At 69.2% G+C, this 42,879-nt stretch carries 45 protein-coding genes, 1 tRNA gene and 1 riboswitch (1 of these 47 only partly in view); of the genes, 18 read left to right on the top strand and 28 right to left on the bottom strand.

Going from position 1 to position 42,879, the window contains the following annotated elements; all coding sequences use genetic code 11:
* On the top strand, positions 1 to 758 hold the 3' portion of the coding sequence (gene metH, locus GGQ96_RS09760; protein ID WP_184114064.1) for a methionine synthase. Its footprint begins 1,840 nt before the window's first position; 758 of the gene's 2,598 nt are visible here — the last part of the coding sequence; the start codon falls outside the window, past its left edge; it ends in the stop codon at positions 756 to 758.
* A gap of 284 nt (positions 759 to 1,042) precedes the next feature.
* Here metH and GGQ96_RS09765 read toward each other — a convergent pair whose 3' ends face one another.
* Both GGQ96_RS09765 and GGQ96_RS09770 read right to left on the bottom strand, forming a co-directional pair.
* Entirely contained in the window at positions 1,043 to 2,554 is a 1,512-nt protein-coding gene (locus GGQ96_RS09765) for an anthranilate synthase component I family protein (RefSeq protein WP_184114066.1), read from the bottom strand.
* Between the two features lie 9 nt (positions 2,555 to 2,563).
* Entirely contained in the window at positions 2,564 to 4,516 is a 1,953-nt protein-coding gene (locus GGQ96_RS09770; RefSeq protein WP_184114068.1) for a peptidylprolyl isomerase, read from the bottom strand.
* A gap of 123 nt (positions 4,517 to 4,639) precedes the next feature.
* Here GGQ96_RS09770 and tpiA point away from each other — a divergent pair, with 123 nt between their 5' ends.
* Entirely contained in the window at positions 4,640 to 5,386 is a 747-nt protein-coding gene (tpiA, locus tag GGQ96_RS09775) for a triose-phosphate isomerase (RefSeq protein ID WP_184114070.1), read from the top strand.
* Positions 5,387 to 5,472: 86 nt separating this feature from the next.
* Positions 5,473 to 6,003, top strand: a complete 531-nt coding sequence (locus GGQ96_RS09780) for a hypothetical protein (protein WP_184114072.1) — start codon at positions 5,473 to 5,475, stop codon at positions 6,001 to 6,003.
* 18 nt (positions 6,004 to 6,021) lie between these two features.
* Here the strand turns inward: GGQ96_RS09780 and lptG are convergent, their stop codons facing one another.
* From lptG to GGQ96_RS09825, 9 genes are all read right to left on the bottom strand, one after another.
* Positions 6,022 to 7,122, bottom strand: a complete 1,101-nt coding sequence (lptG, locus tag GGQ96_RS09785; protein ID WP_184114074.1) for an LPS export ABC transporter permease LptG — start codon at positions 7,120 to 7,122, stop codon at positions 6,022 to 6,024.
* A complete protein-coding gene (gene lptF, locus GGQ96_RS09790) occupies positions 7,119 to 8,330 on the bottom strand; it encodes an LPS export ABC transporter permease LptF (RefSeq protein WP_184114076.1) in 1,212 nt (403 codons plus the stop codon). Before lptF ends, lptG begins: the two co-directional genes overlap by 4 nt.
* Before the next feature lie 364 nt (positions 8,331 to 8,694).
* Positions 8,695 to 10,563 carry an ATP-binding protein gene (locus GGQ96_RS09795; RefSeq protein WP_184114078.1) on the bottom strand — a complete coding sequence of 623 codons (1,869 nt, stop codon included), beginning with the start codon at positions 10,561 to 10,563 and terminating at the stop codon, positions 8,695 to 8,697.
* A 112-nt stretch (positions 10,564 to 10,675) separates the two neighbouring features.
* Positions 10,676 to 11,932, bottom strand: coding sequence for a serine palmitoyltransferase (gene spt / locus GGQ96_RS09800; RefSeq protein ID WP_343058988.1), 1,257 nt, complete (start codon positions 11,930 to 11,932; stop codon positions 10,676 to 10,678).
* Positions 11,929 to 12,177: an acyl carrier protein gene (locus GGQ96_RS09805; protein ID WP_184114080.1), complete on the bottom strand. Its 249-nt coding sequence runs from the start codon at positions 12,175 to 12,177 to the stop codon at positions 11,929 to 11,931. Before GGQ96_RS09805 ends, spt begins: the two co-directional genes overlap by 4 nt.
* A 38-nt stretch (positions 12,178 to 12,215) precedes the next feature.
* On the bottom strand, positions 12,216 to 13,121 hold the full coding sequence (locus GGQ96_RS09810) for an NAD-dependent epimerase/dehydratase family protein (protein WP_184114082.1): 906 nt from the start codon (positions 13,119 to 13,121) through the stop codon (positions 12,216 to 12,218).
* Between the two features lie 259 nt (positions 13,122 to 13,380).
* Positions 13,381 to 14,487, bottom strand: a complete 1,107-nt coding sequence (gene proB, locus GGQ96_RS09815; protein ID WP_184114084.1) for a glutamate 5-kinase — start codon at positions 14,485 to 14,487, stop codon at positions 13,381 to 13,383.
* Between the two features lie 113 nt (positions 14,488 to 14,600).
* Complete coding sequence (gene obgE / locus GGQ96_RS09820) at positions 14,601 to 15,647, bottom strand: GTPase ObgE (protein WP_184114086.1); 1,047 nt, start codon at positions 15,645 to 15,647, stop codon at positions 14,601 to 14,603.
* 41 nt (positions 15,648 to 15,688) lie between these two features.
* Positions 15,689 to 16,279 (bottom strand): TetR family transcriptional regulator, encoded by a 591-nt coding sequence (locus GGQ96_RS09825; RefSeq protein WP_184114088.1) that lies wholly within the window; start codon positions 16,277 to 16,279, stop codon positions 15,689 to 15,691.
* A gap of 80 nt (positions 16,280 to 16,359) precedes the next feature.
* On the opposite strand from GGQ96_RS09825, the gene GGQ96_RS09830 reads away from it, so the two are divergent.
* On the top strand, positions 16,360 to 17,235 hold the full coding sequence (locus tag GGQ96_RS09830; RefSeq protein ID WP_184114090.1) for a metal-dependent hydrolase: 876 nt from the start codon (positions 16,360 to 16,362) through the stop codon (positions 17,233 to 17,235).
* Between the two features lie 9 nt (positions 17,236 to 17,244).
* Here GGQ96_RS09830 and GGQ96_RS09835 read toward each other — a convergent pair whose 3' ends face one another.
* From GGQ96_RS09835 to hspQ, 5 genes are all read right to left on the bottom strand, one after another.
* Positions 17,245 to 18,546 (bottom strand): chloride channel protein, encoded by a 1,302-nt coding sequence (locus GGQ96_RS09835; protein WP_184114092.1) that lies wholly within the window; start codon positions 18,544 to 18,546, stop codon positions 17,245 to 17,247.
* 74 nt (positions 18,547 to 18,620) lie between these two features.
* The gene (locus tag GGQ96_RS09840) at positions 18,621 to 19,166 is read right to left on the bottom strand and encodes a GNAT family N-acetyltransferase (RefSeq protein WP_184114094.1); all 546 of its coding nucleotides are present in this window, start codon (positions 19,164 to 19,166) and stop codon (positions 18,621 to 18,623) included.
* A 179-nt stretch (positions 19,167 to 19,345) separates the two neighbouring features.
* The gene (gene rpmA / locus GGQ96_RS09845) at positions 19,346 to 19,615 is read right to left on the bottom strand and encodes a 50S ribosomal protein L27 (protein ID WP_125995713.1); all 270 of its coding nucleotides are present in this window, start codon (positions 19,613 to 19,615) and stop codon (positions 19,346 to 19,348) included.
* 25 nt (positions 19,616 to 19,640) lie between these two features.
* Positions 19,641 to 19,937, bottom strand: a complete 297-nt coding sequence (gene rplU, locus GGQ96_RS09850; RefSeq protein WP_125995714.1) for a 50S ribosomal protein L21 — start codon at positions 19,935 to 19,937, stop codon at positions 19,641 to 19,643.
* A gap of 135 nt (positions 19,938 to 20,072) precedes the next feature.
* Positions 20,073 to 20,450, bottom strand: a complete 378-nt coding sequence (gene hspQ / locus GGQ96_RS09855; protein WP_184114096.1) for a heat shock protein HspQ — start codon at positions 20,448 to 20,450, stop codon at positions 20,073 to 20,075.
* 125 nt (positions 20,451 to 20,575) lie between these two features.
* On the opposite strand from hspQ, the gene GGQ96_RS09860 reads away from it, so the two are divergent.
* Positions 20,576 to 20,665: transfer RNA gene (locus GGQ96_RS09860), tRNA-Ser, on the top strand.
* A gap of 134 nt (positions 20,666 to 20,799) precedes the next feature.
* Here the strand turns inward: GGQ96_RS09860 and GGQ96_RS09865 are convergent.
* Entirely contained in the window at positions 20,800 to 21,879 is a 1,080-nt protein-coding gene (locus GGQ96_RS09865) for a threonine aldolase family protein (protein ID WP_343058989.1), read from the bottom strand.
* A gap of 55 nt (positions 21,880 to 21,934) precedes the next feature.
* Positions 21,935 to 22,043, bottom strand: a riboswitch (SAM-I-IV-variant riboswitch).
* 173 nt (positions 22,044 to 22,216) lie between these two features.
* On the opposite strand from GGQ96_RS09865, the gene GGQ96_RS09870 reads away from it, so the two are divergent.
* The gene (locus tag GGQ96_RS09870) at positions 22,217 to 24,646 is read left to right on the top strand and encodes a DUF3772 domain-containing protein (RefSeq protein ID WP_343058990.1); all 2,430 of its coding nucleotides are present in this window, start codon (positions 22,217 to 22,219) and stop codon (positions 24,644 to 24,646) included.
* On the opposite strand, the gene GGQ96_RS09875 is transcribed toward GGQ96_RS09870, so the two are convergent.
* Positions 24,636 to 25,673: an oxidoreductase gene (locus GGQ96_RS09875; protein ID WP_184114099.1), complete on the bottom strand. Its 1,038-nt coding sequence runs from the start codon at positions 25,671 to 25,673 to the stop codon at positions 24,636 to 24,638. The genes GGQ96_RS09870 and GGQ96_RS09875 overlap by 11 nt on opposite strands.
* A gap of 162 nt (positions 25,674 to 25,835) precedes the next feature.
* On the opposite strand from GGQ96_RS09875, the gene GGQ96_RS09880 reads away from it, so the two are divergent.
* Positions 25,836 to 26,696, top strand: a complete 861-nt coding sequence (locus tag GGQ96_RS09880) for a type 1 glutamine amidotransferase (RefSeq protein WP_184114101.1) — start codon at positions 25,836 to 25,838, stop codon at positions 26,694 to 26,696.
* 298 nt (positions 26,697 to 26,994) lie between these two features.
* A complete protein-coding gene (locus GGQ96_RS09885) occupies positions 26,995 to 27,759 on the top strand; it encodes a FadR/GntR family transcriptional regulator (protein ID WP_184114103.1) in 765 nt (254 codons plus the stop codon).
* A gap of 34 nt (positions 27,760 to 27,793) precedes the next feature.
* Here the strand turns inward: GGQ96_RS09885 and GGQ96_RS09890 are convergent, their stop codons facing one another.
* Positions 27,794 to 28,927, bottom strand: coding sequence for an aldose epimerase family protein (locus GGQ96_RS09890; RefSeq protein WP_184114105.1), 1,134 nt, complete (start codon positions 28,925 to 28,927; stop codon positions 27,794 to 27,796).
* A 170-nt stretch (positions 28,928 to 29,097) separates the two neighbouring features.
* Positions 29,098 to 29,682 carry a PEP-CTERM sorting domain-containing protein gene (locus GGQ96_RS09895; RefSeq protein ID WP_184114107.1) on the bottom strand — a complete coding sequence of 195 codons (585 nt, stop codon included), beginning with the start codon at positions 29,680 to 29,682 and terminating at the stop codon, positions 29,098 to 29,100.
* 391 nt (positions 29,683 to 30,073) lie between these two features.
* Between GGQ96_RS09895 and uvsE the strand changes: the two genes are divergently transcribed.
* From uvsE to GGQ96_RS09910, 3 genes are all read left to right on the top strand, one after another.
* The gene (gene uvsE, locus GGQ96_RS09900; protein ID WP_184114109.1) at positions 30,074 to 31,222 is read left to right on the top strand and encodes a UV DNA damage repair endonuclease UvsE; all 1,149 of its coding nucleotides are present in this window, start codon (positions 30,074 to 30,076) and stop codon (positions 31,220 to 31,222) included.
* Positions 31,223 to 31,269: 47 nt separating this feature from the next.
* Positions 31,270 to 31,881, top strand: coding sequence for a TetR/AcrR family transcriptional regulator (locus tag GGQ96_RS09905; protein ID WP_184114111.1), 612 nt, complete (start codon positions 31,270 to 31,272; stop codon positions 31,879 to 31,881).
* Between the two features lie 317 nt (positions 31,882 to 32,198).
* A complete protein-coding gene (locus GGQ96_RS09910) occupies positions 32,199 to 32,603 on the top strand; it encodes a hypothetical protein (protein ID WP_184114113.1) in 405 nt (134 codons plus the stop codon).
* 79 nt (positions 32,604 to 32,682) lie between these two features.
* Here GGQ96_RS09910 and GGQ96_RS21660 read toward each other — a convergent pair whose 3' ends face one another.
* The 3 genes from GGQ96_RS21660 to GGQ96_RS09920 form a co-directional block, all read right to left on the bottom strand.
* Positions 32,683 to 32,808 carry a hypothetical protein gene (locus GGQ96_RS21660; RefSeq protein WP_281392635.1) on the bottom strand — a complete coding sequence of 42 codons (126 nt, stop codon included), beginning with the start codon at positions 32,806 to 32,808 and terminating at the stop codon, positions 32,683 to 32,685.
* Positions 32,809 to 32,866: 58 nt separating this feature from the next.
* Positions 32,867 to 33,940: a PA0069 family radical SAM protein gene (locus GGQ96_RS09915; protein ID WP_184114114.1), complete on the bottom strand. Its 1,074-nt coding sequence runs from the start codon at positions 33,938 to 33,940 to the stop codon at positions 32,867 to 32,869.
* A 79-nt stretch (positions 33,941 to 34,019) separates the two neighbouring features.
* Positions 34,020 to 34,670: an Npun_F0296 family exosortase-dependent surface protein gene (locus GGQ96_RS09920; RefSeq protein ID WP_184114116.1), complete on the bottom strand. Its 651-nt coding sequence runs from the start codon at positions 34,668 to 34,670 to the stop codon at positions 34,020 to 34,022.
* A 317-nt stretch (positions 34,671 to 34,987) separates the two neighbouring features.
* Between GGQ96_RS09920 and GGQ96_RS09925 the strand changes: the two genes are divergently transcribed.
* Entirely contained in the window at positions 34,988 to 35,155 is a 168-nt protein-coding gene (locus GGQ96_RS09925; RefSeq protein WP_184114118.1) for a hypothetical protein, read from the top strand.
* Positions 35,156 to 35,192: 37 nt separating this feature from the next.
* Here GGQ96_RS09925 and GGQ96_RS09930 read toward each other — a convergent pair whose 3' ends face one another.
* Complete coding sequence (locus GGQ96_RS09930; RefSeq protein ID WP_184114120.1) at positions 35,193 to 36,482, bottom strand: MFS transporter; 1,290 nt, start codon at positions 36,480 to 36,482, stop codon at positions 35,193 to 35,195.
* 145 nt (positions 36,483 to 36,627) lie between these two features.
* On the opposite strand from GGQ96_RS09930, the gene pgsA reads away from it, so the two are divergent.
* Genes pgsA through GGQ96_RS09945 form a run of 3 tightly spaced genes read left to right on the top strand, consistent with a single transcriptional unit; the run spans position 36,628 to position 37,867 of the window.
* On the top strand, positions 36,628 to 37,179 hold the full coding sequence (gene pgsA, locus GGQ96_RS09935; protein WP_184114122.1) for a CDP-diacylglycerol--glycerol-3-phosphate 3-phosphatidyltransferase: 552 nt from the start codon (positions 36,628 to 36,630) through the stop codon (positions 37,177 to 37,179).
* The gene (gene moaD, locus GGQ96_RS09940) at positions 37,179 to 37,430 is read left to right on the top strand and encodes a molybdopterin converting factor subunit 1 (protein WP_184114124.1); all 252 of its coding nucleotides are present in this window, start codon (positions 37,179 to 37,181) and stop codon (positions 37,428 to 37,430) included. The genes pgsA and moaD overlap by 1 nt, the downstream gene beginning before the upstream one ends.
* Positions 37,427 to 37,867, top strand: coding sequence for a molybdenum cofactor biosynthesis protein MoaE (locus GGQ96_RS09945; RefSeq protein WP_184114126.1), 441 nt, complete (start codon positions 37,427 to 37,429; stop codon positions 37,865 to 37,867). Before moaD ends, GGQ96_RS09945 begins: the two co-directional genes overlap by 4 nt.
* Before the next feature lie 46 nt (positions 37,868 to 37,913).
* On the opposite strand, the gene GGQ96_RS09950 is transcribed toward GGQ96_RS09945, so the two are convergent.
* The 4 genes from GGQ96_RS09950 to GGQ96_RS09965 form a co-directional block, all read right to left on the bottom strand.
* Positions 37,914 to 38,558 (bottom strand): fasciclin domain-containing protein, encoded by a 645-nt coding sequence (locus GGQ96_RS09950; RefSeq protein ID WP_184114128.1) that lies wholly within the window; start codon positions 38,556 to 38,558, stop codon positions 37,914 to 37,916.
* 100 nt (positions 38,559 to 38,658) lie between these two features.
* Positions 38,659 to 39,228, bottom strand: a complete 570-nt coding sequence (locus GGQ96_RS09955; protein ID WP_184114130.1) for a fasciclin domain-containing protein — start codon at positions 39,226 to 39,228, stop codon at positions 38,659 to 38,661.
* On the bottom strand, positions 39,228 to 40,130 hold the full coding sequence (locus tag GGQ96_RS09960) for a hydrogen peroxide-inducible genes activator (protein ID WP_184114132.1): 903 nt from the start codon (positions 40,128 to 40,130) through the stop codon (positions 39,228 to 39,230). Before GGQ96_RS09960 ends, GGQ96_RS09955 begins: the two co-directional genes overlap by 1 nt.
* 14 nt (positions 40,131 to 40,144) lie before the next feature.
* Positions 40,145 to 40,912, bottom strand: a complete 768-nt coding sequence (locus tag GGQ96_RS09965; protein ID WP_184114134.1) for a sulfite exporter TauE/SafE family protein — start codon at positions 40,910 to 40,912, stop codon at positions 40,145 to 40,147.
* A gap of 172 nt (positions 40,913 to 41,084) precedes the next feature.
* Between GGQ96_RS09965 and epsC the strand changes: the two genes are divergently transcribed.
* The 3 genes from epsC to GGQ96_RS09980 all read left to right on the top strand — a co-directional run bounded on the left by epsC (position 41,085) and on the right by GGQ96_RS09980 (position 42,787).
* Positions 41,085 to 41,771, top strand: coding sequence for a serine O-acetyltransferase EpsC (epsC, locus tag GGQ96_RS09970; protein WP_184114136.1), 687 nt, complete (start codon positions 41,085 to 41,087; stop codon positions 41,769 to 41,771).
* Positions 41,771 to 42,109, top strand: a complete 339-nt coding sequence (locus tag GGQ96_RS09975; RefSeq protein ID WP_184114138.1) for a DUF2794 domain-containing protein — start codon at positions 41,771 to 41,773, stop codon at positions 42,107 to 42,109. The genes epsC and GGQ96_RS09975 overlap by 1 nt, the downstream gene beginning before the upstream one ends.
* 123 nt (positions 42,110 to 42,232) lie before the next feature.
* Positions 42,233 to 42,787 carry a TetR/AcrR family transcriptional regulator gene (locus GGQ96_RS09980; RefSeq protein ID WP_281392636.1) on the top strand — a complete coding sequence of 185 codons (555 nt, stop codon included), beginning with the start codon at positions 42,233 to 42,235 and terminating at the stop codon, positions 42,785 to 42,787.
* Positions 42,788 to 42,879: the final 92 nt, after the last annotated feature.

A 42,879-nucleotide genomic window follows, 5' to 3' on the forward strand; every position in this document is an offset into this window, starting at 1 on the left:
TCGACGACGAGGTGGTGGGTGAGAGCGCGCGCGGCCTGTACCAGGATGCGCTGGCGATGCTCGACCGGATCGTGCGCGAGAAGTGGCTGACCGTGCGCGGGATGGCGGCGCTGTGGCCGTGCCGGCGCGAGGGCGACGACGTCGTGCTGACGCTGGAGGGCGGCGACGTGCGCCTGCCCTTCCTGCGCCAGCAGATCGCCAAGCGCGAGGGGCGAGCGAATATGAGCCTGGCCGACTTCATCGATCCGGCGGGCGACTGGCTGGGCGGCTTCGCGGTCGGCATCCACGGCATCGACGACCATCTCGCGCGGTTCAAGGCGAACCACGACGACTATAACGACATTCTGCTGAAGGCTCTGGCGGACCGGCTGGCGGAGGCGTTCGCCGAGCGGCTGCACGCGCATGTCCGCACCACGCTCTGGGGCTATGCGCCTGACGAACAGCTCACCAACGAGGCGCTGATCCGCGAGCAATATCGCGGCATCCGCCCCGCGCCCGGCTACCCCGCCTGTCCCGAGCACAGTTTGAAGCGGACCCTGTTCGATCTGCTCGGTGCCGAGGACCGGATCGGCATCACGCTGACCGACAGCTTCGCGATGCTGCCGACCGCGGCGGTGTCGGGCTTCTATTTCGGCCATGCCCAGGCCGAATATTTCGGCGTGGCGCGGATCGGCGAGGATCAGGTCGCGGACTATGCCGCGCGGCGGGGCGTGGACGTCGCGCAGGCGACGCGCTGGTTGCGGCCGAACCTGGACTAAGGGAGGCGAGTTTCACGCCAGGGCACGCGATCGACTGACCCGCACAACCTACCACCCCGGCGTAGGCCGGGGTCCAGTAGCGGAACATTCCTGCAAGCGTGCGATCGTTCCACAACTGGGCTCCGGCCTACGCCGGGGTGGTATGGTGGGTTTTGCGAAGGTCCAGCGAAGGACCGGGGCCAGTGACGGAACGATCTTTGTAGTGCGCCAGCGTTCCCCAACTGCATCCCGGCTTACGCCGGGATGGTAGGAAGGGCGCATGTAAATCCTGGGCGAAGTGACCTTTACTGCCCGAACCCGGCCGTGCCCGCCCGGCTTACCGCGTCGCGTGCGGCGCTCAGGATCGCGCCGGCCTTCGCCTCGCATTCACGCTGTTCATAGGCGGCGGTGGAGTCGGCGACGATCCCGGCCCCGGCCTGGGCATGGATCCGGCCGTCCTTCACCACCGCCGTACGCAGCACGATGCATGAGTCGAGCGAGCCGTCCGGCGAGAAATAGCCGACGCCACCGGCATAGGCGCCGCGCCGTTCCGGCTCCAGTTCGGCGATGATCTGGCAGGCGCGCACCTTGGGCGCGCCGCTAACGGTGCCGGCGGGGAAACCGGCGAACATCGCGTCGAGCGCATCGCGACCGGGTGCCAGCCGCGCCGTCACGTTCGAGACGATATGCATGACATGGCTGTAAAATTCGACCGTATAGCTGTCCGTCACCTGGACGCTGCCGGGCGCGGCGGCGCGGCCGGCATCGTTGCGGCCGAGATCGAGCAGCATCAGATGCTCGGCTCGCTCCTTGGGATCGGCGAGCAGCGCGGCGCGGTTCTCCTCATCCTCGCGCGCCGTGCGGCCGCGCGGGCGGGTGCCGGCAATCGGCCGGATCGTCACCTCGCCGTCGCGCACGCGGACCAGAATTTCCGGGCTCGATCCGATCAGCGCGAAGCCGGGCAGGTCGAGGTGATAGAGGAAGGGCGAAGGGTTGATCCGCCGCAGCGAACGGTAGAGCTCGAACGGCGGCAGCGGAAAGGGCGCGGTGAAGCGCTGCGCCAGCACCACCTGGAAGATGTCGCCGGCGGTGATGTAGTCCTTCGCCCGCTCCACCATCGCCGCATAGGCTTGCGGGGCGAGTGCGGGGGTATAGTCGGGCTCCGCGGCCTCGACCCGCACGGGCGCGGGCAGGGATGCCGTCGCCAGCCGCGCGGCCACCGCCCCGATCCGTTCCGCCGCCGCCGCCACGATTGTCGCCGGCTCGCGCGCGGCGTCGGGCCAGGCCGGCGCGACCAGGAACAGCGCGTCCGCCAGCCGGTCGAACACCAGCAGCACGGTGGGCCGCACGAAGATCATGTCGGGCAGGCCAAGCGGATCGGCGTCAGGCTGCGGCAGCTTCTCGACCAGCCCGACTGTCTCGTAGCCGAAATAGCCGACCAGACAGGCCAGCGCGCGCGGCAGCTCGGCGGGCACCTCGGCGCGGCATTGGCCAACCAGGTCGCGCAGCGCCGCCAGGCTCGGGGCGGCGCAGGGCATCCAGGCGTCGCGATCGGTCGCCCAGTGGCGGTTGATCTCGGCCCGTTCGCCGTGCGCGCGGAAGACGAGGTCGGGGGCGAGCCCGATCAGGCTGTGCCGTCCGCGGATGGCGCCGCCCTCGACCGATTCGAGCAGGAAGTCGCCGCGCCCCGGCTCGATCAGTTTGAGCGCGGCGGCGACCGGCGTCTCCGTATCGGCGACCTGCCGGGTCCAGAGCAGGGCGGGGCGGCCCTGGGAGAGCAGCTCGCGGGCTTCGGCGATCCGGTCGGCGTCGATCATCGTCCGGCCTTACTGGCCGCCGGCGGGCGTGTCGCCGGCCAGGTCGGCGCGGACGCGGGCGATGGCGCGCGAATCGACCTTGGTGCCGATCGCGGCGCGGGCGGCGCGGGCGAACTGCTCGGCATATTCGCCGCCCATCGAGCGGCTGAGGCCGCCGCGCGCCGCCGCGATCGCGGCGGCATTGCCGGTGGCGTTGCCGCGCTCGATCCGGTCGGTCTTGACGATCAGCCAGCCCGCATCGCCCGGCGCCTCGAGCAGCCGCGCCTGGCCCTGGGGCACCGAGAAGAGCAGCGCCAGCGCCGGATTCCGGCCCTGCGCCTGGAGCACGTCGCCGCGCGACGCGCTGACCGGCTGCGGCGCGGGCAGCGACACGCCCGATGCGCGCAGCGCCTGCGCCAGCGGCATCCCGGCCTTCACCTTGGCGAGCACCGCATTGGCGATGGTGCGGGCGGACTGGCGGCGGCGATCGGCGATCAGGTCGGCGACGACCTGATTGCGGACATCGGCCAGCGGGCGGGGCGCGGCTGGCTGGGTCTGGCCCACCGCGACCACGGCGAAGCTGCCATCGGTGCCGGTCTGGACCAGCTGCGGCGAGTCGCCATCTTCGGCCGCGAAGCCGGCGGCGATCAGCGGTGCCAGCGCGGGATCGGGCTTGGCGGCCGGGTTGAGCGGATCGACCCCGCCCTGCGCCAGCGCCGGGCTGGTCTGCGGCGTCAGCTTAGCGTCGGCGATCACCTCATCGAAGGTCGCGCCGCCCGACAGGGCATCGTCCAGCTTGTCGTGCAGCGCCGCCAGCGCGGCTTGCGTCTTCTGCTTGGCAAGATCGGCGGCGAGTTGCGCCCGCACCTGGTCGAGCGAGCGGCCGGCGATCTGCTCGATCGAGTCGACGCGCGCGACGACGAAACCGATCGCGCCCTTGACCGGCCCGATCACCGCGCCCTTGCCCGCGGCGAAAGCGGCATCGGCGAGGGCCGGCGAGGCTTGCGCCGCGAGGCCGGCCTTGTCGAGCGCGGGCAGCGTCGCGGCTTCCAGACCGATGGCCCGGGCCGCATCGGCGATCGAGGTGCCGCCGCGAACCTTGGCGGCCAGCGCGTCGGCGCTCGCCTGGTCCGCGAGCGTCACCTGGGTGACGACGCGCTTCTCGGTCGCTTGATACTGCGCGCGGTTCTTCTGATAGGCCTGCGCGATCTCCGCTTCGGTCGGCGTGCTCTGCGCGGCGAGCCGGGCGGGCGTCACCACCGCATAGCGGACGCTGCGTCGCTCGGGCAGGCGATAGCGGGCCAGGTTGCGACCATAAAAGCTCTGGATCTCCTGCGCGGTCGGCGCGGGACCCTGGGGCAGCGCGGAGACCGGCACGATGCCGACCTCGCCCGCGCGCTTCTCCAGCAGCAGCGAGGCATAGGGCAGGGCGAGCTGCTGGCCGACCGTGGTCGCGCCGATCGTCGGCGCGGTGAGCTGGCGGACCAGCACGTCACGGGCGATATCCTGGCGGATCTGCGCGTCGGTCAGCCGGCGCTCGGCCAGGATGCGGCGATAGAGCGTCTCGTCGAACTTGCCGTTCGGCCCCTGGAGCGCAGGGATGCTGGCGATCTGGCCATCGACCAGCCGCTTGCTGACGACCATGCCGTTCTCGCGCCCGAACTCCGCCAGGCCGACGGTGGTGATGAGCTGCTGCACTGCCGCGTCCAGCCCGCCGGCCGCCAGATATTGCTTGGCATCGAGGCCGGGCTGCTGCTGGCGGGCCTGCTCGATCTCCTGCTGCGCGCGCTGGCGCAGCTCGTCGACGGTGATCTTCGCCTTGCCGATCGTCGCGACATCGTTGCCGGACAGCGCGCCCAGCCCGACATTGCGGATGTTCGACACGTCGCCCGCCGCGAAGGCGAGCGCAATGATGCCGAGCGTGATGAAGGTGACGATGAGGCCGACCTTCGAATTGATCAGGCGGCGGAAGAAGCCGAGCATAGACACCCCAGAAACACTAGCGGGTCGCTTTACCGGTTTACCGGCACGCTTCAAGCTTGTGCGCAACAGCGGGGGCGCTATCGCGTCTTCACCTGGGGCAAGCCTTGGCGGGAGATTGGGACGATGCGGCGCAAGCTGGTGGCGGGCAATTGGAAGATGAACGGCTCGCTGGTTGATTTGGCGGAACTGGACGGGATCGCCGCCGCTGCGCGCGCCGCACCGCAGGTCGATGTCGCGGTCGCCGTGCCCTTCACGCTGATCCATCCGGCGGCGCTACGCGTGCCCGAGCTGGCGATCGGCGCGGAGGATGTGCACGAGGCCGATTCGGGCGCGCATACCGGCTGCGTCTCGGCGGCGATGGTGCGCGAGGCGGGCGCCCGCTTCACCCTGTCGGGCCATTCGGAGCGCCGCGCCGACCAGCATGAGACCAGCCACGACGCCTGGGCCAAGGCGGCCGCGGCGCATCGCCACGGGCTGAACGTCATCCTGTGCTGCGGCGAGACCGAGGCGGAGCGCGATGCCGGCCGCGCCGAGCGGGTCGTGCAGGCGCAGATCGAGAAGTCGGTGCCCGACAACGCCGATGGCGGCTGGTTCACGCTCGCCTACGAACCGCGCTGGGCGATCGGCACGGGCCGGACGCCGACGCTGGACGAGATCGCCGCGATCCATGCCATCGCCCGCGCCAAGCTGCGGATGATGGTCGGCGACGCCGCCGGCGGCATCCGCATCCTCTATGGCGGCTCGGTGGTGGGCGGCAATGCGGCGGCGATCCTGGCCTGCGAGGATGTCGACGGCGCGCTGGTCGGCGGCGCCAGCCTGACCGCCGCCAAATTCGTGCCGATCATCGAGGCCGCCGCCGGCCTGCGCTGACGCCGAAAATTTGCGCGCCGGCCAAGGTTCCGGATCGGCAGGATTTCCCTTACGTTGACGGGCGTCAACAACCGGGAGACTGTTGCGTGAGGAATTTGCGAGGGGCGTCGCTTGCGGCGGCGCTGGCCATGGTGACGGCGGCCTGTTCGGCCGGCGTGCAGGGCAGCGACAATGCCAGCATGGCCAATGCGCTGGAAGCACAGGGCGGCGTCGATACGAACGGCGCGGCGCCCGGCGGCGTGTCGCTGCGCACGCCCGCGCCCGACGATATCCGCGAGGCGCGGGCGGGCTATCCCTTGCAGGGCGTCCGCATCCCGACGCCATCGGACACCAAGACGGCCTATTATCTCCTCCGCCACCGCGCCGCCGCCAATGGCGAGGTGGTGGCGATCATCCGCCACGAACTGGGCAGGACGATCAGCTATGCGCGGGTCGGGGCCGACTGCCAGCGCGGGTTGTTCCATGTGCTGGGCACCGGCGACACGCGCGGCCATGCCGAGGCCAACAACGCCAAGGACGGCCCGCTGCGCGCCACCACCGGCAAACCGCTGCGCGCCGAGATGCTGCGCTTCATCTGCGAGAAGGAGGGCACGCCGGTCCCGGCAGCGGCAAGCTGAGCGGGCCGCCGGGCCCCGTCATTCCTCCGTGCGGACCAGCACGGCCTCGCCGATCAGCAGGAACAGGAGAAACGGGGCCCAGGCGGCGAGGAAGGGCGGGTAGGCACCCAGATTGCCCATCGCCAGCGCGAAATTGTCGGCGACGAAATAGGCGAAGCCCAGCGCCATGCCGATCACCGCGCGGACGAACAGTTTGCCCGACCGCGCGATGCCGAAGGCGGCGACCGCGCCCAGCAGCGGCATCAGCACCGACGACAGCGGGCCGGACAGCTTGTGCCACAATGCGCCCTCCAGCGCCTTGGTCGGACGGCCGGCGTCGTTCAGGTCCTCGATCGCGGTGCGGAGCGCGCCGAATGTCAGGCCGTCCGGGTCGATGGTCGACAGCGTCAACTGGTCCGACCGCACGTCATGGCCGACGCGCATCGAGGCGATCCGCGTCACCTTGCCGCTGGCCACGTCGAACCGGGTGACCGGCCAGATGCGCCACCCGCCGGCCGGATCGTGCCGGCCATGCTGCGCGCGAAGGATCGCGCGCAGGCTGCCACCCGCGCGGTCGTAGAGGGTGATGTCCCCCAGCACCGCCGCGTTCATCTTGCCGCGGATCTGCCCGACCTGGACCAGGTCGTCGCCGTCGCGGACCCAGACGTTGGACCGGTCGCCGCGATCGATCGGCATCGGCCCGTAATTGACCCGCTGCCACTGGCTCAGCGTCGCGGTGGCGCGCGCCACCACCCGTTCGTTGAACGCGAAGGAGACGCCGGCCACGCCCAGGCTGGCGACCATCAGCGGGGCCAGCACCTGGTGCGCCGACAGGCCCGACGCCTTGAGCGCGATGATCTCGCTGTTCTGGTTCATCGTGATGAACGTCAGAATCGTGCCGAGCAGCACCGAGAAGGGCAGGAAGCGGGCGATGATCTGGGGCGTGCGCAGCGACACATAGGTCCAGACCTGTGCCTGGCCATTGCCCGGCACCGCCAGGATGTCGCCCGATTCGCTCAGCAGGTCGAGCGCCTGGAGCACCAGCACCAGCGCGAAGAGGATCGCGAAGGTCCGCACCAGGAACAGCCGCGCCATGTAGATGGCGACGGTGCGCGACGGAAAGAGGCCGCGCAGGATCATGCGCGGGCCGCCCCGCCCCGGGCGTCGCGGCGGCGGCCGGGCAGGCGGCGCGCGATCGCCTTGGCGGTCTTGGCGAAGACGCGCTCCAGCGCGGCGATCGGCTGTCCGCCGGGAACGTAAGCGGTCACGTAGAACATCCAGAGCACCAGGCCGGCGAAGATCGCGAAGGGCACCCACAGCGCGAGGATCGGATCGATCACGCCGCGCTCGCCCACGCTCATCGCGTATTCGTTGACCTTGTGGTAGGTGACGATCATCACGATCGACAGGAAGACGCCCAGCGCCGACGAAGAACGCTTCGGTGGTACGCCCAGCGCCACCGCCAGGAACGGCAGCAGGAACATCGACGCGACCTCCGCCATGCGGAAATGGAATTCGGCGCGGCTGGAATCGCGCTGCTGCTCGCTGGCATGGTCGCTATGGCCCAGCCTGGCGAGTTCGGGCAGCGTGAATTCCAGGTTGCGGCCGCCGCGCTGGCGGAAATTCTCGAACTTGGGCAGGTTGATGGGCAGGTCGTGCGCCGAAAAGGTCAGCACCCGCGGCGCGGTGAAGTCCGGCCGATTGTGGACCAGCGTGCCGTTGGTCAGGCGGAAGATGATGACGTTGGGATCGTCAGTCGCCAGGAAGCGGCCGCTCTGGGCGGTCACCGCGATCCAGTCGCCCTTTTGCGTCTGGGTATGGACGAAGATGCCGCGGAGGTCGCGGCCCTTGTCGCGGCTCTCCTCGATCCGGAGCGTCATGCGTGAGCCGAGATTGGTGAATTCGCCGACCTTGATCGACGCGCCGAGCGCGCCGGTGCGCAGCTCGAAGCGGAGCTGTTCGTAATAATAGCGGGCCTTGGGCTGGACGAAACCGACGATCGCGATGTTGAGCGCCGCCAAGACGATCGCGTAATAGAAGGGCACGCGCAGCAGCCGCAGATAGCTCATGCCGACGCCGCGCATCACGTCCAGCTCGCTCGACGTCGCCAGCCGGCGGAAGGCGAGCAGGATGCCGAGCATCAGCCCGATCGGAATGCCGAGACCCAGATATTCGGGCAGCAGGTTGGCGAGCATCCGCCACACCACGCTGATCGGCCCGCCCTGGGTCGCGACGAAGTCGAACAGGCGCAGCATCCGATCGAGCACCAGCAGCATCGCCGAGATCACCAAGGTGGCGAGCAGCGGCAACGCGATGAGGCGCGCCATGTAGCGGTCGATCGACTTCATGCGGAGGGGAACAGCCGGGCCAAGATGGTCCGCGATATAAGCGGCTATTCGCCCGGCGTCAGGTGGAAAAATCGTCGGGGGTGCGGGGCGGGCCCGGCCGGGGCGGGCGATCCCGTCATCGTGGCGAGAAGAAGGACGGGTTCACGCGGAGGCGCGGCGGCGCGAAGATGGGTGCGGTCCCGACGCGCCATCGCCGTTCCGCGGCGCTCCGGCGGGGGCCGGAACCCGGTCTCGGTCATCACCAACGATGCGTAAACGTCCCGCGGAAGGAGCATGGCCTTGCCGGGATGGTGGCGCCCGGCCTGGCCCAAGACGCGGAACGCACATCGGCGCCTCCGATTGAGCCGGCGTCGCCGCGCCGCCTTCACTCCGCCGCGATGCAGTCCGGTGCCAGGTCGGGGCGGGGCGCGCGGTCGCCCAGCGTTTCGGCGATCGCACGTTCCAGCGCGGCGAGCGTGAAGGGCTTGCGCAGCAGGCGATGCTCGCCGAACTCGGCCGCCTGCGCCTCGCCGGCGTAGCCGGTGACGAACAGCACCGGCAGGTCTGGGAAACGGTCGCGCAGGCCCGCCACCATTTCCGGCCCGGTGCAGCGTGGCATCAGCACGTCGGAGATGAGCAATGCGATATCGCGTCGCTCCTCCAGCAGCGCAGGCGCCGCCATCGGATCGCCGCAGCCGATCGGATGATGGCCCATCTCCTCCAGCGTCGCGATCGTCGCGGCGAGGACGCGCGGATCGTCCTCCACCACCAGCACGGTCTGCCCCGTCGGCCCGGCGGCCTGGGAGCCGGGTGTCTCAGCCAGCGGCGCGGCCGGCGCGACCGCGTGGTGGCGCGGCATGTAGAGCGTCACCGTGGTGCCCTGGCCCGGCGCGGTGTCGATGCGGATCTCGCCGCCATGCTGGCGGGTGAAGGCGAAGATCTGGCTAAGTCCCAGCCCCGTGCCCTTGCCGGCCTCCTTGGTGGTGAAGAAGGGCTCGAAGACGCGCTCCGCCACCTCGGGCGTCATGCCGCAGCCATCGTCCCGCACCGCCAGCGTCACATAGTCGCCCGCCGGGCACTGGCCGATCGCGCCGTCGTCCAGGGTGACCGCGCCGGTCAGGATCGCGATCGTGCCGCGCCCGGCCATCGCGTCGCGCGCGTTGACCGCCAGGTTGAGGACGACATTCTCCAGCTGCACCCGATCGGCGAGAACATGCCAGTCGCGGTCGCCCGGATGGGTGGTCAGCGTGATGCCGTCGCCCAGGGTGCGATCGAGCAGGTCGGTCATGCCGGCGATCAGCGCGCCCGGCCCGATCGCTTCGGGCTTCAGCGCCTCCTCGCGGCTGAAGGCGAGCAGGCGGCGGGTCAGCGCCGCCGCACGGTCCGCGCCCTCGCCGGCGCTATCCAGATGACGGCGCACCGCCACCGGATCGTCGGTGCGCTTGGCCAGTTCGATGCCGCCCAGCACCACTGCCAGCATGTTGTTGAAGTCGTGGGCGATCCCGCCGGTGAGTTGGCCGACGGCCTCCATCTTCTGGACCTGGCGCAGCGTCGCTTCCTGGATGCGCAGCTCGGCGGTGGCGATCTCCACCGCCTCGGTCAGTTCGGCGGCGCGCTGGCGCTCGCTTTCCGCCTCGGCACGGGCCAGCAGTCCCTCGGTCAGGGTGTGGAGCGTGAACCAGCCGAGCGCGATGATGCCGCCGACCAGCATCACGCCGAACACCGCCAGCACCCCCGCAACCCGGCTCGACCGCTCGACGGACACGGTCGCGACCGCCGCCCGTTCGTCGAGCAGCTGCCGCTCGCGTTTGATGATCCGGTCCAGCTCGGTGTTGATGCGGATGAGCGCGGGCGCCTTGCGTGACTGGTAGTAGAGCGCGAACGCTTGGCGGTTGCGGCCGAAATTGGTCGAGGCGGCGGTCAGCGACAATTCGCGACCGCGCACGTCATAGGCGGCGCGCAGCCGCTCGATCATCGGGTCGGTCTGGGTGTCGGTGATCCGGTCGAGCCGGTCGATCTGCGACCCCGCCAGCGTCCATTCGTCGAAATAGAGCTGGCCGAGCTGCTTGTCGCCGGAGATGACGAACCGGCCCAGCGAGGCCTCCGACCGGGCGATGGTCCCCGCCAGCGACCGGGCGAGGATCATCACGTCATAGCTGTGCGACTGCATCTGCAATGCATGGTCGCGTTCGCGATTGACGCCGCGCAGCGTGATGATCAGGGCGACCAGCACCCCCACGGCCAGCAGTCCCATCGCTGCCAGCGCGATCCAGCGCCATAAGGCGGCGCCCCCCGGCGCCCTGGTGTCGCTACCCCGCTCCACGACAATATTGCTACCGCATTCCGTTCCGACAGGAAAGGGTAGGTCAGCCGATCACACCCACGGCCTGCCCGGCCTGACGGAACATGGTCAGCACCCGCTCGATCTGCTCGGGAGTATGTTCGGCGCAGATCGAGCAGCGCAGCAGGAAGGTGCCGGCCGGCGTCGCGGGCGGGCGCGCCATGTTGACGTAGAGGCCGCCCTCCAGCAGCGCCTGCCACATCGTCGCGGCCTGCACCTGGTCGTCGAGCAGCACCGCGACGATCGCGCTGTCGCAGGTCGCCGTGCCCAGGCGGAAGCCCATTCCGGTCAACCCGGCGTGCAAGGCGCGCGCGTTGCGCCACAGCCGGTCGCGCTTGTCGTGCGCGGTCATCAGCTTGCGGATCGACGCAGCGGCCGTCGCGACCACCGAGGGCGGCAGGCTGGCGGTGAAAATATAGGGCCGGCAGGCGAGGCGCACCGCCTCGAACTTCGGATGGTTGGAGACGACGAAGCCGCCGACCGTCCCGACCGACTTGGAGAAGGTGCCGACGACGAAGTCGACGTCCAGTCCCTGCGCCTCGTACACGCCGCGCCCGTTGGGACCGAAAAATCCCATCGAGTGGGCCTCGTCGACCAGCACCATCGCCCCGTGCTTGCGCGCGACCGCGACCATTTCCTTCAAGGGCGCGATGTCGCCGAGCATCGAATAGACGCCCTCCAGCACCACCAGCTTGCCCGGCTCCTTGGGCAGGCGGCCGAGTCGCTTGTCGAGGTCCTCGACGCTGTTATGGCGGAAGCGGACGATCTCGGCATTGCCCTGCGCGCAGCCGTCATAGATGGACGCGTGGCTGTCGGCGTCGAGGATGACATATTCACCCTTGGCCGCCAGCGTCGAGATGATGCCCAGATTCGCCATGTAGCCGGTCGAGAAGACGATCGCGCCGGTCATGCCGTAGAAATCACGCAGCGCCTGCTCCACCTCCATATGGTCATGGAAGGTGCCGTTGAGCATCCGGCTGCCGTTGGTGCCGGAACCGAATCGGTCGAGCGCCTGCTTGCCGGCGGCGATCACGTCCGGGTCGAACGTCATGCCCATATAGTTATAGGTGCCGAGCAGGATCGTGTCGCGTCCCTTGATGACGGCCTCGGTCGGCGAGCGCACTTCCTCCATCACGATCGCAAAGGGATCGGTGATGCCGCTGTCGAGCAGCGCACGCCGCTCGGCGATGAGCCCGTCGAACTTCGACATCAGATCGCGTTCGGGCGCGACCGGCGCGGGATCGAGCGACAGCGTCTCGGTCTGGAGGCCGGTCTCGGTCACTGCGCGTCCTTCAGCTTGGCGACGGCGTCGACCAGCTGGCCGACCGTCTCGATCTCCGCCTGCATGTTCATCGTGATGATGATGTCGAACTCGTCCTCGATGGCGGCGACGAAATCCATCACGGTCAGGCTGTCCCATTCCAGGTCGGACTGGAAGCTGGTCGTTTCGGTCAGCGCCACGCCCTTCTTGTTGAACGGCTCGATCTGGGCGGCGACGGTGTCGAAAATGGTCTGGCGATCGGTCATGTCGGTGTCCTTGGCCGGCAAATGCGGCGTCGATGCGGCTATAGCAGGGCGTTGGCGCGATACCATCGCACCGTGTCGGCCAGACCCTGCGCTGTCGAAATGGCGGGCGTCCACAAGGCGGGCGGCGGCCGGCGGGCGGGATCGATCGTCCAGTCCGGATGGCAGAGATAGGCGACTCGGTCGTGCGTCAGCCGGGCCTCGGCGCCCCGGAACCGGCGGTCGAGCGTGGCGGCGAGCGACAGAAGGCCGCGCGGCAGGTGCAGCGGCAGGACATGCCGGCCGACCGCCCCGCCGATCGCGCGGGCGTAATCGGCAGAGGTCAGGCCGCCGGTGCCGTCGTCCGCCTCGTAGAGCACGTGCGGCGTCCGGTCCCCCGCCAGCGCGAGCAGGAGGCGGGCGAGGTCGTCCACCGCGATCAGCGACAGTCGTCCCGGCGGCGGCAGCAGCGCCAGCCCCTTGCGCGCCAGCTTGAACAGGTCGAGCTGGTCGAGATCGCCGGGGCCGTAGATGGCGGGCGGACGGACGATCGCCCAGTTCGTGGGCGATGCCTCGACGAGATGCTCGGCCTCCGCCTTGGACCAGCCATAGACCGACAGGTTCGGCTCGCGCGCGGCGAGCGAGGAGACGTGGACGAAGCGCCGTCCCGCGCCCGCCGCCGCCAGCATGGCGCGCGTTCCCGCGATATTGCCGGCGACGAAGCCCGCACGGTCGGGTGCGTTGACGACGCCGGCGACGTGGATCACCGCATCGGCGTCCGCGCACAGGGCCGAGAGTGCGTGCGGGTCGGCAAGGTCGCCCGCGATCCAGTCCAGCCCGTTCTGCGCCGGCTGCGGTCGCCGGGCGAGCGCGCGGACGCGGTGTCCCGCTGCCAACGCTTGCCGGACCAGCACGCCGCCGACAAAGCCGGTGCCGCCGGTGATCGCCAGGGTGAGGGGGGTGGTCATGGGCGTGTCCCCGTGACCCCATCGTCTACCACCCCGGCAAAGGCGGGACTTTTGCGAAAGTCACGGCATCGCTCGAAACTTCGGACCACCCCGGCGGAGGCCGGGGCCCAGTTACGGAGCGTTTCGAAAGAGGCGCAAACGTCCCCCAACTGGATCCCCGCCTTTGCCGGGATGGCGGTCGGGGATTTTCGCAAAGGTCCCGCGTTAGCGGGGGTGGAGCGGACGAGTGACGAGGAGGCGGTGGCGATCATCACCATCCTCACACCAACGCCAGATGGTCGCGATGGACCAAAGCCGAGCGCGGCGCATAGCCCAGGATCGCCGCCTGTTCGTCGCTGCGCCGGCCAAGCAGGCGCAGTGCATCGGCCGAGTCATATTCCGCCAGGCCGCGCGCCAGCGGGCGACCGTCCGGTCCGGTAATCTGCACCAGGTCGCCGCGCGCGAACTGGCCCTCGATCGCCGTCACCCCGGCCGCCAGCAGGCTGGCGCCGCCGCCCAGCGCGCGCGCCGCGCCGGCATCGACACGGACGGTGCCCCGCGCGGTCAGCCCGCCGGCGAGCCACGCCTTGCGCGCGCCCGCGCTTTTCTCCGCGACGAACAGCGTGTGGCGCGCCTCGGTGGCGAGCGGCCGGTCGGTACGGCCGCTGGCGATGGCGAGGTGGCATCCCGCCGCGGCCGCGATCCGCGCCGCCGCGATCTTCGAGACCATGCCGCCCGACCCCATGCCCGACGCGGAGCCGGTATCGGCCATGCGCTCGATCTCGGCATCGATCCGTTCGACCCGCGGGATATGCACCGCGCCGGGCAGGGCGGGGTTGCGATCGTACAAGCCGTCGATGTCCGACAGCAGCAGCACCCCTTGGGCCCCGGCCGCCTGCGCGACCCGCGCCGCCAGCCGGTCATTGTCGCCGAAGCGGATCTCGGCGGTGGCGACGCTGTCATTCTCATTGAGCACCGGCACCACGCCCAGGCCCAGCAGCCGCACCAGGGTCGCCGAAGCATTCAGATAGCGGCGGCGATCCTCCAGATCGTCCAGCGTCACCAGCATCTGCGCGGCGGTCAGACCCTCGGCCGCCAGCATCTCCGCCCAGAGCCCGGCGAGTGCGATCTGGCCGACCGCGGCAGCGGCCTGCGCATCCTCCAGACAGGCGCGGCCCCCCTTGGGCAGCGCCAGCCGTCGCGCGCCCAGCGCGATCGCGCCCGAGGAAACGACCGCGACCTGCTGCCCGGCATGGATCCGCTCGGCGATATCGGCGACCAGTTGCGCCAGCCAGGGCCGGCGCACGCTGCCATCGGGGCCGATCAAGAGGGCGGAGCCCACCTTGACGATCAGGCGCGGGCAGACGGACGGATCGAACAGCGACATGGCCGCGCCCTTAGCGCGACGGCGCCGCCCCGCCAATGATTCCAGATCAAGCGGAACGGGTCGCGTGTTACGCATATTCCCGGTTGCCCCTGTCAGGGCAGGGGGTCAGGCCGTCAAAGCGGCGACCACTCCACTGCATCCTCCTCGCCCTCGTCGTCGACCGCGGTCCCGGTACCGGGACCGATCGCGTCCAGCAACTGGTCGAGCACCCAGTCGAGCCCGGTGCCTGCCGCGCCGGACATGGGGATGACCTGCGCGCCGCTCGCCTCTTCCAGCTCGGCGGACAGGGCGGCGATCAGTTCGTCGTCCAGCGTGTCGATCTTGTTGAGCGCGATCACCACCGGTTTCTCGTCCAGCCCCGCGCCATAGGCTTCCAGCTCGCCGCGCACGATCCGGTAGCTTTCGGCCACATCGGCATCGTTCGCGTCGATCAGGTGGAGAAGCACGCGGCACCGCTCGATATGGCCCAGGAACCGGTCGCCGATGCCGGCTCCGTCCGCCGCGCCCTCGATCAGGCCGGGGATGTCAGCGACCACGAATTCGCGCTGGCGATGCCGCACAACGCCCAGTTGCGGCCGGGTGGTGGTGAAGGCATAGGCGCCGACCTTGGCCTGCGCATTGGTGACCGCGTTGATGAAGGTCGACTTGCCGGCATTGGGTAGGCCGACCAGCCCGGCATCCGCCAGCAGCTTCAGGCGCAGCCACACCCAGGCCTCCTCGGAGGGCCAGCCGGTGCCGTGCTGGCGCGGCGCGCGATTGGTCGAGGTCTTGTAGGTGGCATTGCCGCGCCCGCCGTCACCGCCGCGCAGGAACACCTCGCGCTGACCGACCCGGGTGAAGTCCAGCAGCACCTCCTCCTTGTCCTCGGACAGGACCTGCGTGCCGACCGGGACCTTGATCACCAGATCGTCGCCACCCGCGCCCGTGCGGTTGCTGCCCGAGCCGCCTTGCCCGCGCGGCGCGCGGAAATGCTGGGTGTAGCGGAAGTCGATCAACGTGTTGAGGCCGGCCACCGCCTCGAAGATCACGTCGCCGCCCTTGCCGCCATTGCCGCCGTCGGGGCCGCCATATTCGATGAACTTCTCGCGCCGGAAGCTGACGGCGCCGGGACCACCCGAACCGGAACGGCAGAAAATCTTGGCCTGATCTAGAAAATGCATGACCGCGCTCTACCGCGAAGCGGGGCGGTCGTCACCCCGCCCTATGGGGTCGGGCTTCGGCCGGGGTCGCCGGCGGCGATCGCCCGTTCCGCCAGCCGCCGCGCGGCGTCGCGGGGCAGGCCAAGCGCCGCCGCCATGGGCGCGCCGAGCAGCGCGTCGCCGAGCGCGAGCAGCACCAGATGCAGCGTCTCCTCCGGGATCGGCCGCGCCGCCAGCGCATCGTCGCCGCGCAATTCCTCGACCAGGTCATGCACCACGGCCAGGATCGGCGTCAGCGCCGCACGGTCGCCGGACAGGATCATCCAGCTCGCCAGCGCCCCGGCGCCACCGGCATCGAAGGCGTCGAACACAAGCCGCACGATTTCGCCTGGCCCGTCATGCCGCGCCTGGGCCGTGCGGATCGCCGCCTTGATCGCGGCGGCGATCTCCACCGTCATCCAGCCGGACAGCGCCTGCTGCAACCCCGCCGCCGAGCCGAAATGGTGGAGCAAATTGGCATGGGTGCGACCGATCCGCGCCGCGACCGCCTTCAGGGTCACGCCTTGTGGGCCTTGCTCGATCAGCAGCGCACGCGCCGCCTCCAGCGCCGCCAGGCGCGATTCGTCCGGAGTGAGGCGACGGCGGATTGACATGGGGGGAGGGCGAACCTTATTTACATCCGTGTCAGTAGTGGCGGGTGCGGACCCGCCGCAGCGTTCCTTCGGAGGATAATGTGGGCAAAGCAAGGACCCCCGCCGACCTGACCATCACCCCGCGCGACGTGCGCTTCGGGCGCGGGCAGCGACTGGGGCGCTATTGGCTGAACGACGATCCGATCGCGACCGCCTTCTACAACGCACTGTCGGTCACCTTCCCCAAGGGCGAAGCCTATTTCTGCGAGAGCGTGAAGGCGTTCCGCGACGGTGCGCCGCCCAAGCTGGCGGCGGAGATCAACGCCTTCGTGAAGCAGGAGGTGATCCACAGCCGCGAGCATGTCGCCTTCAACCGCCATGTGGTGAACCAGGGCTATGACGTGACGCTGCTCGAGCGCCATGTCGACGAGGCGCTGGCGCTGACCAAGGGCCGGCCGCCGATCGCCAACCTGGCGGCGACCATGGCCCTGGAGCATTTCACCGCGATGCTGGCGCACGAGCTGATCGCCAATCCCCGCCACCTGGCCGGCGGCGAATCCCAGGCGGCGGGACTGTGGCGCTGGCATGCGGCCGAGGAGATCGAGCACAAGGGCGTCGCCTACGACACCTGGCTTCACGCCACGCGCGACTGGTCGCGGTGGACGCGCTGGAGGGTCAAGGCGATGGTGATGCTGATCACCACCTGGAAGTTTTTCCAGGGCCGGCGCAAGGGGATGCTGGAACTGCTGCGCCAGGACGGGATGACCGGTCCGCGCGTCTGGGCGAAGCTGGCCTGGTACGCCTTCGGCCGGCCCGGCATGGCACGCAAGGTGGCGGGGGTCTGGTTCAGCTATTTCCTGCCCGGCTTCCACCCTTGGCAGCATGACGATCGCCGCCTGATCGCGCTGGCCGAAAGCGACTATGAGGACGCGCTGCTGCCCGAGGCGCGGTCGAAGCTGCACGCGGCGACCGGTTGAGGCGCGGCATCAGCGGATCGCAAAGCTCTTGCTCAGGCCATGGTAGAGCTTCTCGCGGCAGACGAACTGGCTGGCCCAGTCGGCGATGAAGGCGGTGGCGAACATCGGCAGCATCAGGCCCCGGCTGACCGTCGTCTCCGACAGGATGATCACGGCGGTCAGCGGCGCGCGCACCACGCCGGCGAAATAGCCGACCATCCCCAGGATGACGATCGCCGAGGACGGCGAGGCGGGGAACATCCAGCGCAAGAGATTGCCGATGCCCGCCCCCACCGCCAGCGAGGGGGCGAAGATGCCGCCGGGCAGGCCCGCCACGGCGGTCGCCAGCGTCGCCAGGAACTTGGCCGGGCCGAACCACAAGGGCGCGTCGACGCCGACGATCATCGCCCGCGCCGCACCGTAGCCGGTGCCCCAGGTCAGCCCCGTCGCGCAGCCGGTCGCCCCGACGACCAGTCCGCAGATCGCGGCGAAGACGACCGGCTGGGCCTTCGACCAGGCGGTCAGGCGATTGCCACCCGTCGCCAGCATCAGCGTCAGCCGTGAGAAGAGGCCGCCGGCCAGGCCGCCGATGATGCCCGCGAACGGCACGACGATCATGGCGGCGGCGAGCGGCATGTGCGCGCCGATCAGCCCGAAATAGATATAATCGCCCTGCAGCGACTGGGCGACCATGCCGGCGATGACGATCGCGGTGATCACCAGCAGCGTTACGCGCTGCTCATAGGCGGAGGCGAGTTCCTCGATCGCGAAGAGCAACCCGGCAAGCGGCGTGTTGAACGCCGCCGCCACGCCCGCCGCGCCGCCCGCGATCAGCACCGCGCCGCGCAGCGGCACGCGCAGCAACCGGTGGCTGAGGCCCATCACGGCGGCGGCGATCTGCACGGTCGGCCCCTCGCGCCCGACCGACGCGCCGCCCAGCACGGCGATCAGCGTCAGCATCGCCTTGCCCGCGACGGTCGGGATCGACACCAGCGAACGGGTCGCGCGCTCCGGATCGCCCTGCGCGGCGATGACCTGCGGAATACCCGATCCGCGCGCCAGGGGCACGTAGCGGCGGGTCACCCAGACCAGCCCGGCGAAGATCAGCGGCGTGGTGACCAGCGGCGCATAGGGGTATCGACGGGCGAAATGGTTGAACACTTCCGCCGCCGCGTCCGAGGACTTGGCGAACAGTGTCGCCGCCAGTCCGATCGCCACCGCTCCCATCAGGATGGCGAGCCGCGTGCGGAATCGGACCGAGCGCGGGCCTCGCGCGCGCAGCAGCGCACGATAGCGCGCGACCGTCCAGCGACGCGATCCCGTCTCGGGCATATCCGGTTCCACCATGGGGCCGACTAACCGCCCCGCGCCGAAAATTCCAGCGCGGGGGAAGAAAGGCAGGGGCGTCAGGCGGCGATCGGCAGGGGCGTTCGGTCGTCGTCGGCGAGATCGAGCGCATAGCCGACCGCGGGGGCCGACGCGGCGCGGGCCGCGGAGCGCCGCGGCATCGTGTCGCCGGTCGGGCGGAAACCGAGCTTGCGCAGCACCTTGCCCGATGCCGGATTGTCGACGAAGTGCCAAGCGTTCAGCCGCCGGAGCGGCAGGGCGTGGCGCGCCATCGCGACCACCGCACGGCCCGCCTCGGTCGCATAGCCGCGTCCCCAGGCGTCCGGCGTCAGCCAATAGCCGAGGTTCGGGCCGTCCGCCTCGTGCGCGATGGCGATTGCGCCGACCAGTTCCGGCTCGGACCCGTGATGGGCCAGGATGACGAAGCGCGGCTCCTCCGCCCCGCGCGGCTGCGCGATCCAGGCGGCGGCGTCCGATTCGCCATAGGGGTGCGGCACCCGGCTGAGCATCCGGGCCGCCGCGTCCTGCCCGATCGCCGCCGCCAGCGTGCCGGCATCCTCGGGCCAGGCGGGCCTCAGCGTCAATCTCTCCGTTCGCGCGAACATCTCCGTCTCTCCCAGTCGCGTCGCCCGGGCCCCTGCCACGCCGGAATGACGGGACGGAGACATGGGCGGTGGAGGGAGCACGAAAAAAGGGAGGCCGGGGTGACCCGCCTCCCTTTTTGTTCGGTTCCGGTGCCGGAACTCGGGTCACCCTGGTGGGCGACCCGGTTGGTCACCCGATGTTATTCAGCCGCCTCGGCCATAATCTCGACCGAGCAGAAGCTGCGGCCGAGTTTGCCCTTGGCAAACGCCACGCGACCATCGACGAGCGCGAACAGGGTATGGTCCTTGCCGATACCGACATTCGCACCCGGATAGAACTTGGTCCCGCGCTGACGCACGAGGATGTTGCCGGCGATGCACTCCTGGCCGCCGAACTTCTTCACGCCAAGACGACGGCCGGCCGAATCACGACCGTTGCGCGACGAACCGCCTGCTTTCTTATGTGCCATTGCGATCTACTCCTGTGCGCGTCGCTTAGCCAACCGACACGATCTTGAGGATCGTGTGGTTCTGGCGGTGACCGTTGCGACGGCGATAATTGTGGCGGCGGCGCTTCTTGAAGACGATGACCTTCTCGGCCTTCGCCTGCGCCACGATTTCCGCGGCGACGGTCAGACCGTCCACCGACTTCAGATCCGATCCCTCACCGGCGAGAAGCACATCGCCCAGCGTCACGGACGAACCGGCCTCGCCATCGATCTTCTCGACGACGATCTTGTCTCCGGCGGCGACGCGATACTGCTTGCCGCCCGTGCGCACGACTGCGAACATGGCCCTCATCACTTTCCAAATGCGTAGCCTCGCCCGGACCGATGCCCGACGAGGAAGAGGGGCCAGCTAGGCAAAGACCCCGCTATTGTCAACCGGGATTCACCCGAAAACGACTCCCGTAGGAGGCACCCGGCCTCAGTGGCGATGCTCGCGGCGCAGGTGGTAGCGGCCGTCGGCATAGCCGTTGAACAGGCCGGCGATGGCGGGATGGTCGACCGGTTCGTCGCTGTCGTCCGCCATCAGGTTCTGCTGGCTGACATAGGCGACATAGCTCTGCTCCATATTCTCGGCGAGCAGATGGTAGAAGGGCTGGTCGCGATCCGGGCGTATCCCCTCGGGGATCGAATCATACCATTCGTCGGTGTTGGAGAAGACCGGGTCGACATCGAACACCACGCCCCGGAAATCGAACATGCGATGGCGCACGACATCGCCGATCGCGAAGCGCGCATGGGCGATCGCGGGCGCGGCCGGCAGGTCGGCGGAGGCGGGAAGACGGTCTGTTTGACGCATGCCGCCCAAGGTAATGCGAGAAAGCGTCGCCAACAAGCATTCTGGCGCTTGCAACGCCGGATCGCTTTCGCTAGAGGCCGCCGCCTGACCAGACGGTCCCTTCCTTCGGAGGGTGCCGGCACCGCGGAGAGGTGGCAGAGTGGTCGAATGTACCGCACTCGAAATGCGGCGTGCCTTCACGGGTACCGTGGGTTCGAATCCCACCCTCTCCGCCATTTTTCCCTAGCGCCAGCCGCTGGGTGATCGCCGTGAAGCGGCGGGACATCAATCGTTCTGACATCATGGAGTCGGGCATCGACCTGCGCCATCGGCCGGGCGAATGGGGGCAACCCGCCCGGCGGACGCTCGGTCACGATAGCGCGGCGGCCGTATCGATCGGGACAGCCCGGCAGAGACGGCACGCGTCGCGCAGGTCGGCGGCGAGTTCGTCGACCCGTTCGATCCGCGCGTCCCAGGCGAACATGAACCGCGCCCCCCCGCCGATGAAGGTGTAGAAGCGCCAGCCGCGGCGGCGCAGTTCGTCGAGAACGGGGGCCGGGGCGGTCAGGAACACGCCATTGGCCTGGACCGGGAACAGCAGCCGGATTTCGGGCAGATCCGCCACCTGCGCGGCGAGCCGCTGGGCGCAGGCATTGCCGTGCCGGGCGTTGCGCAGCCACGCGCCGCTCTCCAGCAGGGCGACCCAGGGCGCCGACAGGAAGCGCATCTTGGAGGCGAGCTGCCCGGCCTGCTTGCAGCGATAGCCGAAATCCGCCGCCAGCGCCCGGTCGAAGAAGATCACCGCCTCGCCGACGGCCATGCCGTTCTTGGTGCCGCCGAAGCACAGCACGTCGACACCGGCCTGCCAGCTGATTTCCGCCGGGGTGCAGTCCAACGTGGCGCAGGCATGGGCGAAGCGCGCCCCATCCATGTGCAGCCGGAGTCCCAGTTCGCGGCACAGGGCGGCGATCGCCGTCACTTCCGCGACGCTATAGACCTGGCCCGTCTCGGTCGGCTGGGTGATGGTCACCACCCGGGGCTTGGGAAAATGGATGTCGGACCGGCTGGTCGCCAGCTCGCGGATCGCCTGGGGCGTCAGCTTGCCGTCGGGGGAGGGGGCGAGCAGCAGCTTGGAGCCGTTGGAGAAGAATTCGGGCGCGCCGCATTCGTCGGTCTCGACATGCGCCGCCGAGGAACAGATCACGCTGTGATAGGACTGGCAGAGCGAGGCGAGCGCCAGTGAATTGGCAGCGGTGCCGTTGAAGACGAAGAAGACCTCGCAATCCTTGTCGAACAGGGTGCGGAAGCAGTCGGCGGCCTGCCCCGTCCAACTGTCCTCGCCATAAGCGGTGGCGGAGCCGCCATTGGCGGCGAGCATCGCGTCCCATGCTTCCGGGCACGCTCCGGCATAGTTGTCGCTGGCGAATTGTTGCGGTTGATAGCTCGTCACAGGCCGTTTCCGTAAGAGTTGACGGCATCCGGCATCGGAGGAACGGCGATGTGGCTGGAAACCCGCTGGTTGCCGGATCGGCCACATCCCCCTGTGGCCAGGGGTACCACCTTGCGCGGGCGCAGGTTGGTGCCGGACGTTCGGTCCGACTCTTGATGCTGGTTAGTCGGCTACCGGGTGAAAGTCGAAGCGTCAAGTCCGGCATACGGGCAAAATCGCCGCCAGGGTCGCACTGCGCCGGGCAAGCGGGTAAGGCCCGGCGTCATCGCCTGTCGGTGCGGAGTGTATCGTGTCCTGCCTGTCCCCATCATTCGCGGCGTCTTCCGCGGCCCGCCATGTGTTCCGGCCGCTGGCGCTGTTCGCGGCAGTGCTGCTGACCGTCCTCGCCGCCAGCGGCGCGGTCGCGCAGGCCGATGATCCGGTGCGCGCGGCGGTGACGAAGCTGGCCCAGGCCTCGGCCGATGTCCGCGCGGTCGAGGCCGCGGCGGGGGATGCGCGCGGCCGTGAGGCGCGGGGCGACCTGATCGACCGGCTGGCGGCGGCGCGTGCGGTGGCGGCGGATACCGGCGCGACGCTCCAGGCGCAAATGGCGCTGGTCGATGCCAAGATCGCCGAGGTCGGCCCGACCACGCCCGGCATCGTAGACGCGCCCGATATCGTCACGCAGCGCAAGCTGCTGGCGCAGCGCCGCGCGACGATCGACTCGGCGATCAAGCGCGGCAATCTGATGTCGGTCGAGGCGCAGCAGCTCGCCGACAGCATCACCGCCGCCCAGGCCGCTGAACTCGGGCGCAACTGGGCGAAGCGCAACGCATCGCCGCTGACCCCGACCTTCTGGACCGACCTCGCCCAGGCGTTGCCGCAGGATATGGCGCGGGCGAGCCGCTATGCCGGGCGGGTGATGCGCGACATCGGGGCGGGGGCGCGGGGCGGCCGGGCCTGGCTGGCGGTGCTGGGGCTGGTCGTGGCGGTGGCGCTGGCCTGGCCGGCGCGGCTCGCGCTGCGCGATGCGGGGCGTCGCTATGCGATCGGCTCCGCGCCCGGACACCGGGTCCGCCGGTCGAGCTATGCGATGTGGCGCGTGGTCACGGGCACCGCGCTGCCGACGCTGGCGGCGGTGATGCTGGTGCAGGGCCTGCGCTGGTCGGGGCTGGCGGGCGAAACGGCCGAGCCGGTGCTGTCGATCTTCGTCTTCGCGGTCGGCATGGGCAATTTCGTCGGCGCGCTGGCGGCGGCGCTGCTGATGCGCAGCCAGGGATCATGGCGGCTGCTGCCGATTGGCGACCGGGTCGCGGTGGCGCTGCTGCCTTGGGCCTGGGTGCTGGCGGTCCTCACTGCGATCGATATCCTGCTGCCCGCCGTCAACGAGCTGCTGCATGTCGGCGGCGCGCTGGACGCGGCGGTGAATGCGGGCCTGGCGGCGATCCGGCTGGCCGTGATCGGCGGCATCCTGCTGACGCTCGGCCGGCTGCGCGCTCATGCCGACGAAGCCGCCGATGCCGCCGCCGCGCAGGCGCCGGCAACCGACAGCCCCGCCAGCGTCGGAGCGGGGCGCGCCTGGGTCGGCGGGGTCACGCTGGTGGCCTGGCTGGTGACGCTGGCCGGCACCGCCGCGCTGTTGATCGGCTACACCAATTTCAGCCTGTTCCTGACCCGGATCGCGATCGAATGGCTGGCGATCGTCGTCGCCACCTTCTACCTGCTGCTGGTCTTCGTCGACGATGTGGTGACCACCGTCTTCGCCGCCGGCAGCCGCACCGGGCAGCTGCTGGCGCGCGGCATCGGCATCCGGGCGAGCGCGATCGACCAGTTCGGCGTGCTGCTGTCGGGCGCGCTGCGGCTGGGCCTGGCGATCGTCGCGGTGGTGATGCTGCTCACCCCGTTCGGGTCGGACGTGGGCTCGACCTTCGACCGCTTCGCGACGGTCGCCAACGGCATCACCATCGGCGATGTCAGCATTTCGCCCTGGGCGATCATCCGCGCCGCGATCGTGCTGTGCGTCGGGCTGGCGCTGGCGCGATTGTTCATGCGCTGGCTGAACGAGCGCTACCTGCCGACCACCGAGCTGGACCTGAGCGCGCGCAACTCCTTCGCGATGGTCGCGCGCTATCTGACGATCATCCTGGCGGTGTTGTGGGGGCTGGCGTCGCTCGGCATCGGCATGGAGCGGATCGCGCTGCTGCTCTCCGCCCTGTCGGTCGGCATCGGCTTCGGCCTGCAGGCGATCACCCAGAATTTCGTGTCGGGCCTGATCCTGCTGGCGGAACGGCCGGTCAAGATCGGCGACCTGGTGCGGATCGGCGCCGACGAAGGCGATGTGAAGCGGATCAGCGTCCGCTCGACCGAGATCGAGCTGGGCGATCATTCGACGCTGATCGTGCCCAATTCCGAACTCATCACCAAGTCGGTGCTCAACAAGACGCTGAACAATCCGCTGGGCCGCGTGCAGGTCCAATTCTCGGTGCCGCTCAACCTCGATCCGTCGCGCGTGCAGGCGATCGTGCTCGATGCCTTCGCCGCCGAGCCGACGGTGCTGGACGATCCGGAGCCCAAGGCGTTCGTCGACAGCATCGTCGACGGCCGCATCCTGTTCAACTGCTTCGCCCATACCGCCGGGCCGCGCGCCGCTTATGGCGCGCGCAGCGCCGTGCTGCTCGCGGTGCTGCAACGCTTTGCCGAGGAGGGGATCGACGTCGGCACGGTGCCGCAGCCGCTCCAGCTGTTGCCGGCGGCGGCGCCCGGCGAGGGGCGGGACGTCAAAGCCTGACCGTCCGCCCCTCCCGTGCGCTGGCGCGGGCGGCATCGATCAGGCGCAGGCCTGCCAGCGCGTCATCGGCGGCGACCGGCGGCGGCGCGCCGTCGCGGATCGCGGCGGCCATGCCGGCATAATAGAGCCGCCAGTCGCCGCGCTCGCTCGGCACCGTGCGGCGATGACCGTCCGCCAGGGTCAGCACGCCATCGAGGCTTGGCTCCTGCACGCCGAAGCCGGGATCGTCGATCCGCCCGCCCGCGCGCAGCACCGCCTCCTGCGGATCGAGCCCGTGGATGGCGAAATGGCCATGCGTGCCGTGCAGCGCGAAGCGCGGGCGGGGGGCCAGCGTCAGCGTCGAGGCGGCGAGCGTGACCCGGCGCACGCCATAATGGAAGGTGAGTGTGAAAGCGTCGTCGACCTGCGCGTCCGGCCGCTGCGCGACCACATCCGCGCACACCCGCTCTGGCAGGCCGAACAGCACCAGCGCCTGGTCGACCAGATGCGGGCCGAGATCGGCGAGCAGGCCGCTTGCGACACCCGGTTCCTCGCGCCAGCCCTGCTTGATCGCGGGCCGGAACCGGTCCCAATGCATCTCGCAGCGGACCACGTCGCCCAGGGCGCCGCCCTGGACCAACGCGCTCACCGTCCGGAAGTCGCTGTCCCAGCGGCGATTGTGGAAGACGCTGAGCACCCGGCCGGCCGCTTCCGCCGCCGCGATCAGGGCCGGGCCGTCGGCGGCATCGGCGACGAACGGCTTGTCGATCACGACATGCTTGCCCGCCGCCAGCGCGGACCGGGCGAGGGTCGCGTGGCTGGTGTTGGGGGTCGCGATCACCACCAGCGCGATGGCGGGGTCGGCGATCAGCGCGGCCGGATCGGCGAAGATCCGCGCGTCCGGCCAGGCGGCGGCGACCGTCTCCGGCCTGGAACTGGCGATCCCGGCGAGGCGCAGCCCCGGCGTCGCGGCGATCAGCGGCGCGTGAAAGGCGCTGCCCGCCAGGCCGAAGCCGATCAGGCCGGTGGCGATCGGGATCTGGGTCATCGAAGGTCCTGATATGGGGGCACGATCGGATGGCTTCTGGCACATCTGGGCGTCGCCGCCCATCGCTCCGGCCGATTCGCGCTGACCGAGGTCAAGCGGAAGGGATAGTCCAGGCCCGCCGCTTCGTTGTCTTCCGCATCCGCCCCGTTGAAAGCCCCGCCCTTGTACAGAGTCCTGGTCGCCGAAAGCGAAACCCCCGAAGACCGTGCGGCGCGCCGCGAACGCGCGGGGCGCAGTTCCGGCGAAAGCTACATCGCCACGCTCGAACAGATGGAGCCGGATATCGTCGCCGACCGGATCGCGCCCGCCGACGACGGCTCGCCCGTCTACCCGCCGGATCGCATCGCGGAATATGACGGCGTGTTCCTGACCGGCTCGCCGCTCCATGTCTATGAGGACAGCCCGCCGGTGCGGCGGCAGATCGCGTTCATGCGCGCGGTGTTCGCTTCGGGTGTGCCGGCCTTCGGCTCGTGCGCGGGCCTGCAGGTCGCGGTTGCGGCGGCCGGGGGCCAGGTGCGGGCGATCCCGGAGCGACTGGAGGCCGGCATCGCGCGCCGCATCGCGCCGACCGCGGCGGGGCGCGGCCATCCGCTGCTTGCCGGCCGCCCCGCCAGCTGGGACGCGCCCGCCATCCATGGCGACGAGGTGGAGAGCCTGCCCCAGGGCGGGCTGCTGCTCGCCGGCAATGGCGTCAGCGCGGTGCAGGCGGCCGAGATCCGGCACGACGGCGGCATCTTCTGGGGCGTGCAATATCATCCCGAACTGTCGCCCGAGGAAATCGCCAGCGCGTTGCGGCGTCAGGCGGGCGATCTGGTCGAACAAGGGCTGGCGACCGACAAGGCGGCGGTGGCGCGGCAGGCGGACCTGCTTGCGGCCTTGCAGGACGATCCCGATTCGCCGGCGCTGCGTTGGGAATTGGGCGTCGATGCCGAATTCGCCGACATCGCCTGTCGGCGGCGCGAGCTGCGCAACTTCCTCGACACCCTGGTCGCGGCGCGCCACGCGCAGCGGACGGGAGCGTGAGGGCATAAGACGATTTGCGGCGGGCGCGCGACGCGGAGCAGGCTGGCCGATGGCGTTCGCTGCCAGGAAACCCTGCGGCCCACCCCATCGCCTCGCAGAGGAGGGATGATGGAAAAGTCGATCGTCGCCAGCGTCAGCTGTCGCCCGGCCGATCTTTCGCGGCAGGACCCTGTTGTTCTTCACTGCCCGCTCGATGAGTACCCCGCGCCCGAAACTCTGGTTCTTTTATACGACTTACCCTTCTGGCGCGTCGTCATTTTGTGTACGATCGGCGAAGAACAGGTGGGCGAGAGGGGCCATGGCATCACTGACGACCGATCTTCCGTTGCTGGACCGTGCGCCGCTCGGCCGGAACCTGACCTATGGGATGCTCGACAATCTCGGCCGCGCGATCGTGACCGGCCATTACGATCAGCGTCCCTTCCCGACCGAGGCCGAACTGGCGCGCCAGCATGGCGTCAGCCGGTCGGTGACGCGGGAGGCGGTGAAGATGCTGACCGCCAAGGGGCTGCTCAGCGCCCGGCCGCGCCAGGGCACGGTGATTCAGCCCTCGGGCAACTGGAACCTGTTCGACACCGATGTGCTGCGCTGGCTGCTTGAGCGTAAGTTCTCGATCGAGCTGTTGGTCCATTTCAACCAGTTGCGCGTCGCGATCGAACCGGAGGCGGCGGCGCTGGCGGCGGGGTTCGCCGGACCCGGCGATCATCGCGACATCGCCGCCGGGCTGGAGCGGATGCGCGCGGCGGAGGCAGGGGAGGATGATCCGCTCGACGCCGACATCGCCTTCCACGTCGCGATCCTGCGCGCGTCCAAGAATCCCTTCTATGCGCAGTTCCGCGACGTGGTCGCGACGGCGCTGCGCACCTCGATCCGCTTCACCAACCGGATCAAGGGCCGCACCGCCAATATCGCCGACCATCAGGCGGTGGCGGAGGCGATTGCGGCAGGCGATGGGGTGGCGGCACGGGCGGCGATGCGCCGCTTGATCCAGGACGTGCTGACGCTGATCGACGGCGGGCCCGATGCGCCGGTCGCAGGGCAGGGGGCACCGGGCGGCGACTGACCGCCCGGCACCCCCCCCGCCGCCCCGGGGCGGATCAGCCGCCGGTGGTCAGGCGATAGGTCATGATGTTGCGATAGGTCTGGCCCGGGGCGAGGCGCGCCGACCCGAAATCGGGGTGGTTCGGCGTATCGGGAAAGATCTGCGGCTCGAACACCACCGCGTCGCCCTGGCGATAGAGGTTGCCGGACTTGCCCGCGATCGTGCCTGTCAGGAAATTGCCCGAGTAGAATTGCACGCCCGGCTGGTTCGACCACAATTCGAAGCCGCGGCCCGACACGGGATCGCTGACCCGCGCCATCAGATGCTGGTCCGGGGTGACGCTGCGGCCCACCACCCAATTATGGTCGTAACCCTTGCCGAACACGATCTGTTCGCTGCGCGCGTCACGGACCCGGTCGGCCACCGGATGCGGCGTGTGGAAGTCGAACGGCGTGCCCGCCACCGGCTGGAAGGTGCCGGTCGGGATCGCGGTCTTGTCGGTCGGCAGGAAGGTGTCGGCCGGGATGGTCAGCACATGGCCCATCGCGCCGGCCGGCGATCCCTCGCCGGCCAGGTTCCAATAGGCATGGTTGGTGATGTTGACGATCGTCGGCTTGTCCGTGGTGGCGCGGTATTCAATCGTCAGGTTGTTCTGCTCGTCGAGCGAATAGGTGGCGTCGACGGTCAGCGTGCCGGGATAGCCCATTTCGCCGTCGCGGCTGACGTGGCGCATCGTCACCGAGGCGGTCGGGCCGCTCTTGACGGAGGTGACCGTCCAGACCGCCTTGTCGAAGCCCTGCGGGCCGCCATGCAGCGTGTTGGGGCCGTCGTTCAGCGGCGCGCTATAGCTCTTGCCGTCCAGCGTGTAGCGGCCGGCCGCGATGCGGTTGGCGAAGCGGCCGACGGTGGCGCCGAAGAAGTTCGGGTTGGCGATATATTCGGCCACCGTATTGTGGCCGAGCTGGACGTCGGCGACCCGGCCCTGGCGATCGGGCATCAACAGCGACTGGAGCGCCGCGCCGTAGGCGATGACCCGCGCACTGACGCCTTTGGCGTTGGTCAGCGTCACCGCCGGCACGTCGCGCCCGTCGGGCATCGCGCCGAAGCTCGACCGCTTGGCGTCGGCGGCATAGGCGGCGGGGGCGGTCATCATCGCGGCGGCACATGCGGCAAGGGCCAATCTCTTCATCTCTCTCTCCTGCGGACACGCTCGCCTGCGGAGCGCCGGTCTCCGGCGATCCATATCGGGTGGCAGGGCGCTGGCCAAGCTATTGGTTGGACAAATAGCGTCGTCGACGGACAAAGCCGCCGATCCGAGCGGACCGGCGGCGCGCATCCTGCTGGAGACGGGCGGAAGGATCAGGCGAAGGCGACCCGGACCCGCGGCTGCGCCGCGCGACGCTGGCGCCGCATCGCCACCGCGATCGCGCCGAAGCCGGTCAGCATCAGGACCCAGGTGCCAGCCTCTGGCACCGCCGAAATGCCCTGGAACATTATCGTCACCATGCGCGTGCCCTTAACCGCGGCGGCGGGCGCGAAATAGGTCAGTGTGTCGCCGACCACCGACAGCGAGCCGCCGAACGTGTCGTAGGAGATGACGGCATGGTCGAAGAAGCCAGCAGTGTCGGCGGTGAAGGTCATCACGAAGCTCGACGCGCCCAGCAGCGACACGTCCGTGATGGTGAGCGCGTTGTTGAAGAAGGTGGCGGTGTTGGTGTTCGCCGCATCCGCGAAGCCGAACGCATTGCCATAGCGCGCCTCGACCGAACTGCCTGTCGCATTGGCATAGCCGCTGGGCACATAGCCCCGGCTATTGTCGAAGTAATTGTTGCTGTTCGCGCCGAAGCGGATCGCGCCGGTGACGTTGGTGGCGGCGTTGGCGGGTGCGGCAGCAACGGCGGCGGTCAGGGCGGCGGCGGCCAAGAAGTTGCGGATCGTCGTCATGATGGAGGTCCCCGTGGGCGCAGTGCTGCGCTGTTGAAGCGTAATTGCGCGTGTTGCGGCGACGCTTCAACAATCGCCTAGCGTTAACGGAGTGCCGGGCTGGAACGATGGTTGGTTAACGTGCGCAGCTTTGGAAACGGAGAAGGCGGTAACGTTTATTACCGGTCGTCAATCATGATCTTCAGCCATGGAGTCGGAGGCGTGACTGGAGGGCGACTTTGTCGACCTGACGTCGCCATCACAGCAACGGGCGGGATGGTTATGAGGGGGGGGCACAGGTCTGCGTCCGCCGGAGCATGCATCGGCGCGATCGCCAAGGTCCGGCGAACTCCGGACCCTGAGGCGCGTTTGTCGCGTTCCGCCACATTCCAACTGTTTGGCCGGAGCCGTGATGACCGACCCCAACCGCCCCTTGCGCCTCGGCTTCCCGGTCAAGGTGATGGGCCGCCCCGATCTGAAGACGCAGGACACGCGGCGCTGGCAGAAGAACCCGCATCTGAAATGCTCGCTCGAACTGCTCGACCCGGTGCTCGACTATCTCGCGGCGGAGCGGCTCGACATGTACCGGCTGTCGTCGGACATCGCACCCTATGCCACCCACCCGGACATGCCGCAGTTTCATGACATGGTGGCGGAAAGCGATGCGGAACTGCGCGCCTTCGGCGCCAAGGCGCGGGCGCTCGACATTCGCCTGTCCTTCCACCCGTCGCAATATATCCTGCTCAACGCCCCCGATGCCGGGCTGACGACGCGCAGCATCCGCGATCTCGCCAGCCAGTCGGAGATGCTCGACCGGATGGGGCTGGATGCGGAGGCGGTGGTCGTGACCCATGTCGGCGGGGTCTATGACGACCGCGAGGCGAGCCGCGCCCGCTGGATCAAGGGCTGGGAGCAATGCCCCGACCATGTTCGGGCCCGGCTGGTGCTGGAGAATGACGATCTGCGCTTCTCCGCCGCCGACGTGCTGTGGATCCATGAGCGAACGGGGGTGCGCTGCATCTTCGACTATCAGCATTTCTGGTGCCTGAACCCCGAGCGACTCGCCTTGCGCGACACGCTGGCGCGCTTCCTGGCGAGTTGGCCGGCAGGGGTGCGGCCGAAGATCCATTTCTCCTCCCCCCGCACCGAAATGCGCGAGGTGAAGCAGGCGATCTCCCCCAAGGAGCGCGAGGCCGCCAAGGCGGGCAAGAAGATCGGCGGCAAGGCGCTGCTCAAGGCGCCGGTCAAGCCCAATGCCCGTGTCCGCACGGTGCTGCGCCCCCCGGTGTGGACGGGGCATGCCGACTTCACCAACCCGTTCGAATTCGCCACCTTCATGCGGACGGCCGAGGGGCTGGATTTCGACGTGATGCTGGAGGGCAAGGCCAAGGACCTAAGCCTGTTGCGCCTGCGCGGCGACCTGGTGCGCTATGCGCCCGATGTAGCGGTGCGGTTCGGTCTGTCGGCGGACGATGCGGCGGCGCTGGCCGAGGACGAGGCGCTGGTCGAAGAAAATGCCGATGTCGAGCAGGACGCCGATGTGGATGAGGGGGTGGGCTGATCCCGCCACCTTGCTTTGGGGGCGCAAAGTTTTATATACCGGTCGTTATGGAAAAAGCCGTCTGCACCGCGCCTAAGGGCCGGCCGCGCGAGTTCTGCACGGAACAGGCGCTGGCCGCAGCGCTTCGCGTCTTCTGGAGCAAGGGCTATGAAGGCGCCTCGCTCACCGAGCTGACCGAGGCGATGGGCATCACCAAGCCCAGCCTCTACGCCGCGTTCGGCAATAAGGAAGCTTTGTTCCACAAGGCCTTGGACCTCTATGAGGCGGAGAAGCTCGACTATATGCGCACCGCGCTGGACCAGCCCAGCGCGCGCGGCGTGGTCGAGCATCTGCTGCGCGGCGCGGTCGAGATGCAGACCAGCCAGTGCGATCCCAAGGGCTGTATGGGCGTGATCCACATGACCGCCTGCGGCAGCGAGGCCGAGTCGATCAAGACCGATGTCATCGCCCGGCGCGCATCGTCGCAGGCGGCGCTGGTCGAGCGGCTGGAGCGGGCCAAGCGCGAGGGCGACCTGACCCCGGACGCCGATATCGATGGCCTGGTCCAGTATCTCTATGCCGTGTTGCAGGGCATGGCGGTGCAGGCCGGGTCTGGCGCGACCCGGGCCGAACTGGATCGGGTGATCGCGATCAGCCTGCAATGCTGGCCGAGCAAGTGATGGCGAACGCAGCGATTCGTCATACCGAACGCTAAAATACCGTTCGGTACACAAAGTCGTTGACGCCCGTGATTCGATCTTCTATACCATGCGGTATGGAAGGTGCTCCCGAACAAACGGGACGACGCACCGACCGCAAGTGAGCGTGTCGACCGCCGTCTGGCGATCGGCTTCTCCAGAATGATCATGGCAGGTGATGGTGCGCGCGCCGCTGGCGTCGCGGGCCTACCCTTGCCGCCGCGTACCGAATGACAGCCATGGCCCGGCGCCAGGGGTGAAGGCCCCGTCATGTCCAGGCCCGAACCAGGGAGACGAACATGGCCTATCTCGCTTTTTCCGAAGTCGGCGCCGCTGGTCTCGGCGAACCCGTCGCCGCGATCCCGACCGCGCCGCGCGCCGCGGCCGCCAGCCTCAGCGCGCTCGAATGGTCGGTGGTGGCGCTGGCGCGGGGCGACCGCATGTCGTCGCTGCGCACGCCCGGCCGCATCTCGATGGCGATGGGCGCGCTGTTCGGCGAGCGACCCAACCCGCGTCTCGCCGATCCGCGTCTGGAGGCGCTGCGCCGGATCGCCGTGCTAAGCTGGCATCATGGCTATACCGTGCCGTCGCATGCGGTGCGGGACTTCGTGGCGGCGGGTTTCACGCCGGCGCAGTATGAACTGATCGTCGACAGCATCGGTGTCACCCGCCGCGAGCCGCAGCAGGAGCGGCTGCGCGCATGATCCCGCTCGCGCTGCTCGACTGGTTGCGGCATCAGGCGATGCCGGCCGCCAAGGCCAAGGCGCCGCCTGCCGCCCGGCGTCAGTCCTTCTGCTCGCCCTGCGGGCCCGCATTGTTGCCATAACCTGCACCTGATTCTTCCTCGGGCGCTTCGACCGGCTGGTCCTGGTCCTTCTCGTGATCGGCCTTCGGCTGTTCGTCGGTCATGATCCGCTCCTTTGGCTGGGATGAGCGGTCAACGCGTGGTGGCCGCGCACGCTCCCGATCAGCCGAACAACTCGCCCTGCGGCCCGGCAGGCGGGCGGAACAGGTCGCCGCGTAGGCCGATCCGTTCGCGGTTCAGGCCATGCTTGCGGCAGGCGATCTGGAAGCGCGTCCGGAGCAGGTCCGCCCAGGGGCCGCTGCCCTTCATCCGGCTGTGGAAGTCCGGGTCGTTGTCGCGACCATTCCGCAGCGACCGGATGATCGCCATCACCTTGCTTGCGCGGTCGGGGAAATGTTCGTCGAGCCACGCCCGGAACAGCGGCGCGACCTCGTGCGGCAGTCGGACGGCCAGGAAGAAGGCATGCGCCGCGCCCGCCTCGGCGGCACGGGCGACCAGCGCCTCGACCTCATGGTCGGTGATCGCCGGAATGACCGGCGCGATCGAGACATAGACGGGGATGCCGGCCTCGGCCAGGCGCCGCACCGCCGCCAGCCGCCGCTCGGGATGCGGCGCGCGCGGCTCCAGCGTCGCCGCGAGCCGTGGGTCGAGCGAGGTGATCGACAGGCACACCGCCGCCAATCCTTTGGCCGCCATCGGAGCGAGCAGGTCGATGTCGCGGACCACCCGGTCCGACTTGGTGGTGATCGTCACCGGATGGCCGGTCTCCGCCAGCACCTCCAGCACGCCGCGGGTGATCCGCCAGTCGCGCTCGATTGGCTGATAGGGATCGGTGTTGGTACCGAGCGCCATCGGTTTCGGGACATAACCGGGCCGGCTTAGTTCCGCCCGCAGCAGCGCGGCGGCATCGGGCTTGGCGAACAGCCGGCTTTCGAAATCCAGGCCGGGCGACAGGTCGTGAAAGGCATGGCTGGGCCGGGCGAAGCAGTAGATGCAGCCATGCTCGCAGCCGCGATACGGATTGATCGAGCGGTCGAACGGGATGTCGGGCGAGGCGTTGCGGCTGATGATCGTGCGCGGACGCTCGATCGTCACGCTGGTGCGCAGCGGCGGCGGCGGATCGTCAACCACGGGCTGCACGTCGCGCCAGTCGTCATCGATCGCCCGCGCCGGCAGGTTGAAGCGATCGCTTGCGCGGTTGTGAGTCGCTCCGCGGACCGGACGAGTCTTGGCCATGGCAAGACCATGCCCGGATTCCGGGAACACATCAAGAACATGGGACTCCCTCCGAGAAGGGCGGTCCCCCTGTCGACGATCAGCCGAACACGAGCTGGGTCGAGCGGCGGCGATAGCGGGTGGCACCCGCGACCATGGAGAAGCCGAGCAGCATCAGCATCCAGACCGACGGCTCGGGCACGCTGAACACGATATTGTCGACCTCCAGCGAATTGCCGCCGCTCTTGAAGCGGATGCCGCCGATCAGCGGATCGTTGGGGTCGACCGTGACGGTGACGCGGCGGTTGGTGTTCGCCTGCTCCATATTGCCATTGGCGGTGGTGGTGAACTCACTGCCGGTGTAGCTGGCGAGCAGCGCCCCCGTGGTGCCGATCAGCTCGACGCTGTTGTAGCTGTCGATCGAGCCGATGAAGAAGCTGACCGACGAATAGCCGGTATCGGTCAGCAGGCTGGCGACGCCGTCCTTGCGGACCGACAGATAGGCGCTGCCGTCGCTATAGCCGGGCGTTGCGCCGTCGGCGCTGTTGCCGCTCAGGATACCGGCGCGGTCCAGCAGCAGGGTCACGCCGTCCGGCAGTTCGGTGTCGAAGCTGATGGCGAGGTCGCTGGCGGGCGCGGCGAAGCCGGCGGCGCTGCCAAGCGTGCTGGTGAGCGTCACCGCGGCCTGCGACGGGGTGGCGAGGGCGAGGAACGGAACGGCGGCCAGGGACAGCCGGGCAAATCGGGTCATGGGTGATCCTTTGGATGAAGGCGCAAGAACGCTCGTCACGATCCTCCCGGACGATGGTCGCGGGTCGCCGGCGCGATGCGGAGGGACGCAAACCGCCATCGATCCCGGCGTGCACCGGGCATCGAACGGGGTCGTCCCGGTCGCGATGGCCGGTCGCCTGAAACCTTATCTAGTGGCTTTATAGAGGTATGGCAGTGACCCGGTCGGCCGGGGCCCGGTATTTCTCCACGCCGGCCGAACGTCCCGATATGGGGCGGCCATGTGTTAAGCATCTTTGCGGCTGGGCGTAATCGTAAAGAAGGCGTTAACATCTGGCCATGAAACGTCGCCTCGTCCTCACCGCCGAATCGGCCCGTCACCCTTTCCGCCGGTCGCTGCCGCCGCCGCCGGTCATGTCGGAGGTCGACGACCAGGATCGCGACTGGAAGCTGTTCGTGCTCAGCTTCGTCGCCTTCTTCACCTGCTTCTACAGCTTCATCTTCTGAGGGGCGCGGCTCCGCGCCGGATCGGTCGCAGGCCCGTTCAGTCGCAGGCCCGGTGCAGCTTCTGCGCCAGCCATGCGGAGACCAGGCACATGCCGGCGACCAGGAACAGCATGTTCTGCGGCGTCACGCCCATGGCGGTGATGCCGAGCACCGCGATCGAGCCCAGCGTCATCGCGCCGGCATTGACGACATTGTTCGCCGCCACCGTTCGCGCGGTTTGGTCCTTCTCCACCGTGGTGGTGAGGAAGGCGTAGAGCGGCACCACGAACATGCCGCCGGTCACCGCGATGGCCAGCAGCACCAGCATCACGAGGATCGCCCCCGGCTGCGCGGCGAATTCGCTCAGGCTGTAATAATGGCCCGCCGGCGCCGCCGGCCAGTGGCGCACCACCAGCGAGAACAGCACCACGAACACGCCCATCCCGATCACCGACACGGGCGAATAGCGCGCCGAAATCCGGCCCTTCAGCATGGTGTTGATGACCACCGAACCGATCGCCACCCCGACCGAGAAGATCGCGATCGCCGCGCTCGCCACCCGCTCGTCGGCAGTCAGCACGTTCTTGACCAGCGGCGGGAAGATGATGATCAGCACCGCGCCGATGGTCCAGAAGAAGCTGATCGCGCAGATCGCCAGGAACAGGCGCGGGATGTGCAGCGTCGCCGTAATCAGCCGCCAGGACGAGGTCAGGGGATTGTAGTTGATGACCAGGGGGGGGCCGACCCGGGGCGCGGGGGGCACCTGGCGGCCGATCAGCCAGCCGAGCGCCGCCAGCCCCAACACCAGCACCGCCGCCCCGTCGATCGAGATCCAGCCGGCCACCACGGTGCCGAGCAGCACGGCGATGTAGGTGCCCGCCTCGACCAGGCCGGTGCCGCCCAGCACGTCGCCCGGCGGCAGATGCTGGGGCAGGATCGCATATTTGATCGGCCCGAAGAATGTCGAATGGGTGCCGAGCAGCAGCACCGCCAGCAGCATCAGAGCGATGCCAGTCTGCGTATAGCCGGCCTTGGCCAGCATCAGCCCGCCCGCGCCGATCGCCATGATGCCGATCTCGGCGGTCTTCACGATCCGTATGATCCGCGCCTTGTCGTGGCTGTCGGCGAGCTGGCCCGCCAACGCGGAGAGCAGGAAGAAGGGCAGGATCGCGATGCCGGTCGCCAGCGCGTTGAAATTCGCCTCCTTGCCGGGGTCGTTGAACACCGCATAGGTGGCGAACAGCACCATCGACGTCTTGAACAGATTGTCGTTGAAGGCACCGAGGAACTGGGTCGTGAACAGGGGGAGGAAGCGGCGCTGCTTCAGCAACCCCATGGCATTGATCATGTCGACAAAGCGTCCCGGCCGTTGCTGGTCCGGCCGGTCTAGCCGAGCGGATCGCGTTCCGCCAATCCTTTAACCCCCGCCCGGCACCCGGCAGGCCGCCGCTTTCCGGTTTCCGATCGCGTTCCCGCACGATAAGGGAGAGCGGGTGTTGAGTTTGCCCAACCTGTTGACCCTGTCGCGAATCGTCGCGGTGCCGCTGCTCGTCGGGCTGCTCTGGTGGCCGCAATGGCCGCTGGGCTATGCCATCGCCTTCGCGCTCTACTGCCTGATGGGCATCACCGACTATTTCGATGGCTATCTGGCGCGCGCCAATGGCGCGGTGTCGCGGCTGGGCATCTTCCTTGATCCCATCGCGGACAAGATCATGGTCGCGGCGGTGATCCTGATGCTGGTCGGCACGCACGACATCGCCGGGCTGCACATGATCGCCGCGCTGGTCATCCTGCTGCGCGAGATCGCCGTGTCGGGCCTGCGCGAGTTCCTGGCGCCGCTCCATGTTTCGATGCCGGTGTCGAAGCTCGCCAAGTGGAAGACGACGCTGCAACTGGTCGCGCTCGGCGCGCTGATCCTGGGCGGGGCGGTCCCGTCGGCGCCGTGGATCCACGGCGTCGGCCTGGCCAGCCTGTGGGGCGCGGCGGTGCTGACCGCGATCACCGGCTATGACTATCTGCGGGTCGGCCTGAGGCATATGGACTGATGGAGCTGCTCTATTTCGCCTGGGTGCGCGAGACGGTGGGGCTTGGCCACCAGCAGGTCACGCCGCCCGATCATGTCGCCACCGTCGCCGACCTGCTCGACTGGCTGGCGGCGGACAGCGACGCGCATCGCGCCGCCTTTGCCGACCGGGCGCGGCTGCGCGCGGCGGTGGACCAGCAGTTCTTGCCGCTCGACGCGTCCGTGGCCGGCGCGCGCGAGGTGGCGATCTTCCCGCCGGTGACGGGCGGATGATCCGCATCCGGGTCGAGCCCGCACCGATCGACGTGGCAGCCGAGATGGCGCTCGCGGAGGCTGGTGAGGCCGGGGCGGTCGCGACCTTCACCGGTCTGGTCCGCGCCGACGACGGCGTCGAGACGCTGGAACTGGAACATTATCCCGGCGCCACCCAGGCGGCGCTGCACGCCCTTGCCGAACAGGCAATGGGGCGATGGGGCCTGCACGCGGCGACCGTCGTCCACAGGGTCGGGCCGATGCGCGCCGGTGAACGGATCGTGTTCGTGGCGGCGGCGGCGGCGCATCGCGCGGCGGCCCTGGACGCCTGCGCCTATCTGATCGATCGGTTGAAGACCGACGCGCCCTTCTGGAAGCGCGAGGTGCGCGCTGGCGTCGCGACCTGGGTCGAGGCGCGACAAGGCGACGAGGCGGCGGCCGCGCGCTGGTCGATCTAGCGGATGCCGTGGCCGCACCGGCGGAAAACCGGTGCGGCCGGGGCGATCAGCCAAGCTTGGGCAGGCTGATGCCGTTGGTCACATGGATGACGCCGTTCGACTCGCGCAGGTCGGGCGTGTCGATATAGCTCTTGTTGTTGACCGCATCGGTCAGCAGCACGTTGCCATTCTCCAGCGTCGCGGTGATCGGCTGGCCGGACAGCGTGGTCAGCGTCGCACGGCCGCCGCCGGCGGTGATCGCCGCCTTGATCTGGTCGACGGTCATCGCGCCGTTGATGATGTGGTTCTTCAGGATCGTCGTCAGGCTTGCGACGTTGGCGGGCGCCAGGAAGGCGTCCATCGTGCCCGGCGGCAGGCGGCCGAACGCCTCATCGGTCGGGGCGAGCAGCGTATAGGGGCCGGGGCCGGATAGCAGCGACTCCAGCTTCGCCGCGCGCACCAGGCGGAGCAGTGCGCTGTGGTTGGCCAGCGTCGGCAGCGCGGCGGCGATCGTCGTCGTCGCGGCCGGCGCGGCCGGCGCAGCCTGGCCCGGCGCGGCGGCCGGTGCGGCGGCCGGTGCGGCGGCCGGTGCGGCGGCGGTCGGGGCCGTCGTCGGCGCTGTAGTCGGCTGGGCGGGGGCCGCCTGCTGTGCCTGGGCGGGCAGCGCGGACGCCGTGGCCACGGTCAGTGCAAGCAAGGTCGGATATCGCATTCTCTTCTCCGGCGCTGTGGAAAATATATCCTATCACCGCCTGAGCCGCCTTATGGTTCCCAAGCGACGATCCGCGCCGTCGCCGGGACGGGCTGCGCGATCAGGGCAGGGACGCCGGCAGCCGGGGGGCCAGAAAGCCGTTGGTGAGCAGCAGCACGCCGTTCGGCCGGACGACCTCGCCGGTCACGAAGGCGTGGTCGCCATCGGCATTGGTCAGCACCGGCACGTCGCCCGTCAGCGTCACCACCACCGGCTCGCCCGCCAGAGTCGCTAGTTCGGCGGTGCCGCCGCCGGCCGTCACGCGGCGGCGCAGCTCCGCCCGGTCGATCGCCCCCTCGACCAGGTGATAGTCGACCAGCCGCACCAGCAGCGCGTGATTGTCCGGGGCGAGCAGCGACTCCGGCACGTCGGGCGCGAGCCGGCCATAGGCCTCGTCGGTCATCGCGATCACCGTCACCGCCTGCGCCGCGGCGAGGCGGGGCGTACCGCTCGCGCGGATGCCCGCCGCGAAATGAAGCAGCGTCGGCGTGGCGGCGACCTCCTGCGCCAGCGACCTTCGCTCGGGTGCGGCCGGCAGGGCGGTCGCGGCGACCGGCGACGCAGTCGGAGCGACGCAGCCGGCCATCGCCAGCGCCAGCGATAGGGCAGCGGCAGGGGCGGCGGGACGCATCAGAAGGTGGCCGCCAGCACGTCGGCCATCAGCCGGAAGTCGGGTTCGCGCGGCGAGGCGCGTCGCCACACCAGCGCGATCCGGCGCACCGCATGGTCGGCGGCGAGCGGCCGGGCGACGATGCTGGTATGCTCCAATATGCCCGCCTGGATCGCCATCTCGGGCAGGATCGTCAGCCCCAGCCCGTTGTCGACCATCTGCACCACGGTATGGAGCGAGGTGCCCATCATCGTTGCCTCGGCGCGCAGTTCCGGGCGGTTGCAGGCGGCCAGCGCATGGTCCTTCAGGCAGTGCCCGTCCTCCAGCATCAGCAGGCGCGTCTCGTCGATATCGGCCGCCGGGTAGACGGCGGGCGGCGGTTCGGTGCCCGATTGCTGGAAGGCGACGAACAGCCGGTCGTCGAACAGGGGTGCGCTCGCCACCTCGCCACAAGCATAGGGCAGGGCGAGCAGCACGCAGTCGGTTCGGCCATTGTGCAGGCCGTCGCAGGCCGCCGCGCTCGGCTCCTCGCGCAGGAACAGCTTCAGCTCCGGATAATCCTGGCGCAGGCGCGGCAGCATGCGCGGCAGGATGAAGGGCGCGATGGTCGGGATCACGCTCATCCGCATCTCGCCGGTCAGCGGCCGGCCGGCGGCGCGGGCCAGGTCACCCAGCTCTTCCGCCTCGCGCAGCACGCGCCGCGCCTTTTCGACGAATCGCTCCCCCATCGGCGTGAACCGGACGACGCGGCGCGTCCGTTCGACCAGGGTCACGCCGATCAGCGATTCGAGGTCGCGCAACCCCGCGGACAGGGTGGACTGCGTGACGAAACAGGCGTCCGCCGCCCGGCCGAAATGGCCATGGTCGTGCAATGCCACCAGATATTGGAGCTGCTTGAGCGTCGGCAGATAGGTTGCGGCCATGGATGCGGCCTATCTCACCCGGCGAGCGCGCGCCACAGTCCGAACAGGCTGGTGACGATCAATATCACGCCGACCATGATCAGCAGCGTGCGCGCCGGCACCTTCTTGGCCAGCATCGCCCCGAACGGGGCGGCCGCGACGCCCCCGATCAGCAGGCCCAGCGTCGCCACCGTCACCGCCGCCCAGCCGAGCTGCGCGATGAAGGTCGCGGAGATGGTCGCGGTCAGGAAGAATTCGGCGGTGTTGACGGTGCCGATCGTGGTGCGCGGCATGGCGCCCTGGACCAGCAGGTTGGAGGTCACCACCGGTCCCCAGCCGCCACCGCCCGCCGCGTCCAGGAAGCCGCCGGCCAGACCCAGCGGCTCGACGATCTTCGGCTCCTTGGCCTGGGGCGGGTGGCGCAGCGCCCGGAACAGCAGATAGACGCCGATCCCCGACAGATAGGCGAGGATGAACGGCTTGGCGGTGGCCGCCGAGATGTTCGACAGGACATAGGCGCCCAGCACCCCGCCGATCACGCCCGGGATCATCAGCCGCAGGAACAGCCGCCAATTGACGTTGCGATGCAGGACATGGCTGATCCCGGAGACGGCGGTGGTGAAGGTCTCGACCGTATGCACGCCGGCCGAGGCGGCGGCGGGCGGCACGCCGATCCAGAGCAGCGCGGTATTGGAGATCACCCCGAACGCCATGCCGAGCGCGCCATCGACGACCTGGGCGGCGAAACCGATCAGGATGAAAGGCCAGATCTGGGTAAAGTCGAACGTCGCTAGGTCGGGCATGAAGATCCTTTCGCCTCCCCAACCTGCCGCGCCCCGCGAATATCCACAAGGTAGATAGACTTTAGACGACCGTTCCCGTGGCGGTGCGGCTGCTGGTAATCATGGTTCCCACCGCCTAGATCATGCGTTCGAACGGGGTTGATGCGCCGGTCGCGGCGACAAGGGGATTATCATGCCAAATCGTCTGGCATCCTATATCGATTCGATCCGGGCGCGCGATCCCGCGCCGCATAGCCGGCTGGAGATCCTGACCTATCCGGGCGTCTGGGCGCTGGCCGGCCACCGGATCGCGCATCGGCTGTACAAGGCGCGCTTCTTCCTGCTTGCCCGGATCGTCAACCACTGGACCCGGGCCTGGACCGCGATCGACATCCATCCCGGCGCGAAGATCGGACGCAACTTCTTCATCGACCACGGATTTGTCGTCATCGGCGAAACCGCGGAGATCGGCGACGACGTGACCATCTACCAATGCGTGACGCTGGGCGGCACCAGCCCGGACAATGGCGTCGCCGGCAAGCGACACCCGACCGTGATGAACGGTGCGATCATCGGATCGGGCGCGCAGGTGCTGGGCCCGATCACGCTCGGGCCCCGCTCGCGGGTCGGCGCCAATGCGGTGGTGACGCGCGACGTGCCGGAGGGCGCGGTGATGGTCGGTATCCCGGCGCGCCCGACGATGGTCGAGGGCGGACAACAAGCGCCGCGCTTCGTTCCCTATGGCACGCCGTGCTCCGAGACGTTCGACCCGGTGACGCAGCGCACCGAACTGCTCCGCTGCGAGGTCGAGCAGCTCCGCCGCCGCCTCGACGCCTTGCTCGCCGACCAGCAGGGCGGGGACGAGCGCGATCGGGCCTGATGGGGGTCGTACCCTTCCCGCTGACCGGCGCCGGCCAGGTCGGATTCGAACGGGCCGAGTTGACCCGCATCCTGGACCTGTACGGTCGGATGGTCGCGGCGGGCCATTGGCGCGATTATGCGCTGGAGCTGGGGCGCGACGCGGCGGTCTTCTCCGCCTTTCGCCGCACCGCCGAGCGGCCCGAGGTGCGGATCGAGAAGCGGCCGGCCCTGCGCAACCGCCAGGGCATGTGGGCGCTGATCGGCGAAGCGGGTGCGGTGCTGAAGCGCGGGCACGAGCTTGGCCCGGTGCTGGCGCCGGTGGAGCGCCGGCTGATGAAGCTGGTGGACGGCGATTGACCGATGGCCCGCCCGGCGAAGGGCGGCGCGCGCCGGCAGCCGTCACCGGATAAAAAGCTGAATGGTTTGAATGCGATGAGTGCCGATGTAGAAGCGCCTCATGTGCCGATCCGAGCGCCGATCATGAGGCGCGACGCCCAAGTTCGCCGCGACGCCCTCCTGGATGCCGCAATGATCTGCTTCCGTCAGTCGGGCTATGGCATCGCGCTGGAGGATGTCGCGGCGGCGGCCGGAGTGGGGCGGGGTACGCTCTACCGCAACTTCAAGGACCGGATGGCGCTGGTGCTGGCGGTGTTCGAGCGCGAGCTGCGGCGGATCGGCGAGCGGCTCGACCCGACGGGATCGCTGGACCAGGCGATCGCCACCATCGCGCTGGACGGGGCGGCGACCACGGCGCTGTTCCACCGGCTGGCGCTCGACCTGCCGCTCGATCCCGGGAACCGCCGTCACTTCGAGGCGCTGGCCGAACGGATGGCGGAGATGCTGCAACCGATCGTCGACCGCGCGCATGCGACGGGGCGGCTCGATCCGGCGATCGGGGCGCGACAGGTGGTGCTGGTCGTCCGCATGATCAGCAACATCCTCCTCAAACATCAATCGCCCGAGGAGAAGCAGGCGGTGCTGGCGGAGTTGCTGGCGCTGCTCGACCATGGGCTGTTGCCGCGTCCGGTGAGCTAGAGCGTTTTCCGATCAGTCTGCATCGTATCCGGCTTTGGCGAAGTAGTTGGCACACTCCTGTGGCGAGTACAGGTCGAGGATGTGGCCGATGG

Origin of the sequence: Sphingomonas abaci (assembly GCF_014199625.1) — a bacterium.
Taxonomy (GTDB): Bacteria; Pseudomonadota; Alphaproteobacteria; order Sphingomonadales; family Sphingomonadaceae; genus Sphingomonas; species Sphingomonas abaci.

Coding starts and splice junctions, on each gene's coding strand:
- GGQ96_RS09835 (WP_184114092.1), bottom strand. CDS start 18,546: ATGCCCGAGACGGGATCGCGTCGCTGGACGGTCGCGCGCTATCGTGCG.
- GGQ96_RS09770 (WP_184114068.1), bottom strand. CDS start 4,516: ATGCTCGGCTTCTTCCGCCGCCTGATCAATTCGAAGGTCGGCCTCATC.
- GGQ96_RS09805 (WP_184114080.1), bottom strand. CDS start 12,177: ATGACCGATCGCCAGACCATTTTCGACACCGTCGCCGCCCAGATCGAG.
- moaD (WP_184114124.1), top strand. CDS start 37,179: ATGGAGCTGCTCTATTTCGCCTGGGTGCGCGAGACGGTGGGGCTTGGC.
- GGQ96_RS09885 (WP_184114103.1), top strand. CDS start 26,995: ATGGCATCACTGACGACCGATCTTCCGTTGCTGGACCGTGCGCCGCTC.
- rpmA (WP_125995713.1), bottom strand. CDS start 19,615: ATGGCACATAAGAAAGCAGGCGGTTCGTCGCGCAACGGTCGTGATTCG.
- GGQ96_RS09840 (WP_184114094.1), bottom strand. CDS start 19,166: ATGTTCGCGCGAACGGAGAGATTGACGCTGAGGCCCGCCTGGCCCGAG.
- GGQ96_RS09955 (WP_184114130.1), bottom strand. CDS start 39,228: ATGCGTCCCGCCGCCCCTGCCGCTGCCCTATCGCTGGCGCTGGCGATG.
- uvsE (WP_184114109.1), top strand. CDS start 30,074: ATGACCGACCCCAACCGCCCCTTGCGCCTCGGCTTCCCGGTCAAGGTG.
- obgE (WP_184114086.1), bottom strand. CDS start 15,647: ATGCATTTTCTAGATCAGGCCAAGATTTTCTGCCGTTCCGGTTCGGGT.
- GGQ96_RS09795 (WP_184114078.1), bottom strand. CDS start 10,563: ATGGGACTGCTGGCCGTGGGGGTGCTGGTCGCCCTGATCATCACGCTG.
- GGQ96_RS09890 (WP_184114105.1), bottom strand. CDS start 28,927: ATGAAGAGATTGGCCCTTGCCGCATGTGCCGCCGCGATGATGACCGCC.
- GGQ96_RS09905 (WP_184114111.1), top strand. CDS start 31,270: ATGGAAAAAGCCGTCTGCACCGCGCCTAAGGGCCGGCCGCGCGAGTTC.
- tpiA (WP_184114070.1), top strand. CDS start 4,640: ATGCGGCGCAAGCTGGTGGCGGGCAATTGGAAGATGAACGGCTCGCTG.
- lptF (WP_184114076.1), bottom strand. CDS start 8,330: ATGAAGTCGATCGACCGCTACATGGCGCGCCTCATCGCGTTGCCGCTG.
- epsC (WP_184114136.1), top strand. CDS start 41,085: ATGCCAAATCGTCTGGCATCCTATATCGATTCGATCCGGGCGCGCGAT.
- GGQ96_RS09915 (WP_184114114.1), bottom strand. CDS start 33,940: ATGGCCAAGACTCGTCCGGTCCGCGGAGCGACTCACAACCGCGCAAGC.
- GGQ96_RS21660 (WP_281392635.1), bottom strand. CDS start 32,808: ATGACCGACGAACAGCCGAAGGCCGATCACGAGAAGGACCAGGACCAG.
- rplU (WP_125995714.1), bottom strand. CDS start 19,937: ATGTTCGCAGTCGTGCGCACGGGCGGCAAGCAGTATCGCGTCGCCGCC.
- lptG (WP_184114074.1), bottom strand. CDS start 7,122: ATGATCCTGCGCGGCCTCTTTCCGTCGCGCACCGTCGCCATCTACATG.
- GGQ96_RS09920 (WP_184114116.1), bottom strand. CDS start 34,670: ATGACCCGATTTGCCCGGCTGTCCCTGGCCGCCGTTCCGTTCCTCGCC.
- GGQ96_RS09950 (WP_184114128.1), bottom strand. CDS start 38,558: ATGCGATATCCGACCTTGCTTGCACTGACCGTGGCCACGGCGTCCGCG.
- GGQ96_RS09875 (WP_184114099.1), bottom strand. CDS start 25,673: ATGACCCAGATCCCGATCGCCACCGGCCTGATCGGCTTCGGCCTGGCG.
- GGQ96_RS09825 (WP_184114088.1), bottom strand. CDS start 16,279: ATGTCAATCCGCCGTCGCCTCACTCCGGACGAATCGCGCCTGGCGGCG.
- proB (WP_184114084.1), bottom strand. CDS start 14,487: ATGTCGCTGTTCGATCCGTCCGTCTGCCCGCGCCTGATCGTCAAGGTG.
- GGQ96_RS09975 (WP_184114138.1), top strand. CDS start 41,771: ATGGGGGTCGTACCCTTCCCGCTGACCGGCGCCGGCCAGGTCGGATTC.
- GGQ96_RS09810 (WP_184114082.1), bottom strand. CDS start 13,121: ATGACCACCCCCCTCACCCTGGCGATCACCGGCGGCACCGGCTTTGTC.
- GGQ96_RS09910 (WP_184114113.1), top strand. CDS start 32,199: ATGGCCTATCTCGCTTTTTCCGAAGTCGGCGCCGCTGGTCTCGGCGAA.
- GGQ96_RS09930 (WP_184114120.1), bottom strand. CDS start 36,482: ATGATCAATGCCATGGGGTTGCTGAAGCAGCGCCGCTTCCTCCCCCTG.
- GGQ96_RS09925 (WP_184114118.1), top strand. CDS start 34,988: ATGAAACGTCGCCTCGTCCTCACCGCCGAATCGGCCCGTCACCCTTTC.
- GGQ96_RS09960 (WP_184114132.1), bottom strand. CDS start 40,130: ATGGCCGCAACCTATCTGCCGACGCTCAAGCAGCTCCAATATCTGGTG.
- GGQ96_RS09895 (WP_184114107.1), bottom strand. CDS start 29,682: ATGACGACGATCCGCAACTTCTTGGCCGCCGCCGCCCTGACCGCCGCC.
- hspQ (WP_184114096.1), bottom strand. CDS start 20,450: ATGCGTCAAACAGACCGTCTTCCCGCCTCCGCCGACCTGCCGGCCGCG.
- GGQ96_RS09765 (WP_184114066.1), bottom strand. CDS start 2,554: ATGATCGACGCCGACCGGATCGCCGAAGCCCGCGAGCTGCTCTCCCAG.
- GGQ96_RS09980 (WP_281392636.1), top strand. CDS start 42,233: ATGAGGCGCGACGCCCAAGTTCGCCGCGACGCCCTCCTGGATGCCGCA.
- GGQ96_RS09945 (WP_184114126.1), top strand. CDS start 37,427: ATGATCCGCATCCGGGTCGAGCCCGCACCGATCGACGTGGCAGCCGAG.
- GGQ96_RS09965 (WP_184114134.1), bottom strand. CDS start 40,912: ATGCCCGACCTAGCGACGTTCGACTTTACCCAGATCTGGCCTTTCATC.